The sequence below is a fragment of the Bradyrhizobium sp. MOS002 genome (genome assembly GCF_003020115.1).
GTDB lineage: Bacteria > Pseudomonadota > Alphaproteobacteria > Rhizobiales > Xanthobacteraceae > Bradyrhizobium.
Window position 1 is genome coordinate 170,534 of the sequence record NZ_PYFX01000002.1, and the last position, 56,568, is coordinate 227,101.

Here is a 56,568-nt window from a genome sequence, read left to right on the forward strand (position 1 = left end):
ATCGGCGGCCCGGGTCTCCGGTGCCTGTTTTGTGATGGGAGAGGCGGCCGGTTCCGCCGCCGCGCTGGCGCTCTCCGGAAACCGGATCCCACGTGACATCCCTGTTGAAAAGCTGCAGGAAACGTTGAAACAACAGGGCGCCTTCATCGGACGGGACCAGCCCGTGCCCGAAGGCCTGTAACCGACTGCAAGATAACGACGGCGAGGAAACGAAATGACCGGGATTGTGCGGCTCGCGCTAGCTGGCCTGATGGCGATCACAGCGATGGGCACCGCCCGAGCCGAGGACGCGCTGAAGGCCAGAATCGGCGTGCTCAGGCTATCCTCCTCCGCGCCGGTCTTCATCGCGCAGGACAAGGGCTATTTCCGCGAGGCTGGCCTCGATGTCGAGCTGAAATTCTTCGATGCGGCGCAGCCGATCGCGGTGGCCACCACCTCCGGCGACATCGATTTCGGCGTCACCGCCTTCACCGCCGGCCTCTACAATCTCGCCGGCAAGGGCGTGCTGAAGGTGATCGGCGGCATGAGCCGCGAGAAGGCCGGCTATCCCCTGATCGGCTATTTCGCCAGCAACAACGCCTATGCGAGCGGCCTGAAGACGCCGAAGGACCTCGCGGGCAAGCGCGTGGCGATGACGCAGGTCGGCTCCTCCTTTCACTATTCGCTCGGCCTGCTTGCCGACAAATACGGCTTCAAGCTCGCCGACGTGAAGATCGTGCCGCTGCAATCGCTGTCGAATGCGGCAGCCGCGCTGAAGGGCGAGACCGTGGATGCAGCGCTGCTGCCGATCTCCACCGCGCGAAAGCTGATAGACGACGGCGGTGCGAAGTTTCTCGGCTGGGTCGGCGACGAGACACCCTGGCAATTGGGCGCGGTGTTCGCCTCACCGAAGACGCTGACCAACAAGGTGCTGGTGACGAAGCTGCTCGGCGCTTTGGCAAAGGCCGACCGCGAATATCACGACGTCATCCTTGCCACGATGAAGGACGGTGTCGCGCCGATCAATGACAAGACAAAGCCGCTGCTGGAGATCATCGCCAAGTATACGAACCTCCCGGTCGAGCAGGTGGTCGGCAATTGCGCCTACATCGATCCCGACGGCAAGCTGGATGTGAAAAACGTCGACAACCAGATCAAATGGCTCCAGGAGCAGGGTTTTGCCGACAAGGGCTTCGATGCGAATGCGATCATCGCCAAGGAATTTGTGCAGGCGGATTGATGCATCGTTCTCCTAACCATCTCCGTCATCCTGAGGTGCTCGACTTGCGGCGCGCCGCAAGTCGAGCCTCGAAGGATGCACGGCCCGGATGCAGCCGGGCCGTCGCTATTGCAAGGCCCTCGGTGTCGTCCCGGCGAAGGCCGGGACCCATACGCCGAGTGGGAGTTGTGGCGCAAAGTAGTCATCGCCTGTCTTCGCCAAATTCAATTTGGTGGTTATGGGTCCCGGCCCCCGTGCGCAATCGCGCACTAGGCCGGGACGACACTGAGGCCATGACATGGACCTGATCGCCAGCCACATCACCCATCGTTTCGGCGATCTCGCCGTGCTCGACGACGTCTCGTTCACCGTCAGCGCGGGCGAGGTGGTGGCGATCGTGGGGCCCTCGGGCTGCGGCAAGAGCACGCTGCTGTCGATCCTGGGTGGGCTGTTGCTGCCGACCTCCGGCGCGCCTGAGCTGCGTGGATCGCCGCCGGCGGACAGTCTCAATCCGCTCACCTTCGTGTTCCAGGATTTTGCGCTGCTGCCCTGGGCCAATGTGGAAGAGAACGTCGAATTCCCGCTGCTGCACACCCAGCTCTCGACCGTGCAGCGCCGCGCGCTGGTCGACGACGCCTTGCGCCGAACCGGCCTGACCGATTTTCGCAAAACCTATCCCAAGCAGCTTTCCGGCGGCATGCGCCAGCGCGTCGGCATTTCGCGCGCGCTCGCGGTGCGCCCCGCCATCCTGCTTATGGACGAACCGCTGTCGGCGCTGGATTCGCAGACCCGCGAACTGCTGATGGAGGATTTCGTCCGGTTGCTCGCCGATGGTGGCATGGGCGCGGTCTATGTCACGCATAATCTCGAAGAGGCGGCGCGGCTTGCCGATCGCATCGTCGTGTTGTCGCGGCGTCCTGGCCGTATTCGCGAGGTCGTGAGCGTGCCGATGACGCGCACTGAGCGCGGTGACATTGCAGCCCGTGAAAAGCTGCTCGCGCTTCAGAACCAGATCTGGTCGCTGATCCGCAACGAGGCGATCGACGCCGAGCGCGAGGTCCAGCATGCTTGATCGCGCGCCAGTGGGAACATCTGCGAAGGATGAAACGGTCCGGCGCGTCCGCTTTCGCGGCACCGGCTTCGTGCCGGCGAGCAGCCGTTTCGGCGGCTGGATCGCGCTCGCGCTGGTCATTGCGATCTGGCAGGCCGCCGGCAGCACCGGCCTCGTCAATCCGCTGTTCCTGCCGCCGCCATCGGCGATCGCGCGGGCGATCTACCAGCTCGCGATCTCGGGCGCGCTGTGGCATCACCTTTCCGCGTCGCTCCTGCGCATCGGTGTCGGCTGGCTGCTCGGCACGGCTGCCGGTGTCGCGGTTGGCTTTGCCATCGGCCTGTCGCGTCTGGCGCGCAGCGTCGGCATCACCTTCATCTCGGCGCTGTTCCCGATCCCGAAGATCGCGCTGCTGCCGCTGTTGATCCTCTGGCTCGGTATCGGCGAAGAGCCGAAGATCGCGACCATTGCGCTCGGCGTGTTCTTTTCGACCGCGATCTCGGTCTATAGCGGCGTCGACGCGGTGCCGCGCAACCTGATCCGCATGGCGCAGAGCTTCAACGTGCCGTTCGCGACCATCGTGCGCAAGGTGGTCTGGCCGGGCGCGCTGCCCGCGATTCTCGCCGGCTTTCGCATCACGTCGTCGGTGGCGCTGCTGCTCGTCGTCAGCGCCGAGATGATCGGCGCGCAATACGGCATCGGCGCGTTCGTGCTTCAGGCCGGCAATTTGATGCAGACGGATCAGCTGCTCGCGGGCGTGGTGATCCTGTCGGTGTTTGGGTTGATGGTGGGAAGGGTGATCAACTGGCTGGAGATACGGCTGCTGCACTGGCGGTGAGGCTGGCTCGCACCGCAATCTCCGCCGTCGTCCCGGCGAAGGCCGGGACCCATACCGCGTGATTTATCGGGAAAGGGCGGTGTTCGTACCGAAGAACAACTAAGAGCCTTCGCCAAACTTCTCCCTGGGGTTATGGGTCCCGGCGTTCGCCGGGACGACAGGGGAGAGCGTGGCCAGCAGCGTGCCTCACGCATTCCCGCGATCTTCCCGGAACAAATCCAGCTTCTGCTGCACGGGTCGATCCGAGAAGCTGAACAGCACCGCGTCCATGTCGGCCTCGTGCGTGACCCATTGCCAGCTCGGCACCACGAACAAATCGCGCGGGCCCCATTCGAAGGTCGCGTCCCCGATGCGGGTGCGGCCGTGGCCTTCGATCGGACAGAACACGGTTGCGTCCGTCGCGCGATAGCGCGCGGTCTTGAAACCCTTCGGCAGCAGCTGGATGAACGTGCCGATGGTCGGCATCGCGAAGTCGCCGGTTTCGGGATTGCTGAACTTCAGCTTCAGCCCGTGACAGGCGTCCCACTCCTGGCTCGCGCGAGCTTTCTCCAGTGCCTCGCGCGTGTAGGCATAGGGATAGCTGAAGATCGGCGAGGTCTTCGAGCTCCGCTTCACGTCGACCGGCAACAGATTGTGGCCGTAGCGCGCAAAGCTGTCGCCGGCGGGCCTTGTAATCTTCTGCTGGTCCTCGTTGGAGCCTTCCGCGAAGGAGCAGTCGAAGAACTGCACCAGCGGAATGTCGAGACCGTCGAGCCAGAACATCGGCTGGTCGGTCTCGTTGGAATGATCGTGCCAGGTCATCGACGGCGTGATGATGAAGTCGCCGGGCTCCATCGCGGTGCGCTCGCCGTCGACCGCGGTGTGGGCGCCCTTGCCTTCGAGCACGAAGCGCAGCGCCGACTGGCTGTGCCGGTGGGCGGGCGCGACATCGCCGGGCACCACCATCTGCACGCCGGCATAGAGCGACGTGGTGATTTTCGACTGCCCGCGCAGGCCGGGATTTTCCAGCACCAGCACGCGCCGCTCGGCTTCTTTCGCCGTGATCAGCTTGCCGGCTTCGGTCATGTAGTCGCGGATAACGTCGAATTTCCACAGATGCGGCCGGCAGGCGCTCTTCGGCTCCGGCGTGATCAAATCGCTCATGACGGTCCAGAGCGCGGTGAGATTCTCGCCGTCGATCTTCTTGTAGAACGCCTCGCGTTCCGGCGTCTTGGTCACGGCTTCCATGGTGCGGCTCCCGTCGTTGTTTTGTTGATTGACAGTATACTTACGATCTAGGTAGCGTCAACGTGGCGAACAAGAATGAAACGGGAGGGTTCCGATGAAGCTGCACGGTTATTTCCGCTCCAGCGCCGCCTACCGGGTACGAATCGCGCTGAACCTCAAGGGCCTCGGTGCCGAGCACCTGCCGCATCACCTTCGCAAAGGCGAGCAATGCGCGCCCGCCTATCTCGCCATCAATCCGCAGGGCCTGGTGCCCGCGTTGGAGAACGATGCAGGCGCGGTGCTGACCCAATCGGTCGCCATCATCGAATGGCTCGACGAAACCCATTCCAACCCGCCGCTGCTGCCGAAGGATGCGTTGCAGCGCGCCAAGGTGAGGGCGTTCGCGCTGGCGATCGCCTGCGATACTCACCCCGTGCAGAATCTGAAGGTGCTGGCGCGGCTGCGCGAGCTCGGGCTGCCTGAGGAGAAGGTTCAGGACTGGGCGGCCTGGGTCAACCGCGAGGGGCTCGCGGCCTGCGAGACGCTGATCAGGGACGAGCCCGGCCCGTTCTGCTTCGGTGAAGCGCCGACGCTCGCCGATCTCTGCCTCGTGCCGCAACTCGCCAATGCGCGCCGCTTCGGCGTTGACGTTTCCGCCTATCCGCGTCTGCTCGGGGCGGAAGCTGCGGCCAAGACGCTGCCGGCGTTCGCCGACGCCGCGCCGGAGAAGCAGCCCGATGCCGAGTAAGCCGCTTCCGATCACGATAGACGCGGTTTATGCCGCGCCGGGCTATCTGTTCCGGCGCATGCAGCAGATCGCGGTCTCGATCTTCATGGCGGAGTGCAAGGCGTTCGACCTGACGCCGGTGCAATACGCGGCGCTGATCGCGATCCACACCCATCCCGGCATCGACGCGACGCGGCTGTCCGCGGTGATCGCCTTCGACCGCTCCACGCTCGGCAGCGTGATCGAGCGGCTTCAGGCCAAGGATTTTGTCGAGCGGAGGCCGGCGCCGGAAGACAAGCGGATCAAGCTGCTCTATTTGACAAAATCAGGCGCGGCGATCCTGCGCGACATTATCCCCGCCGTCGAACGCGCCCAGGCGCGGATGCTCGAGCCGCTCAAGCCGGCGGACCGCAAAGCGCTGATGGGGCTCCTGGTGCAGCTCGTCGATCTCAACAACGAGGCGTCGCGGGTGCCGCTACGAGCGGAGGACGCGCTGGAGCATCTGGGGAAGACGGGGTGAGGGGGGATGTGAGTTTGTGACGATAGAGGCGCCTCATCCTCAGTGTCGTCCCGGCCTAGTGCGCGATTGCGCACGGGGGCCGGCACCCATACGCCGAGGCAGCGGTGACAGCGCGAGAAGGTCATTGCCTGTCTTCGCCAAACCAAATTCGGTGGTTATGGGTCCCGGCCTTCGCCGGGACGACAGCGAGAGTGTGGTTACAGCCTTCCTCACATCCTCAACAACGCCTGCCGGTCGATCTTCCCCGTGCCCGTCTTCGGCAGCTCGTCGATGAAGATCACTTCACGCGGATATTTGTAGGGAAGCAGCTTGCCCTTGACGTAGTCCTGTAGCCTGCGGGTCGCCTCGCTCTGGTCGGCGGCGCGGCTGTTCATCACGACGACCGCCTTCAGCGTCATGCGCCGGTCCGGCAGCTCGGCGGCGAACACCGCGCATTCGCGGATGTCGGGGTGGTCGGCGAGGCACAGCTCGACCTCGAGCGGGTAGACCCACTGGCCGGAGATCTTGATGAGATCGTCGGCGCGGCCGCGGAAGAAATGAAAGCCGTCGGCGTCGCGGACGAAGCGGTCGCCGGTGTAGATCCAGCCGCCCTGCCGAATCGTTTCGGCGGATTTGTCCGGCCGGTTCCAGTACAGCGGCGTGTTGGAATCGCCGCGCACCCACAAGATGCCTTCCTCGTCGTCGGCGACATCGCGGCCGTCCTTGTCGCGCAACGCGACCTCGTAGCCGGGCACGCGCAGGCCGGCGGCGCCGAGCTTTTTCCGCTCAGGGCGGTTGGAGAGATAGATGTGCAGCACCTCGGTAGAGCCAAGGCCTTCGACGATCTCGAGACCGGTGAGCGTCTTCCAGCCGTTGAAAACGTCGGCCGAGAGCACTTCGGCAGCAGAGAGCGCCATGCGCAGCGACGAGAAGTCGGTCTTGTCGGCACCCTCGGCCTTGGTCAGCGACGTGTAAAGCGTCGGCAGGCCGAAGAAGACAGTCGGCTTGTACTGCGCGATCGCCGAAAAGATCGCCGCGGGTTTCGGCTGGCCCGGCAACAGCAGCGTCGTGGCGCCCGCCGAGAACGGGAAGGTGATCGCGTTGCCGAAGCCATAGGCGAAGAAGATCTTCGGCACCGAGAAGCAGATGTCGTCCGGCGTCAGCTTCAAGACGTTCTGCGCAAAGGCGGCCTCGCTATAGGCCATGTCGTGCTGGAGATGCACGATGCCCTTGGGCCGGCCGGTCGATCCGGACGAGTACATCCAGAACGCCATCTCGTTGCGATGCGTGTCGGCTTCCGCGAGCTCAGTTGGAAATTGCGGGAGCCAGCCGGCGGCAGGAATGGCGTTCGGTGCGGCGTGATCGCCCACCGCGCCATTGACGACGACCAGCGTATGCAGGGCGGTGTCCTTGCAAGCTTCAGCGTTGAAACGTGCACAGAACTCGGCATCCGCCACCGCGACAGAAGCGCCGGAATCGGCGAGATAGAATTGCAGCAGATCCGGCGGCGTCAGCGTGTTGATCAGCAGCGGTACGAGGCCGGCGCGCACCGCGCCGAAGAACGCGGCCGGATAGGCCGGCGTATCATCGAGGAACAGCAGCACGCGATCGCCGCGCTTGAGGCCCAGCGAGGCAAAGCCATTGCCCCAGCGGCAGGCTTCCGCGCAGAGCTCGGCATAGGTGCGCGTACCCGCGGGGCCAAGGAGCGCGAGCTTGTCGCCGCTTCCTGTTGCGAGATTGTCGAACAGCACGCGGCTGGCATTGTAGACCTGCGGAACGGCGAAGCCGATCTCGCGCGCGCCGGCGCAGTCGGCGGGCACCTGGTCGTCGATCTGGGCGCTCATGCCTGGTCCCCGCCGTTCTTGGCGGCTTCGTAGCGCGCCATGAACCCCGGCGACATCGTGCGCAGGCGAGAGTCGTCGATGCGGCCCGAGCGGGTGATGTAGCTATAGGCAAAGTCCATCAGGCCTTGCTGCATGTGCTGAGCAAAGTGCTCGTACCAGAAAGCGCTGGTCCGCGCGGCGTTGACGAGCTTCTGCACCACCGGCTTTCGTGCGGCCTGGTAGCGATGCAGGGCGGTGGACAGATGCGCATCCGACTCCAGCGCCTTGACCAGCGCAATGGCGTCCTCGATCGCGAGCCGCGTGCCCGAGCCGATCGAGAAATGCGCCGAGTGCAGGGCGTCGCCGAGCAGCACCATGTTCTTGAACGACCAGTGCTCGTTCCAGACCCAGGGGAAGTTGCGCCAGACCGATTTGTTCGAGACCAGCGAGCGGCCGCCGAGCGTGTCGGCAAACACCTCCTCGCAGACGCCCTTGGACTGCTCCACATCCTTGTAGGCGAAACCGTAGGCCTGCCAGGTCGAGTGGTCGCATTCGACCAGGAACGTGCTCATGGTCGGCGAGTAGCGGTAGTGGTGGGCGTTGAAGGCGCCGCGGTCGGTCTTCACGAAAGTCTGCGACAGCGTGTCGAAGCGCTTCGAGGTGCCGTACCAGACGAACTTGTTGGAGGAGTAGGACAGCGAGGTGCCGAAATCGCCCTCGAAGGCGCGGCGCACCAGCGAGTTCAACCCGTCGGCGGCGACGATCAGATCGTGGCCGTTGAGCTGGTCGATCCCATGAATTGGCGTGTCGAAGCGCGGGGTGACGCCGGCATCGAGCGCGCGCTGCTGCAGGAATCGCAAGAGCTCGAGCCGGCCGATCGAGGAGAAGCCGACACCGTCGATGGCGACGCTATCGCCGCCCAGGTTCAGCGTGATGTTCTCCCAGCTCTCCATGTGCGGCGCGATCGCGTCGACCGTCTCGGGGTCGTCGGCGCGCAAAAATTCCAGCGCCTGGTCCGAGAACACGACGCCAAAGCCCCAGGTCGCGTCGGCCGGGTTCTGTTCGAACAGGTCGACCTGATCCTCGGGGTGACGCTTCTTCCAGAGATAGGCGAAGTAGAGCCCACCGGGCCCCCCGCCAATCACGGCGATCCGCAACGTCTGTCCTCCCTGATTGACAGTATACTTACTATCTAGGGGTAGACTAATGTGCTCCGGCTTCCCGCGCCAGCGGAATTATCGGCGAAGCGCGCGGCACGCCGAAGCTCATGCCTGGACACGCGTTTGGCGCGTGTCCGAAGCAGTGACGTGCGAAGCATAGACAAACCGCGCCGGCTTGGCCATCCGCAGGTCAGCTCACCAGCGCCGTGGTGCGGCGGGCCGCCGGATGGCTCGCTTCTCTAGCGTGCAGCAAACGGCGCCAGCACGTCCTTGCAGGCGGGCGACAGCGAAGCGGCATTGTTGGCAACGCATTGGATGATCCGACCGCCACCTGGCGCCACGCTGCCGCACAGCGTGCGGACATCCTCGCGACATGCGGACTGGACGATGAACAGCTCTTCGCGTGGCCGCAGCGGGCGCAGCACGATCACGGCAGGCGCGGCTGCCGGTGCAGCTGCCGCCGCAGGAGCGGCGCCCGCAGGTGCCGCCGTTGCTGCCGCGCCACCGCCGGCCGCGGCGCTCACGGCCTTCTCGCAGGCCGGCGAAACCTTTGCCTTGTTCTTCTCGAGGCATTCGAGTGCGGGCGCGCCGCCCGGCGGCACGCTGGCGCACACCTTGGGATAATCGGCGCGGCACGCGCTCTTGACGGCAGCGACCTGCGCGCTGCTCGGCTGTTTGGCTGCAGCGGGCTTGGGCGCGGCTGCGGCAGCCGGCTTTGCGGCGGGAGCGGTGTCAGCCTTCGGTGCGGCGGGCGCGGTCTCCGCCTTGGGTGCAGCCTCCTTGGGTGCAGCTTCGGTCTTCGGCGCGGCTTCGGTCTTCGGCGCCGCAGCTGGCTCGACGGCGCGAACCGCGGTTTGGCATCCCGATGACAGGCTGGACATGTTCTTCTGCAGGCATTGATAGGCTTCCACGCCGCCGGGCGTGACGCTCGAACAGTGCGCCATGAAGTCCGAGCGGCATGCGGAGCGGATCGCGCTCTTCTGCGCCTCGGTCGGTGCTTGTGCGAATGCGCCTGCTGCAGTTGCGAAGAGAGCCGCCGCCAGCAACGCCCCGCGTGCTGACGTATGTTTCAACGTGTTGAACATCCGAGTGAATTCCTGCCCTGTCGGTGACGCCGACAATTTTTTCAAATGTGATGCAAACAATCGTCGCGGGTGACGCCGCATGCGGCATCATTGGCCGCCTCGACCTCTACCGCAAGTAGATATTGCCGTCGCAATTGCGACGCAACTAAAACATGTTCCGGAAAACTGTGCTGCGTTTTTCCCTTACGCAAACGCGGAACGCGTTTGCGCGGAGATCATGCTCAAACAATACGTCCTCAGAGCTTGACCATGCGCTTGCCGCGGTTCTCGCCCGCCAGCAATCCGATCAGCGCCTTCGGCGTGTTCTCGAGGCCGTCGATGATGTCCTCCTGCACCTTCAGCTTGCCGGATGTGACCCAGGCCTGGAGGTCGGCGAGCGCACGTTGGCTTTCCTTCATGTAGTCCATCACGATGAAGCCCTGCATGACGAGCCGCTTCACCACGATCAGGCCGGGCACGCCGCGCGGGCCGTGTGCTGAGGGCGCGCCGTCATATTGCGAGATCGCGCCGCAGCAGGCGATGCGGCCGTAATTGTTCATCTGCGGCAGGCAGGCTTCGAGAATGTCGCCGCCGACATTGTCGAAATAGACGTCGATGCCCTTCGGAGCCGCCGCGCGCAACGCCTTGAACACCGCGCCGTCCTTGTAGTCGACGGCGGCATCGAAGCCGAGCTCGGAGGTCAGCCAGCTGCACTTGTCGGCGCCGCCGGCGATGCCGATGACGCGGCATCCTTTGATCTTCGCGATCTGCCCGACGATCGAGCCGACCGAACCTGCGGCAGCGGAGACCACGACCGTCTCGCCCTCTTTGGGCTTGCCGATCTCCAGCAAGCCGAAATAGGCGGTGAGGCCGGCGATGCCGAACACGCTGAGCAGATGCGTCATCGGCTCGAGCTTCGGCATCTTGGTGAGTTGCTTGGCAGGCACTGCCGCCAACTCCTGCCAGCCGGTGTCGCCGAACACGATGTCGCCTGGCGCAAGCCCCGGCGCCTTGGAGCTGATGACCTCGGCGATGGCGCCGCCGGCCATCACGCTGTTGGCTTCGACTGCTGAACGATAGGTCGCGCCGTGCATCCAGGCGCGGTTGGCGGCGTCGAGCGAGATGTAACGCACGCGTAGCAGGGCCTCGCCGTCCTTCGGCTCAGGCATCGCACCTTCGACCATCTTGAAGTGCTCTGGGCCGAGCTTGCCGCTGGGCTTTTCCACCAGAAGAATCTGGCGATTGACGCTGCCACTCATGATGTTTCCCCTTCGCTTGTTTGACGATTATTGATGCAGCTGCCGCAAGAAAAACGTGCAAGCCGCATTCGTTGTGCGCTGCATGAAGGCTAGATCGCGAGCGCCGGTTGCGCAACGGGAACATCCGCCCGGCGATCGCACGCCAAGCGTGTTGCGTCATCGTCATATCTGCGACATCATGAAGCGGCCGATGTAGCGGGGGTATTCAATGTCGAACAGGTTTACGCAATTCATTCTGGTGGCGATGGTGCTGGGCATCATCATGGGCGCGGCGATCTACAATCTCCTGCCCGACACACGGGGCGACTGGGCCTCGTCCATCAACCTGATCGCCGTGATTTTCCTGCGCCTGATCAAGATGATCATCGCGCCGCTGGTGTTTGCGACCCTGGTCGGCGGCATTGCTCATATGGGTTCGGGCTCCAAGCTCGGTCGCATCTTCGCCAAGACCATGGGCTGGTTCATCAGCGCCTCTTTCGTCTCGCTGATGCTCGGTCTCGTGATGGTCAATCTGCTACAGCCCGGCGCGAATTTCCCCGGTACGCTGCCTGACAAGGCGCAGTCGACCGGTCTGCCGGTTTCCGCCTTCTCGATCGAAAAATTCCTGACCCATCTGATCCCGACCTCGATCGCGGATGCGATGGCGCAGAACGAGATTTTGCAGATCGTGATCTTTGCCGTGTTCTTTTCGGTCGCGATGGGCTCGATGCCCGAGCGCTCCAAGCCGATCCTGGCGCTGATCGACGACATCGGCCACATCATGCTCAAGGTGACGGGCTATGTGATGCTGTTTGCGCCGTTCGCTGTCTGGGCCGCCATCACCGCGACGGTTGCGAAGAACGGCCTGCTGGTGCTCTGGAAGCTCATCGTCTTCATGGGTGGCTTCTATCTCTCGCTCGCGCTGCTGTGGGGCATCCTGGTGGTCGTGGGCTTCATCGTGATCGGGCCACGCTACGCCCATCTGCTGAAGCTGATCCGCGAGCCGCTGATGATCGCGTTCTCGACCGCGAGCTCTGAAGCGGCCTATCCGAAAACCCTGGAGGGGCTGAACAAGTTCGGCGCCTCATCGCGGATATCGAGCTTCGTGCTGCCGCTCGGCTATTCCTTCAATCTCGACGGCACGATGATGTACTGCACCTTCGCGAGCGTCTTCATCGCGCAGAGCTATCACATCGACATGCCGCTCGGCACGCAGCTCGCGATGCTGGCGACCCTGATGATCACCTCGAAGGGCGTTGCCGGCGTGCCGCGCGCCTCCCTCGTGGTGATCGCCTCGACGCTGTCGCAGTTCGGCATTCCCGAGGCGGGGCTGTTGATGATCATGGGCATCGACACCTTCCTCGACATGGGCCGCAGCGCCACCAACGTGATCGGCAACACGCTCGCGACCTCGGTCGTGGCCAAGTGGGAAGGCGAGCTCGGGCCCGAGCACGAGCTTGAACCGGGCGATGCCGTGCCGGGTGACATGATCCCCGGCGAAGTGCCTGCGATGGCCGGCCATTGATCGGAGTGCATCATGCGCCTTTCAATGGCGATATCGGGCGGCCTCTGGCTGGCAGCATGCCTGCTGGCCACGGGTGCCTCCGCCCAGACCGGTGGCAGCGAAGGGCTTAGCCCGACGCTGTCGGCGATCAAGACAGCGCACACCGTGCGGCTCGGCTATCGCGAGAGCTCGCCGCCGTTCTCCTTCCTCGACCAGGCCAACCGGCCGATCGGCTACAGCCTCGAGCTCTGCGAGGCTATCGTCGAGGAGATCGGCGTCGAGGTCGACGATCCCAATCTCAAGATCGCCTACGTCAAGGTCACCTCGGATGACCGCATCGACGCCGTGCTCCAGAACAAGATCGACCTGGAATGCGGCTCGACCACGGCCAATGCCGAACGCGGCAAGCGTGTCGCTTTCTCACCGCTGATGTTCGTCGCCGGCACCAAGCTGATGGTGCCGAAGGCGTCCAGCGTCCAATCACTGACTGACCTGAAGGGCAAGACTATCGTGGTGACGAAGGGCACCACCAACGAGCAGGCCATCCAGGCGGCCGACAAGAAGTCTTCGTTGGGGCTGACCATCGTTGTCGGTGCCGATCATGAACAGTCGTACCAGATGCTCGTCGACGGCAAGTCCGATGCGTTCGCGACCGACGACATCCTGCTGTCCAGCCTGATCGTGCGCCACAAGGCACAGGACAAGTTTCGCGTCACCGGCGATTACCTGTCCTACGACCCCTACGGCATCATGTTCCGCAAGGGCGAACCGCAGTTGACGGCGGTGGTCGATCGCACCTTCCGCAAGCTCGGCTCCAACCACGACCTCGTCCCGCTCTACAACAAATGGTTCACCGCAAGACTTCCGACCGGCGAACGGCTCAACGTGCCGATCTCGCTGCAGCTGGAGGAAGCCTTCAAGGCGATGGACGATTCCGCCAGCGCGAACAACTAGCGCCTGCCCGACGAGCGCCGCTGCGCCCTCTCCCCAAGGTGAGTGGGCGCAGCAACGATCAGCGCGCGCTCACGCGCCCGCGGGCACCTGGTCCAGAAATCCCGTGATGCTCCTGATGCGGCCGTCCTTCAGTACGGCGAAATCCGTCCCCTTGATCGGACTATCGATGCCATCGGGACCAAGGCCCCAACTGAAGCGGACATGATCGCCGTAGCCGTTGGGCTCGCCGATCAGCTTGAACTTGAAGTCGGGGAAGCGCTGCTGCACGCCTGCGATCAACGCATCGACGCCGTCATGGCCGTCGCCCTTCATGAGGGGATCGACATAGCTCGCATCCGCCGCCCAGTTCTGGCTCAACAGTTCGCGCCGGCGGCCGGCTGCGCGTTCATTCCAGAGATCGATGTAGCGGCGGGCGATGGTGATGGGGTCGGTCATGGTCGTCTCCTTCGATGGCGCCGTGTCGTTCGGCTGACCTGACTATCGAAGGTTTGCGCGCGCTGATCGATTACCTCGGAGGTCATGCGCATAATCCGGGAAAGTGTGAAGCGGTTTCCCGATCGGATCATGCGCCGACAAGCGCGCGCAAATGTCGTCGCGAACTTACTTCGCCGCCGTGACCATGATTTCGACGGTGTATTGTGCTGCCGCGAGCTTGGCTTCGACGGTGGCGCGTGCCGGTGTGTTGCCGGGCGAGACCCAGGCGTCCCACACCGCGTTCATCTCGCCAAACGTCTTCATGTCGGTGATGTAGATCGTGGCCGAAAGAAGTTTGGACTTGTCAGTGCCGGCCTTGGCGAGATGGCTGTCGATGGTCGCCAGGATGTCCTGGGTCTGCTTCGTCACGCTTTCGCCGGCGGCGTTGTTGGCGACGACACCGGCGAGATAGACGGTGTTGCCGTGCACGACGACCTGGCTCATGCGCGGGCCGGTTTCAAGACGCTGAATGCTCATTGGGGTCTCCTTCGAATGGCGGCCCTGTCTAGCGCAGCGGCCTTGTCCGTGCCACCCCGGGCACGCATGCGTTGCCGGGCACGCATGCATCGGTGGCTATGCATGCATCGCGCTTCAAGGAAACTGGCCGAAGAACGTCCAGATTGTCTCGGCGGCGTCGATGTCGCCGTTCTGCGATCCGAGCAAGCTGGCGGCGACCTTCGGGAAGCGGGCATCCGGCGAAAATCCGGGCATGCGGTGACCGCCTTGATTGATGCGATAAAGCACGACGTCGTGCCCCCCAGGACAGCGCGAGGAAATCCGTGTCACCGTGGACTGGTCTGCGGGCGCCCTGTCGGGCAAATCGGTCGTGTCGGCATTGTCGGTCTCGCAGCCGTTGAGCTTGCGCCAGAACGCAAGCGTCTCGTCGGTGGACCAGAACCCGTCTGCGGCATAATAGCTCGATCCGCGGCCGCCCTCGTAGGGGACCAGCGGATCGGCCGTGCCGTTCATCAGCAGCATCGGCAGCGGCCGCGACGGATGGCATGTGACTGCCGTCTCATCGGTGAGATTCATGCTCACGCTCGCGCCGGCAGCAAACAGATCAGCGCGGGCGCAGACCAGCGTCATCGCCATGGCGCCGCCGTTGGAGATGCCGGTGACATAAACGCGGCGAGGGTCGGCGGTGCCGCTCGCCACCAGCTTCTCGACGAGCTTTGCGATGAAGGCGACGTCGTCGGTGCCCGCGGGCGGGCCACGGAGCGCCGGTCCCGCCTTGGTCCTCGCATCGGCCCATGCGTGGTTGAGGCCATCGGGAAACACCACGGCAAACCCTTCGCGCTTTGCGACCTGCGGCCACGCCGTCCGCGTCATCATGTCGGCGCCGCGCTGGGTCTTGCCATGCAGCACGACCACGAGCGGCACGAGCCGCTTCGCCGGCAGTTGCACAGCGTAGGACCGCTTCACGCCGTCGATGTCGATCGTATCGGCGGACGCGCCCGAGGCGGCGGCCAATGCCGCAACAAACGCCGCGATGCGCATCCGCCGCCGCATGATCTAGCCCACCGCCTGCGCCGCGGCGCGGCCCGCATTGCGGCCCGAGAACAGGCAGCCGCCGAGGAATGTGCCTTCCAGCGAGCGATAGCCGTGCACGCCGCCGCCGCCGAAGCCGGCGGCTTCGCCCACCGCATAGAGGCCGGGGATGACGCTGCCCTCGTCGCCGAACACGCGCGAAGAGAGGTCGGTCTCGAAACCGCCCAAGGTCTTGCGGGTGAGGATGTTGAGCTTGACCGCGATCAGCGGCCCTTGCGCGGGATCGAGGATACGGTGAGGGGAGGCGGTGCGGATCAGCCTGTCGCCGATATAGCGCCGCGCATTGTGGATGTTCATCACCTGCGCATCCTTGACGTAAGGGTTGGCGATCTCCCGGTCGCGCGCCTCGATCTGCATCCTGATGTGCTCGAGCTTGAGGAGGTCGCTGCCGGCCAGCTTGTTCATGGCCGCAACGAGATCCTCGATCTTGTCGCGCACGATGAAGTCGACACCATGGCTTTTGAACGCTTCCACCGGCGCCGGCGCGCCCTTGTTGGTGGCGCGCTTGATCGTCATGCGCCAGCTCTTGCCGGTGAGGTCGGGGTTCTGCTCCGATCCCGACAGCGCAAACTCCTTCTTGATGATGCTCTGGGTCAGGATGAACCAGGAATAATCGTACCCGGTGGACATGATGTATTGGAGCTGGCCGAGCGTGTCGGAGCCGGGGAAGAGAGGCGCAGGCAAGCGCGTGCCGGTGGCGTCGAACCACATCGAGGAGGGTCCGGGCAGGATGCGGATGCCGTGGCGCGGCCAGATCGGTGACCAGTTCTGGATGCCTTCGACATAATGCCACATGCGGTCGCGGTTGATCAGCCGCGCGCCTGATGTCTCGGTGATGCCGATCATGCGGCCGTCGACATGCTCGGGCACGCCTGAGATCATGAATTTCGGCGGCGCGCCGAGCCGCTTCGGCCAATTCTGCCGCACCAGCTCGTGATTGCCGCCGATGCCGCCGGACGCCACGATCACGGCTTGCGCCTTCAACGCAAACTCACCGACGACATTGCGCGATGAGCTCTTGCCGCGCTCGACATTGTCGGCGGCGAGAATGGCGCCGCCGACGCCCTCCACCGTGCCGTTGGTGATCGAGAGCGCATCGACGCGATGGCGGAACCTGAAGCTCAGCCGGCCGCTTCTGACGGCCTCGCGCGCGCGGCGTTCGAACGGCTCGACGATGCCGGGCCCGGTGCCCCAGGTGACATGAAAGCGCGGCACCGAATTGCCGTGACCCATCGCGTCATAGCCGCCGCGCTCGGCCCATCCGACCACAGGGAAGATGCGATGGCCCATCGCGCGCAGCCAGGCGCGCTTCTCGCCGGCCGCGAACGCCACATAGGCCTCGGCCCATTGCCGCGGCCAGAAATCCTCGTCGCGGTCGAAGCCGGCGGTGCCGAGCCAGTCCTGCATCGCAAGGTCGAAGGAATCCTTGATGCCGAGCCGGCGCTGCTCCGGCGAATTAACCAGGAACAATCCGCCGAACGACCAGAACGCCTGGCCGCCGAGCGACTGCTCGCCCTCCTGATCGACCACGATCACGCGCTTGCCGGCGTCCGCGATCTCGGTTGCGGCCACGAGGCCCGACAGTCCGGCGCCGACAACGATGACGTCAGTCTCTTCAGCCATTTGTTCGGCCATGTGCTTCCCCCTCCATGTGTTTCCCCCTCCACAGGTTCCCCCCTGTAGTTGCCCGGGATTGAAGCCGCCGGTTGCAACTGAGATCAAGAGTATGGCGCGTAAGACATCGTTAACTTGTTCCACTTCGGGATAAAGTCCGTCTGAGTGCAGCGCCGGCGCAACACTGGATTTGAATTTGTTTTGACCGAGCCGGCATGCCTAGACAAAACCGCGGTTACGACAGACCCTAGCAGGGCATCACCACCTGACACGCAGATTCGAATTCGACTGGGGGCGGGGGACAATGAAGTTTCTGACGGGGTTGCTCGCGGCGGTTCTCCTGATCGCGGGCATGGGGGCTTCTCACGCGGTGGTTCGGATCGCGGATGACCGCGGCGGCCGGATCGGAACCTACGTCGACAAGTACCAGGACCTGCGCCAGTCCGGTGACACCGTCATCATCGACGGTCTCTGCGCCTCGGCCTGCACCATCGTCCTCGGCGCCATCCCGTCCGACCGGATCTGTGTGACCTCGCACGCCACGCTGGGCTTCCACGCCGCGTGGGATTTCGGCAGCAACGGCCGCGCCGTCACCAATTCCGAAGCAACCCAGATGCTCTATGCGATGTATCCGTCGCAGGTGAAGCGCTGGATCATGCAGCGCGGCGGCCTCACTCCGCACATGCTGTTCCTGAAGGGCAAGCAGCTCCAGGCCATGTACAAGCCCTGCTACCTGGACGCGCAGGCCTCGACCAACAAGCCGTCGCGCGGGCCACTCCCGCAAGCGGACCGGCTCGAATCCGCCCGGGGCCAGCTCCTGCACTGACATCCTCGGCCTGACGGGATTGTTTGCCAGCCAGCGGCGCCTTGCCCGCAGGCGGGTCAAAGCTTATCTGAACGCTCGGGAACTCCGGCCTTCACCCCGATCGTTGTCATGGCTCAACCACTGCACCCCGCCCATCCCGTATCGGACAATTCGCCCACTGCCGGCCGGATGCCGGTCGTGCTGCTGTTGGCGGGTGCTGGCGTCGGCGGCCTGGTCGTGCTCGGCGCGCTCGTGCTCTGGTTCCACTACGGCAGCCAGGTGTTCTTCGAAATGATCAGGACCGGCTTTGCCGCCTGCTTCTGACCTGCGACAGGAAATTTTCCGCCCATGAGCTCCGCCGCCCGTCCGCTGGTGATCGCGACCGCCTTCGCCGCAAGCCTCGTCCTCGGGCTCTTGATCGTATTCTGGGCCATGGGCGGGGTCAGCAAGGTGGCGCAGCCGGCCGCGATCGGCGGCCCGTTCCAGCTCACCGACCAGAACGGCAAGGCCGTCACCGACAAGAACCTGAAGGGCAAGCCGACCCTGATCTTCTTCGGCTACACCCATTGCCCCGATGTCTGCCCGACCTCGCTGTTCGAGATCTCGGAGGTGCTGCGTGCGATGGGCAAGGACGCCGACAAGGTCAATGCCGTCTTCATCTCGGTCGATCCCGAGCGCGATACGCAGGCCGCGATGAAGGACTATCTGTCGAGCTTCGATCCCCACCTCGAAGGCCTCAGCGGCGATCCCGACGCAATCGCCAACGTCATCAAGTCCTACCGGGTCTATGCCAAGAAGGTCCCGACCAAGGACGGCGACTACACCATGGACCACACCGCGCTGATCTATCTGATGGACCGCGACGGCCGCTTCGTCTCGCCGTTCAACCTGAAGCGCACGCCGGAAGAGGCCGCGGTGGAGTTGAAGCGGTATCTGTAGGCTCCTATTAGCCGCAATCCGCGCTCGCGTTCCCGGCCGGATGGGCTATAAGGCCCTCCGATCCCAACGAAATTCGTTCATTTTCAGCCGATGGCCCCATCGCAACAGGCGAAATCGTCCAAATCCGCCCGTGGCTTGCTGACCGGGCTGGTCGTCGGCGTTGGCCTGCTCGCGGGCCTGCCTGGCGCCAAGGCGCAGGCCCCGGCCAAGCAGCCCCCAGCGGCGCCGCAAGCCTCACCTCAGGTCGCGCCGCAAGCCGCTCCCCAGGCCGTACCGGGCTTCTGGGACCCGCGGCGGCGGCCGGAACGGCCGGACCTGTCGCGCCTGACCGTGATCCGCTTCCTGACCGAGACCGACTATCCGCCGTTCAACTACACCGGCGCCGACGGCAATCCGGCCGGCTTCAACGTCGATTTCGCCCGCGCGCTGTGCGAGGAGATCAAGGTCACCTGCACGGTGCAGATGCGCCGCTTCGAGACGCTGGTCGATGCGCTCGCCTCCAACCGGGGCGACGCCATCATCGCCTCGATGGCGGTGAGCCCGCAGCTCCGCGCCCGGGTCGACTTCACCGATCCCTATTACCGCGTGCCGGCGCGCTTCGCTTCGCGCAAGGACGCGGTGATGCCGGAGATCCGGCCTGAATATCTCGAGGGCAAGAAGGTCGGCGTCATCGCCGGCTCCGCGCATGAAGCCTATCTCAAGGCGATGTTCACCGACGCCGAGCTGCACCCCTATCCCAACGACGACGCCATGCGCGGCGCCTTGCGCAAGGGCGAGGTCGATTTCATCTTCGGCGACGCCATCGCGCTCGCGTTCTGGATCAACGGCACCGATTCCGGCGATTGCTGCGCCTTCTCCGGCGGCCCCTTCGTCGAGAGCCGTTTCTTCGGCGAAGGCATCGGCATCGCCGTGCGCAAGGGCAACGACGTGCTGCGCCAGGCCCTGAACTGGGCGATGTTCCGCGTCTGGGAAAAGGGCCGCTACACTGATTTGTGGCTGCGGTACTTCTCGGTGAGCCCGTTTTAGCTTCGCTGCCTCCTCGTCGTCATTGCGAGGAGCGTAGCGACGAAGCAATCCAAACTGCTTCTGCGGAAAGATTCTGGATTGCTTCGCTTCGCTCGCAATGACGGTGGGTGCGGTTGCCCACTCCGCAAAATTGCATTCTGCCCGGAAATCGCTATTTTCCGCGGCCCGGAGGCCCCTTAGATGTCCGTTATTGATCTTGCCGCGAACCCGAGCGATCTGCGTGCGCTCGCCGAACAATCCAACGCCTGGCCGTTCGAGCAGGCGAAGGCCATTGTCGCGCGGCTGAAGAAAAGCCCGAAGGACGAGGTGCTGTTCGAGACCGGCTACGGGCCATCGGGCCTGCCGCATATCGGCACCTTCGGCGAGGTCGCGCGCACCTCGATGGTGCGGCACGCCTTTCATGTGCTGACCGAGAACAAGATCAAGACGCGCCTGCTCGCGTTCTCCGACGACATGGACGGGTTTCGGAAAGTGCCCGACAACGTCCCCAACAAGGAGATGCTGGCCGCGCATCTCGGCAAGCCGCTGACGCGCGTGCCGGATCCGTTCTCCAACGAGTATCCGTCGTTCGGGCACCACAACAATGCGCGGCTGCGCGCCTTCCTCGATCATTTCGGCTTCGACTACGAATTCGCGAGCTCGACCGACTACTATACGTCCGGCCGATTCGACGCGACGCTGCTCAAGATGTTAGCTGCCTACGACAAGGTGATGGCGATCATCCTGCCGACGCTCGGACCCGATCGCCGCGCGACCTATTCGCCGTTCCTCCCGATCAGCAAGACCACGGGTGTCGTGCTGCAGGTGCCGATGATCCGCCGCGACGTTGCGGCCGGCACGGTGACCTATCTCGATCCCGATACCAACCAGGAAGTCGAGACGCCCGTCACCGGCGGCAACGTCAAGTGCCAGTGGAAGGCCGACTGGGCGATGCGCTGGGTCGCGCTCGGCGTCGACTACGAGATGGCCGGCAAGGATTTGATCGACTCGGTCAAGCTCTCCGGAGCGATCGCCAGGGCGCTCGGCGCCACGCCGCCGGAGGGCTTCAACTACGAGCTCTTCCTCGACGACAAGGGCCAGAAGATCTCGAAGTCGAAGGGCAACGGCCTCACCATCGACGAATGGCTGCGCTACGCTTCGCCGGAATCGCTGTCGCTGTTCATGTATCGCGAGCCGAAGGCGGCCAAGCGGCTGTATTTCGACGTCATCCCGCGCAACGTCGACGACTACCAGCAGTTCATCGACGGCTTTGCCAAGCAGGACGCCAGGCAGCAGCTCGGCAATCCGGTCTGGCATGTTCACAGCGGCCATCCGCCGAAGTTCGACATGCCCGTCACGTTCCAGCTCTTGCTGACGCTGGTGTCGTCGTCGAATGCGGAGAATGCCGAGACGCTGTGGGGTTTCATTGGCCGCTACCGGCCCGGCGTGAGCCCGCAAACGCATCCCAAGCTCGATGCGATGGTCGGCTATGCCATCAACTATTATCGCGACTTCGTCGCGCCGACGAAGACGTTCCGCGAGCCGACCGAGACCGAGCGCGCGGCGTTACAGGATCTGCGCGACGCGCTATCGCAGCTTCCGCAGGACGCATCGGCCGAGGACATCCAGAACGTCGTCTACGAGATCGGCCGCCGCGAGCCGTTCCTCGACCAGGTCAAGAAGGGCAAGGACGGCCGTCCCGGCGTGACACTCGACTGGTTCAACATGCTCTACCAGGTGCTGCTCGGCCAGGAAAAGGGCCCGCGCTTCGGCTCCTTTGTCGCGGTGTATGGCGTGCAGAACGCGGTGAACATGATCGACGGCGCGCTGGCGCGGAGTGCGTAGCGGTGTTGTAGGAACGGGATGTTTCCACAACGTCGTCCCGGCGAAGGCCGGGACCCGTACCGCGTGATCTATCGGGGAATGGCGGTCTTCGTACCGAAGGCTCAACTATGAGTTTTCGCCAAACTTCTCCCTGTGGTTATGGGTCCCGGCCTTCGCCGGGACGACACTGAGTGTATCGCGCAACCTATTTCCTCACTGGCTTGCCCACACGATCCTTGCGATCCACGCCAGCTCGCTCGCTGCCATCGTCCGCTCGACCTGCGTCGCATCGAGCGGCTGCAAATCCACAGCCTTTGCCGTGCGGCGCTTCAGCGTCGCCACCGTCACCGCGCCCGCCTTGCTCTTCACCACCACGCGATCCCCTTTTCGGATCGGCGCGCCGGGCGTGACCAGGATGATGTCGCCGTCGCGATAGGCGGGCGCAAGCGCTTCGCCGGACATCTGCAGCGCGAAGCTGTGGTTGCCCTCGGCGGCGGGAAGGGCAAATTCGGTCCAGCCCTTACCGGTGGGAAAGCCGGACTCGTCGAAGGCGCCGCTCGCGCTCGCCAGCGCGAAGCCGAGCAGCGGCACCGAGCGGCCGCCGCCCGCCTCGTCGCCGACCAGCCTGGCAAAGGTGTCGATCGAGGAATCTGCCGCCGCCAGCGCTTTCGCGATCGATTCGGTCGAGGGCCAGCGCTCGCGGCCGTCGGAGGTGACGCGCTTGGACTTGTTGAAGGTGGTTGGATCGAGCCCGGCGCGCTTGGCGAGGCCGGACGGTGACAGGCCGGCACGCTCCGCCAGCCGATCCAGCGCGCCCCAGATCTGGTCGTGAGAGAGCATCCTCTGCGCTTTGGCCTGTCTGACCATGGAAGGTCCAGCCCGTCGCAACTCAGGAAAACTATCCTCAAATCAATCGGTTTTCCGCTTTTCGCGCAAGGGGCGCGGTGAGCGTGTTTTCAAGCCAGGAGGATACCGGTTCGCGCCGGGAAACGCGTCAAAACAGGAATCTGGAGCCCGCTTCGATTTCATCGGAACGGAAAGGGCTCTAAGTCTTGAGTTCGGAAGGGGCGGCCATTACGGTCGCGCCCGGGTTGCAGGGACCCGCACGACCCAAAAACCCCAAAAGACTCAACGAGCAAACAGGGCTGCGTAAGCGGTGGTCAAGATCTACAAAATTTGCCCGGCCTCGGCCTGGCGCGAGGCGGAACGCGACGGTGTCTACCGCGGCAGCGCGGACGATTCGCGCGACGGATTCATCCATTTCTCCACCGCAGCCCAGGTTCCCGAGACCCTGCGCAAGCATTTTTTCGGGCAGCGCGCGCTGTTCCTGGTCGAGGTCGACGACACCGCGCTCGGCAGCGAATTGCGCTGGGAGCGTTCGCGCAATGAGGAGCTGTTTCCGCATCTCTATGGCGAGCTCGATATCGGCGCGGTGATTGCCGTGATGAACCTCAACACGCGCTCCGACGGCGGCCACGATGTTCCGGAGCTTGCCCCGTGATCCGCGCTTTCGACGCCCTCTCGCTGCCGGTGTTGCGCTGGCTCGATCCGGAGGATGCGCATCGCCTCGCGATCCAGGGCCTGCGCTTCCTGCCGCCGGGCAAGCCGCATGCTGACGATCCCAAGCTTGCTGTGCGTGCGTTCGGGCTCAACTTCCCCAATCCGATCGGCATGGCCGCGGGCTTCGACAAGAGCGCCGAAGTGCCGGATGCGCTGCTGCGGCTCGGCTTCGGCTTCGTGGAGATCGGCTCGGTGACGCCGAAACCGCAAAGCGGCAATCCGCGACCGCGGCTGTTTCGTCTGGAGCGCGACGAGGCCGTGATCAACCGCATGGGCTTCAACAATGACGGCGCGGAGACCGCACTGCGCCGGCTCGCGGCGCGCGCGCAGCACGGCGGCATCGTCGGCGTCAATGTCGGCGCCAACAAGGATTCACCCGATCGCGTCAATGATTACGTCAGGCTGATCGAGACCTTTGCGCCGGTCGCGAGCTATTTCACCGTCAACGTCTCCTCGCCGAACACGCCGGGCCTGCGCAATCTGCAGGAAGGCGCGCTGCTCGACGATCTCCTCGCCAGGGTGATCGATGCGCGCGAGCGGGCGCGGCAGAGCGCCGGCGACACGCCGGTGCTGCTCAAGATCGCGCCCGATCTCAGCCTCGCCCAGCTCGACGACGTCGTGCAGGTCGCGCGCTCGCGCCGGGTCGACGGCATGATCGTGTCGAACACCACGATCGCGCGGCCGAGCACGCTGCGCGAGGAAATGCGCGCGAAGGAGCAGGGCGGCCTGTCCGGCCGGCCGCTGTTCCGGCTGTCGACGCGGATGGTCGCCGAGACCTATGTGCGCGTCGAGGGCGCATTTCCGCTGATCGGTGTCGGCGGCGTGGATTCGGGCGGTGCCGCGCTGACGAAAATCCGCGCCGGGGCGAGCCTGATCCAGCTCTATTCCTCGCTGGTCTACAAGGGCCTCGGCCTCGTCGATGAGATCAAGCGCGACCTCGCCTCGACGTTGTTGCGCACGGGGCGGGATTCTCTCTCCGAGATCGTCGGCACCGACGCCGCCACGCTGACGGCGGAAGACTGGCCGGGGATGTGAGGCGGTCTCGTGCCCCGGATGCAGCGCAGCGCGTAGCGGTGCGCTGCTGATCCGGGGCCCATGTCGCGGCATTCTGGGTCCCGGCTCTGCGCAGCAGCGTTTCACGCTGCAGCGCGTCCGGGACACGAGAGCTACGATTTCGGAAACGTCTTCCGGTACAGCGCAGGATAGCGCGCGGCCTGCAAGCCGCCGCGCGAGACGTAGGAGGCGATCAGCGCGCTCCACAGCCCGGCATTGCCGAACGATTGCAGCGCCCACCATGTGGCGAGGAAGATCGCGAGCGAGGCCAGCATCAGATTGCGCATCTCGCGCGCCCAGGTCGCGCCGATATAGATGCCGTCGAAGCCGAAGGCGAACACGCCGGGAATGGGCGCGAGAACCACGAACGGCAGGAATTCCCGTGCGCCGCGACGGACGGCTTCGCTCGCCGTCATGAAATCGATCAAGTTCGGCCCGAACAGCGCGAACAGCGCGGACACGACCAGAGCGAAGCCGAGCCCCCATAGCAGCACCAGCCGGGTCGAATCCGCAAATCCCCTGGCGTCGCGCGCGCCGAGCGTGCGGCCGCAAAGCTGCTGGGCTGCGTTCGCAAGACCATCTAGGAAGAAGGCGCTGACCAGCAGAAAATTGTTGAGCACCGAATTGGCGGCCAGCGTGACGTCGCCGGAGCGCGCGCCCTTGGCGGTGAAGAACAGGAACACCGCGATCAGCGCCGCGGTTCGGATCAGGATGTCGGAATTCACCGCCAGCAGCCGCATCAGCTTGGCCCGGTCGAACAGCTCTGCGTACGGCACCGCGAACCCGCTGACCGCATAGCGGCGGCAGACGATCATGCCGAGCCCGAATCCGGCCGCTTCAGACAGCACCGCTGCGATCGCTGCACCCGCGATACCGGTATCGTAGACCAGCACCAGCAAAATCGTTGCCGCCGCGTTGACGAGATTGATGACAACCTGGAGGGCGAGCGCGGGATTGGCGCGGGCCTGGCCGACCAGCCAGCCGAGGATGACGTAATTGGCGAGCGCCAGTGGCGCCGACCAGATCCGGATCACGAAATAGGTCTTCGCTGCCCGCGTGACGCCTTCGCTGCCCCCCATCAGGTCGAACAGCACGGCGGCCAGCGGCAGTTGCAGCGCGATCAGTGCTACGCCGATCAGGCCGGCGACGATGAAGCCGCGCACCAGGATCGCGGTCAGCTCGCGCGTCTCGCCGGCGCCGAGCGCCTGCGCCGTGAAGGCGAGCGTGCTCATGCGCAGGAAGCCGAACAGCCAGAACAGGCAATCGAAGATGACGGACGCGATGGCGACGCCGCCGAGCAGCGCGGCGTCGTCCAGCCGTCCGATCGCGGTGGTCGAGACCACGCCGATCAGTGGCGTGGTGAGGTTCGCGATCATAGCCGGGCCTGCGATGGCGAAGACCTGACGGGAGCCGATCTTCAAGTGAACGGGTGCGTGCATGTCAGAACACGAGCACCATGCCGTCTTCGGCGGCGAGATGCGCGATCTCGTCGAGGCGCGACAGCACGTCTTCGCTCATATGGGTGAGGACAAGGCGTTTTGCGCCGATTTCGGGAAGATGCTGTTCCAAGGTCTTCAGGCTGAGATGATTCTTGACCACCTTCTCGTACATATAGGCTTCGGCGATGAAAAGGTCCGCGCCATGCGCCAGCGGAATGAGCGTCTCCGTCCATTCGGTGTCGGCGCTGTAGGCCAGCGTGCGGCCCTCGGCTTCGAGGCGATAGGCGAGGAACGGTCCGCCGGATTCGCCGTGCACGACCCGATAGGGCGTCACCGTCACCGCGCCGAAGCTTTGGCTCTGCTCCGGCGCGAGCTCGACGACGGACAGCTCGAAGCGCTGTTTCGTCTTGGAGGAGTGCTCGAACAGCGCCTCCATCACCTCACGCAGCCGCGTCTCGATGCCTTTGGGGCCGGCGATCGTGAGCGGCCGCGTCCGCCGCGAGAATTGCGCGTCGAGCAGAAAGAACGGCAGCCCGGCAAAATGGTCGCCGTGGAAATGCGTGATCAGGATGAGATCGATGTCATTGCGGTCGATCTCGAGTCGCTTCAGCGCCGGCAGAGCCGACGCGCCGCAATCGATCAGGAAGTTGGCTTCGCGCCCCGAGACGTGGAAGCAGGTGTTGAGCCTGCCACCGGATCCGAAGGCGTCGCCGCAGCCGACAAAGCGCAATTGCATCGGCGGCTCGCTCCCAAATCCTTTACCTGCGCGGTGCGCCGAAAACGCGCATCAGCAGCCAGATCGGAATCACGATGACGGCGCCGAGCAGGAAGTAGCGCCACAGCCAGTTCACGGTATCGAAGCCGAGATCCCACAAACGCTGGAACAGAAGACGAATGCTTAAGATGATATTCCAGGGGTCGAAGCCGATCGCCGCCAGCACGACGCCGACGAGGATCGAGAGCAGGACCAGGCGAAACGCGACCGCCAGCGGCGAGCCGCCGAGAAAGCGGTGCAGGCCGTCACTGCGGCCGGCCGGCAAATCTCTGACGTCTTGGACCATCTCAAACTCCTCAGGGGATTCGACCCTATCATAGGGCACGGCGGGGGACATGGGGAACCTGCAACGGGGCGTCAATCGGCTTACGGGATTTTAATTCGGGTAGCGCTGGGGCGCTTCGGTTGTAGGCGATCGTGCCGCTGGTTCGGTGCAACCTCGCCCGCTTGCGGGAGAGGTCGGCGCGGAGCGCCGGGTGAGGGTTCTCGCCTCTGGGGGATTGTCCCGTTGCGGAGACACCCTCTCCCCAGCCCTCTCCCGCAAGCGGGCGAGGGGGCTCACCGACTTCGGGGCGCGATCGTGCGCCTTCATGCCTCCGCCGCCTCCGCTTTCAGCATCTTTTCCAGCGTTTCCAGCCGGTCGGCCTCCCGCGGCGGCTTGTCCCAGCGCAGCCGGCTGATGCGGGGAAAGCGCATCGCGACGCCGGATTTGTGCCGCGGCGAGCGCTGCAACCCCTCGAAGGCGACCTCCAGCACCAACCCCTTGTCCGGCTCGTGCACGACGTGGCGGACGGGGCCGAATTTTTCCGTGGTGTTGCGACGCACGAAACGGTCGATCTGGAGTAGCTCCTCGTCAGTGAAGCCGAAATAGGCTTTTCCGACCGGCACCAGCTCGTCGCTGCCCGCGCCTGCGGTCCAAACGCCAAAGGTGTAGTCGGAATAGTAGGACGAGCGCTTGCCGTGGCCACGCTGCGCATACATCAGCACGGCGTCGATGATGTGCGGATCGCGCTTCCACTTCCACCACTGTCCCTTCGGCCGTCCCGGCAGATAGGGTGCATCGCGCCGCTTCAGCATCACGCCCTCGACGGCGTCCGCGTCCTCGCCCGCACCGGCGCTCGCGGGATCGGCGCGTGCGGCGGTGAGTGCGTCCCAGCTTGCGAACGGCACCGTGGGCGAGAGATCGATGCGGGGATCGTCGAGCTTGCCGATAAAGGTCTCCAGCCGTTCGCGGCGCTCCGCAAAAGGCAGCTCGCGCAAATCGTTCTCGTCGTCGCCGAGCAGGTCGTAGGCGCGCAGATGAATCGGAAACTCCTTGATCAGCTTCGGAGACACGACCTTGCGGTTGAGCCGCTGTTGCAGAACGTTGAAACTCTGCACGCGCCCTTCGCGCAGGATCAGAAGCTCGCCGTCGATGGCGCCGGGTAGCCGCAACGATGGCACGAGGTCCGGAAAGCTGCCCGTGATATCCTCGCCGGTGCGCGAATAGAGCCGCGCGGCGATGTGGCCGTGCTCGTCGCGGCCGGCGACCGCCTGCACGCGGATGCCGTCCCATTTCCATTCGGCGATGTACTCGGCGGGATCGAGCGCGGCGAAATCGGTGTCCTCGATCGCATGCGCCAGCATCACCGGGCGAAACGGGGCGGGATCGCGATTGACCGGCTTGTCGCCGCGGCCTTCCAGCCAGGCGAACAGATCGAGATAGGGTGGGGCGAGACCCGGCCAAATCAGCTCGACCTCATGCGGGTCCTTGTCGCCGAGTGCCGCGGCCGCGGTCTTGGCGAGCCGCGCGGAGATGCCGATGCGCAACGCGCCGGTGACGAGCTTGAACAGCGCCCAGCGGCCGGTCTCATCCAGCTCGTCGAGCCAGCGCTCGAGTTGCTTCGGCAGCTCGGTCTTGCCGAGCGTGCGCAGCGTGGTGACGACCTCGGTCAGCGTCGGCGGCGGTGGGTTGTTGTGGTTGGCTGGGTGAGCGGATTCATTGGCATCTCGCCCGCGGTACTCCCCTCCCTGACCCTCCCCCACAAGGGGGGAGGGAACGGTGAGGCTCGTGCGTCGATCACTTTGGGAATCGCTGTTAGTTGTCGTGCTCACCGACAGCGGCGCGCGCAACTGCGCTCCCTCCCCCCTTGTGGGGGAGGGTTGGGGAGAGGGGTGGCTCGGCAAAGACTCGCCATTACCGAGCCCCCGCCTCGGCCACATCAGCGCCACCGTTTCCGAGAGATCACCGACATAGTCGTAACTGAGCCCGAACAGCACCGGGTCGGTGCGCGACGCGATCAGGTCGCGGATCAGCGCGGGCTTGGCGTGCTTGAAACTCAGGGCGCCGGTCAGCGCGGCCAGCGCGTAGCCGCGATCGGGATCGGCGACCTCGCGAAAATAGCCGGTGATCAGCCGCAGCTTGTTGTTGCGGCCGGGCTCGTAGGCGAGGCGGTCGAGAAGTTCGGCGAAGCGGTTCATGCGTCCGCCTCGTCAGCGAGGGGCGTCTCGGTCTCCTCCTCGTCGCCGTAGCCGACCAGATCGAGCGGCCGTGCCCGCAAGCCCTTGCTTTGGCACCAATGCACCAGCGCGTCTTCCTGGCCGTGGGTGACCCAGATCTCGCCAGCGCCGGTCGCCGCGATCGTGGCGGTGAGGCCGTCCCAATCGGCGTGATCCGAAATCACCAGCGGCAGCTCGATGCCGCGTTGCCGCGCGCGGGCGCGCACCCGCATCCAGCCGGAGGCGAATGCCGTGACGGGATCGGGAAACCGCCGGGTCCAGAGATCGGACGTCGCGGAGGGCGGCGCCAGCGTGATGGTGCCGGCAAGTGCCGCCTTCTTGACGCCCTTGACCGGCCGCAACTCGCCGAGCTCGATCCCGCGGCTCTGGTAGTAATGCGTGATCTTCTCCATCGCGCCGTGCAGATAGATCGGAGCGTCGTAACCCGCCTGGCGCAGCAGCGCGATCACGCGCTGCGCCTTACCGAGCGAATAGGCGCCGACGAGATGCGCGCGCTCCGGAAACAGCGTCACCGACGCCAGCAGCTTCTTGATCTCGTCGGCCGCATCGCCATGACGAAACACCGGCAGGCCAAACGTCGCCTCGGTGATGAAGACGTCGCAGAATACCAGCTCGAACGGCGTGCAGGTCGGATCGGGCGCATCCTTGTAGTCGCCGGAGGCGACGATGCAGGTGTCCTTGCAGGTGACTGCGACCTGCGCCGATCCGAGCACATGGCCGGCCGGGTGAAACTTGACGCGGACATCGCCGAGCCGGATCTCCTCGCCATAACGGATCGCCTGCATCGAGCCGGCGAAATTCTCGCCATAGCGCAGCCGCATCATGTCCAGCGTTTCCTGCGTCGCCAGCACCGCGCCGTGGCCGGCGCGGGCATGATCGGAATGGCCGTGGGTGATCACGGCCCGCTCGACCGGGCGGACAGGGTCGATATGGAAGCCGCCCGGCTTGCAGCATAGGCCGGCGGCAACGGGCAGCAGGATGTCTTGCGGACGCATGCCTGTTATATAGGTTGCGACCCCGCATCTTCGAGTCATCACCGCTTCGTTCCCTGGTTCCCCAATGCCCCTGCGCCTGTTCCTGACTTCCGGCGATCTCATGGCCGACCGCCGCTTCGAGTTCGCGCGCGACCTCCAGCTCAAGGGCGATCTGGCGGCCGCGGCCGATCTGCTGGAGCAGACCATCGAGCTTGCGCCGAATTTCACCTCGGCCTGGTTCACGCTCGGCGAAATCCGCGCGCAACTCGGCGAGCGCGACAAGGCCATTGCGGCCTTTCGCAAATCGCGCGAGTCCGATCCAAGCGATCAGCATGGCGCCCATTTGCATCTGATACGGCTCGGCGACGCGCAATTGTCCGAGATGCCCAAGGCCTATGTGCAGGCCTTGTTCGATCAATACGCGCCGCGCTTCGAGCACGTGCTGATCAACGATCTCGGCTATCGCGCCCCGTCGCTGATCTTCAAGGCGGTGGTGGCTGCCCGCGTCGCCGCGAAGAAGCCTGCCCTCTTCAAGCGCGCCATTGATCTCGGCTGCGGTACGGGGCTCGCGGCCGCCGCCTTCGCAAAACAGGTCGACCAGTTCATCGGCATCGATCTGTCGCCCGGCATGGTCAAGGAGGCGCGCGCAACGGGCCTCTATGCCGAGCTCGAAATCGCCGACATGATCGAAGGCCTGCGCGCCAGGAGTGACTCGAGTGCAAACCTCGTCGTCGCAGCGGACGCGTTCGTCTATCTCCCCGATCTCGCCCCGGTGCTCGGCGAAGCCAGGCGCGTGCTTGCGCCCGGTGGCGTGCTTGCGTTCACGCTGGAGACCCACGACGGCAGCGGCATCGTTCTCGGCGAAGGCCTGCGCTATGCCCATTCGGCGGAATATGTGCGCGATGCGATGGCGAAGGCCGGCCTGAAGCTCCTCACGTTGGAGCAGGCCTCGCCACGCATCGAGAACAACGAGCCGGTGCGCGGCCTCGTCGCGGTCGCCGAGAAAACTTGAGTCTAGGCGCTATACGCGGCGCTTTAAGCGTCATTGCGACGCAAAGCCGTGACTTCCCACTTGCGAGCCGTGCGGCGATGCCAGCACAATGTCCTCGCTAGGGAGAAACAAATAATGACCAGGAATCCATCGCGGCGCGATTTCAGCGCCGCAGCGCTCGCCACCATCGCGGCATCCACCTTGCCCGCGCCCTACGTCTGGGCCGCGGAGAAGAAATACGATGCCGGCGCCAGCGACACCGAGATCAAGATCGGGCAGACCGTGCCGCATTCCGGCCCCGGCTCGCTCTACGGCGTGCTCGGGCGCATCGGCGAAGCCTATTTCCAGATGCTGAACGAGAAGGGCGGCATCAACGGACGCAAGGTGAAATTCCTCACCATGGACGATGCCTACAGCGCGCCGAAATGCGTCGAGGCAACGCGGCGCCTGGTCGAGCAGGAGGAGGTGCTCGCGCTCTACGGTTCGCTCGGCACCGCGCCGCAGACCGCCGTGCACAAATACCTGAACTCGAAGGGCGTGCCGCAGCTGCTGCTCAACACCGGCGCGTCGAAGTGGAATAACCCGAAAGAGTTCAAATGGACGATGGCGGGCCTGCCACTCTATCCGACCGAGGCGCGCATCCTGGCGCGGCACGTCGTCAGCGTGAAGCCGAACGCCAAGGTCGGCATCCTCTACCAGAACGACGATTTCGGCCGTGACTTCCTCGGCCCCTTCAAGAAGGTTCTGGAAGATGCCGGCGGCACCGCAAAGGTGATCATGGAGCAGACCTACGATCTGACCGATCCGACCGTCGATTCCCAGCTCATCAACCTCTCGAAGTCGGGTGCGGACGTCTTCTACAACATCTCCACCGGCAAGGCCTCGTCGCAGTCGATTCGGAAAGTGGCCGAGCTCGGCTGGAAGCCGCTGCAACTGTTGTCGGCCGGCTCGACCGGCCGCTCGATCCTCAATGCCGCGGGCCTGGAGAACGCCGCCGGCATCGTCGCCATCCGCTACAACAAGGAAGTCGGCCTGCCCAAATGGGAGAAGGACCCCGACGTGATGGCGTTCGAGGAGCTCCGCAAGAAGTACACGCCGGCGATCGATCAGGACAACACCATCGCCTTCGCCGGCTACGGCCAGGCCGTCACCATGGGCGAGATCCTGCGCCGCTGCGGCGACGAGCTCACCCGCGCCAACGTGCTGAAGCAGGCCTCCAACCTCAAAGGCTTCCACTCGCCTTATTTCCTCGACGGCGTCACCTACGACTACACGCCTGAGGACTACACGCCGATGAAGACGCTCTTCATCTCCACCTTCACCGGCAAGGACTGGGACATCTCCGACAAGCCGATGTCGGAGTAGGGGAGCGCACCGCTGTCTCTTCCCCTCTCCCCGCGCGCGGGGAGAGGGTAGGGTGAGGGGGAGCCTCCGCGGGGACGGAGGCAGTTGGACTCGCGGAGGCTCCCCCTCACCCGGAATCCACGCTGCGCGCGCATTCCGGCCTCTCCCCGCAAGCGGGGAGAGGCGAAGTAAGCCCCCTCGACGAACCCACCCCCACGGCTTACCTGTGATGCCGTGCCGCCCCGCATCCGCAAAATCCCGGCCGAGCCTGCCGCGCTGTTGCCCGACCACTTCAAGGCGTGGTTCGCAGCCCGCGGCTGGTCGCCGCGCGCGCATCAATTGGCGCTGCTGGAGAAGGCGCGCGAGGACCGTTCCGCGCTGCTGATCGCGCCCACCGGCGCCGGCAAGACGCTGGCGGGGTTTCTGCCGACGCTGGTGGAGCTGAGCTCCGCGCCCGCAGTCTCGACAAAATCGGTCGTCTCCACCGGCCGCACCCTGCAACGCACCGGCGGCCTGCACACCCTCTACATCTCGCCGCTCAAGGCGCTCGCCGTCGATATCGCGCGCAACCTCGAGCGTCCCGTCGCCGAGATGGGGCTGCCGATCAAGATCGAGACCCGCACCGGCGACACGCCAACATCGCGGCGGCAGCGGCAGCGGCGCTATCCGCCGGACATTTTGCTGACGACGCCGGAACAGCTTGCGCTGCTGCTGTCTTCCGACGACGCGCCGTTCCTGTTCTCGTCGCTGAAGCGCATCGTGCTCGACGAGCTGCATGCGCTGGTGACTTCCAAGCGCGGCGACCTTCTCTCGCTCGGCCTTGCGCGGCTGTGGCGATTGGCGCCGCAGATGCGGGCGATCGGCCTGTCGGCGACCGTGGCCGAGCCTGAATCGCTGGCGCGCTTCCTGGTGCCGCAGCCCGGCGGCAAGGAAGCGGCCGCCGACATTGTCCTCGCCGGCGGCGCGGCACCGCCGCTGGTCGAAATGATGGACACGCGCGAGCGCCTGCCCTGGGCCGGCCACAGCGCGCGCCATGCGCTTCCCGAGATCTACGAGCTGATCAAGGCGAACAAGACCACGCTGGTTTTCGTCAACACCCGCAGCCAGGCCGAGATGCTGTTCCAGAATCTCTGGAGCATGAACGACGACAACCTTGCCATCGCCCTGCATCACGGCTCGCTCGACGTCGCCCAGCGACGCAAGGTCGAGGACGCCATGTCGGCGGGCAAACTGCGCGGCGTGGTCTGCACCTCTTCGCTCGATCTCGGCGTCGACTGGGGCGACGTCGATCTCGTCGTCAATATCGGCGCGCCCAAGGGTTCCTCGCGCCTGATGCAGCGCATCGGCCGCGCCAACCACCGGCTCGACGAAGCCTCGCGCGCGGTGCTGGTGCCGGCGAACCGTTTCGAGGTGCTGGAGTGCCGCGTCGCGATCGACGCCATCGCGGAGAATGCGCAGGACACGCCGCCGCTGCGGATCGGTGCACTCGACGTGCTGGCCCAGCACGTGCTCGGCTGCGCCTGCGGCGAGCCGTTTTTTTCCGACGAGCTCTACGACGAGGTGCGCACCGCCGCACCCTACGCCGATCTCACGCGGCAGGATTTCGACGACGTGGTCGATTTCGTTGCTTCCGGCGGCTACGCGCTGAAGACCTATGAGCGCTTCGCGCGCATCAAGCAGGACAAGGAGGGGCGCTGGCGCGTCGCCAATCCGAAGGTGCGGCAGAGCTACCGGATGAATGTCGGCACCATCGTCGAGGACGACATGCTGAAGGTGCGGCTGGTGCGCTCGCGCGGCGGTGGTCAAGGAAAAGCAGGCGGGTCGACAGGCGTGATCGCGCGCGGCGGCAGGCTGCTCGGCGAGATCGAGGAAGCCTTCATCGAAGGCCTTTCGCCCGGCGACACCTTCGTGTTCTCAGGCGAGGTGGTGCGCTACGAGACCCTGGTCGAGGATCAGGTCTATGTCTCGCGCGCCAACGACAAGGACCCGAAAGTGCCGTCCTATATGGGCGGCAAGTTTCCGCTCTCGACCTATCTTGCCGAACGCGTCCGCCGCCTGCTCGATGACGGGCGCGCCTGGGGCGCCTTGCCGGAGCAGGTGCGCGACTGGCTGTCGCTGCAAAAGGACGTCTCGCGCGTGCCGGCGGTGCGCGAGCTGCTGGTCGAGAGTTTTCCCCGCGCCAACAAGCATTACATCGTCTGCTACCCCTTCGAGGGCCGTCTCGCGCACCAAACGCTCGGCATGCTGTTGACGCGCCGGCTGGAGCGCGCCCGCGCCCGGCCGCTGGGCTTCGTCGCCAACGAATACGCGATCGCGGTGTGGGCGCTCGGCGACATGTCCTTGATGATCCGGGACGGCAGGATCGACCTCGACGCGCTGTTCGACCCCGACATGCTCGGCGACGATCTCGAGGCGTGGCTTGCCGAATCCGCGCTGATGAAGCGCACGTTCCGCAATTGCGCGATCATCTCCGGCCTGATCGCGCGCCGGCACACCGGCGAGGAGAAGAGCCGCCGCCAGGTGCTGTTCTCGACCGATCTCGTCTACGACGTCCTGCGCAAGCACCAGGCCGATCACGTGCTGTTGCGCGCCGCCCGCGCCGATGCCGCCACCGGGCTGCTCGATCTGCGCCGGCTCAGCGACATGCTCACCCGCATCCAGGGTCGCATCACGCACCGGGAACTCGACCGTGTCTCGCCGCTCGCCGTCCCCGTGATGCTGGAAATCGGCCGCGAGTCAGTCTATGGCGAAGCTGGAGACGAGCTCCTGGCGGAGGCCGCCGACGAGCTCGTCAAAGAGGCGATGGGATAAGAGCAGGTTTGACGTGGGGGCAGGCGCGCTGGTTTCAGGGGATGTCGAGGACATGCGCGTTTCGAATGTCAGCATCAGCAGCGTGACCTTCGCCGCCGATCTCTCCGGCGCGCTATTCTGGGAAGAGCAGCGCCTGCTCGTCGTCTCCGACCTGCATCTGGAAAAAGGTTCCAGCTTCGCCATGCGCGGCGTGCTGCTGCCGCCTTACGACACCATCGCGACGCTTGGCCGGCTCGCTGCTGTCATCTCCCGCCATGATCCGCGAATCGTCATCGCGCTCGGCGACAGTTTTCACGATCGCACCGCGCATGGACGGCTGTCGGCGCAGGATCGCGACGCGGTCGCCGCCTTGCAGGCCGGCCGCGACTGGATCTGGATCTCGGGCAACCACGATCCGGCGCTGCCGCGTGATCTCGGCGGCACCGTCGCCGACGAAGTCGCGATCGGTCCGATCACCTTCCGCCACGAGCCGACCGGCGCGGGCGGCGAGATCGCCGGCCATCTTCATCCCAAGGCCCGCGTCTCCACGCGCGGCCGCTCGATGGAGCGCCGCTGTTTCGCCTGCGACGGCGAGCGCGCCGTGATGCCCGCCTTCGGCGCCTATGCCGGCGGCCTCAGCATCCGCGATGTTGCGTTTGCAAAAATATTTCCAAAGAACGGTTTTGTCGCGCATCTGCTCGGCGACCGCCGCGTCCACGCGATTGCCGCGTCGCGGTGCAGCTAAGCCGCCTTCGCCTGCACATCGTCGCAGAACTCCGCGAGCCGATCGGCGAGCCGCAGCGTCGCGGGACTCGCGCCCGGCGCAGCCATCAACGCCACCTCGGTCCGGTTGATTGGCGCAAAGCCGTCCTTCGCGGTCAGCACGCGGTGGTCGGACTGGATCGCCATTTCCGACAGGATACTCAAGCCCATGCCGGCCGCGACCGCGGCCTGGATGCCGGCGAGGCTCGATGACGTGTAGGACATGTGCCAGATGCGGCCCGCGCTTTCCAGCGCGTGGATGGCGCCGGCGCGGTAGAGGCAGCCGAGCGGAAAGCCGATCAGCGGCACGGAGGCGACATCGGCTTGGATCGGATGGCTCTTGCTGGTGACCCAGTGCACCTGCTCCGGCCACACCGCAATCGCGCCCTTCTCCCCGGCGGCGCGCTTGAACAGTGCGAGGTCGAGTTCGCCGCGATCGAGGTCGCGCGCGAGATTCTTGCTCTGGTCGGCGCGCACGTCGAGCCGCAGACCCGGATGCGAGCGCGAGAAGGCGCCGAGCAGCTTCGCCAGCCGATACGCCGCGAAATCCTCGGGAATGCCGAGCCGGATCGCACCTTCGCCGTCGGGCTCGCGCAGCACGTCGCGGGCCTCCTCCGCAAGTGACAACAGCCGCCGCGCATAGGACAGCAATCGTTCGCCGGCTTCGGTTGGGCGTACGTCCTTGCCGTCGCGATGCAGCAGGACCTGGCCGACATCCTCCTCCAGTCGCTTGATCTGCTGGCTGACGGTCGATTGCGTGCGATGGACGCGCTCGCCGGCGCGAGTGAAGCCGCCAGCATCGACCACAGAGACGAAGCTGCGCAGAAGCTCAAGATCGAGCATGGGGCGCCTCCATTCGAAAATCCACTGATTGGAAGTTAATCATTTAATTTCCAAATGACAAGCCGGCTCCCTAGATCGAGGGCTCAGGAGATTCACATGTCGCTCGCCCCCTCGCTTGCCGTTCCCCGCAGCCGCTTCAACACGCTTCCGCTTGCGATCGGCTTGTTCTGCCTGCTCTGGAGCTACGCCTTCGTCGCCGGCAAGATCGGCGTCACCCATTGCCCGCCGCTGCTCCTGCTCGCCGCGCGCTTCTCGCTCGCCGGCATCCTGATCCTTGGCGCCACGCTGATCCGCGGCGATGACTGGTCGCTGTCCTGGCGCGATGCCGCGATCTTCGCCGTGCTCGGCGTCGCCAACAACGCGCTCTATCTCGGGCTCGGCTACACCGGCCTGCAATCGGTCTCCGCCGGCCTCGGCGGCCTGATCGTGTCGGCCAATCCGGTGTTCACGGCGGGCCTCGCCGCGCTTCTGCTCGGCGAAGGCATGACCTGGCGCAAGGCGAGCGGCCTCCTGCTCGGCATCATCGGCGTGACCTTGATCGTCTGGCACCGCCTGTCGGTCGGCACCGACTCGCTGCACGGCATCGTGTTCACGCTGGCCTCGCTCGCCTCCCTCGTCGCCGGCACCATTTTGTTCAAGCTGCTCGCGCCGAAGGGAAGCCTGTGGATCGGTAATGGCGTGCAGAATCTCGCCGCCGGCATCGTGCTGACGCCGGTGGCGCTGACCTTCGCCGATTTTCATGCCGTCGACTTCACGCCGGGCCTGATCGGCGCCTTCGCCTTCCTCGTGCTCGGCGGCTCGATCACGGCGTACTGGCTCTGGTTTCATCTCCTGAAAGTGTGTGGCGCGACGGCTGCGAGTGCCTATCATTTCCTGATGCCGCCGCTCGGCATGCTGTTCGCGTATCTCGTGCTCGGTGAGCACGTCGAGGCGCGCGATCTGCTCGGCATCATCCCGGTCGCACTCGGCATCTATCTGGTGACGCGGCCCGCCAAATCCGTCTCGTAAGAGGAGTCCATCATGCCCATTTCCATCACGCTGATCGGCGGCCCGACCGCGCTGATCGAGATCGATGGCTTTCGCCTGCTCACCGATCCGACCTTCGATGACGCGCACACTGCCTATCAGCTGCCGCATGTGAAGCTGGAGAAGACGATTGGCCCCGCGCTGAAGGCCGATGCGATCGGCCCGGTGGATGCCGTGCTGCTCAGCCACGACCAACACTCCGACAATCTCGACAATTCCGGCCGCGAATATCTCAAGCACGCAAAGCGCGTCCTGACGACGGAAGCCGGCGCAAAACGCCTCGGCGGCCATGTCGAAGGCTCGCATGTCGAAGGCCTGGCACCCTGGGGTACGGCGCATCTGAAAGATCGCGACGGCAACTCGCTGACGATCACCGCGACCCCGGCGCGCCACGGCCCGGCCGGCATCGAGCCGCTGTCAGGCGACGTCATTGGCTTCGTGGTGTCGTCGAGCCGGACCGACACCACCTCGGTCTATATCAGCGGCGACACCACCTGGTTCGACGGCGTCGCCGAGGTCGCGCGCCGTTTCAAATGCGGCGTGGTGATGCCCTTCGCCGGCGCCGCGCAAACGCGCGGGCCGTTCCATCTCACCATGGACACCAACGACACCATCGAGACCGCACGCGCCTTCCCCGATGCCATGATCGTGCCTGTTCATACGGAGGGTTGGGCGCATTTCCGCCAGAACAGCGAGGATCTGCGCAAGACCTTTGACGTGCTCGGCTTCGGGACGCGGTTGCGGTTGCTGGAGCCCGGCGTGCCGACGGTGGTGCAGGCGCCGTAGCTCTCCGCCGACGCTGGTGCTAGCCACCAGCGTCGTCCCGGCGAAGGCCGGGACCCATACCCACAGGGAGAAGTTTGACGAAGACTCGTGGTGGGCAGCTTGACGCCGTAACGGCACTCGGTGGCTATGGGTCCCGGCCTTCGCCGGGACGACGTCGGAAGTGTTGTTGGAGGCTTTCGCTCACCACGAACGTTCCCTCAATCCTTCCGAAACACGATGGACGCCATCCAGCCCGTCATCAGCGCCATCGCCGCCGTAACCAGTCCGTAGATCAACCCGTTCTGCCGCGCCGTCGTTGCGACGAACTGCTCGAAGCCGACCTTGACGATCTCGAAGGCGGTCTCGGTCTTGCCGATGAACGCGCCGTCGGCAAACAGCTTGATCTCCACCTCATAGGTGCCGATCGGCACCTCCGCCGGCAGGGGAATGCCGGTGCGGAACAACGTCGGTGTCAGGAACGTCACCGCGCTCGGATCCTCGCGATAGAGACCGCGCTGGGTGCGCAGGCGGATGAAGGCGGAGCGGAACACGTCGTTCGGCACCACGTCGGCATAGTCGCCGCTGACACGCTGGGTCAGCAGCACGTTGTTGAGCCCGATCTGCTGGCGCCGCGCGATCTCGGGCGAGGTGATGACGTCGAACGGGCGGTTGGCGAACAGCGCGAGATAGCTCGGCACCTCCAGGAACTGGCGATAGTCGGTGTTGATCCAGATCCCGAAAGTGCGCTCCTTGCGCCGCGTCACCATCTCGGCGCGCGGGCCCATCACGGTGACGACGAGATCGTAGGTCTTGCGGTCGGCAGGCGTGGAGGCGTCCTTCTCGACCGAGCCGAACAGCACCAGCTCCTCGCCGGAATAGTTCGGCGTCACCGTGACGCGATGGTTGGAGACCGAGACGATCAGCCGCTCGGCGCGGGCAGCGGAGCCGAGCAGCAAAACGAGCAGGACCGCGAGAGCTGCGCGCATCATCCGTTCACCCCCAGCTCGCGGATGGTGAAGAGGTCTTCGGGCCGGATCACCAGCTCGACCGCGAAGCGGACGCCGACCGAGAGGATCAAGAGGCCAAGCAGCAGCCGCAACTGCTCGCCGCGGATCTTCTGGCCGGCGCGTGCGCCGAATTGCGCGCCGGTGACGCCGCCGACCATCAGGATCAGCGCCAGCACCGCGTCGACCAGGTGATTGGTCACCGCATGCAGCAAGGTTGCAAACAGCATCGTGACCAGCGTCAGGACCATCGAGGTGCCGATCACCGTCGAGGTCGGCACCCGCAGCAGGTAGATCATGATCGGCACGAGGATGAAGCCGCCTCCGATGCCCATGATGGCGCCGATGAAGCCGATCAGGATGCCGACGATCACCACCGGAATGACCGAGAGGTAGATCTTGGAGCGCTTGAACCGCATCTTCAGCGGCAGGCCATGGATCCAGTTATGGGTGCGTCGTGGCGGCAGCGCGCCGCGCCGGGTCCGCATCAGGGCGCGCAGGCCTTCGGAGAACATCAGGCTGCCGACGGTGGTGAGCAGCACGACGTAGGACAGTGCGATCATCAGATCGAGCTGCCCGAGCGCGCGCAGCTGCGTGAAGGTCCATACCCCGAGCGCTGTCCCGGTGACGCCGCCGCACAACAGCACGCTCGCCAGCGCGGGATCGATCGCGCGCCGCCGCCAATAGGCGAGTGCGCCGGAAAAGGACGAGGCCGCGATGTGACTTGCGACGGAAGCGACCGCGACCGCCGGCGTGATGCCGATGAAGATCAAAAGCGGCGTCATCAGGAAGCCGCCGCCGATCCCGAACATGCCGGAGACGAAGCCGACCGCCGCGCCCATCGCCAGCACCAGGAAGACGTTGACCGGAAGATCGGCGATCGGGAGATAGAGCTGCATCGAGGGACCACGCTTCCGGCGAGACGGATCGATTGCGCGGAATGCTCGCAGGAGGGCAGAACGATTGCCGCGCCCCTCAATAGCGGAATTCGACGGCGGGAGGGACCAGGAATTTCGGGCGTGGTGAATGGGGGTGACTTGGCGCGGTGAGAGGAGGGCGTGATTGTCGCGGCGATGAAGGTGCACTCCCTCTCCCGCTTGCGGGGGAGGGTTGGGGAGGGGGTGCCGCCGCGGGCGAGAGCCCCCAAGAGGTGAGAGCCCTCACCCGACGCTAGGCGTCGACCTCTCCCGCAAGCGGGAGAGGTGCACCGCGCCCGCGGCCCGCTTGGTTCGATCTAAAGCTATTCGACTTCTAATGCACCGCCGACGCCGAGCGCTTGGCGGCGACCGGCTTCGGCGCCGGCTTCGCGTTCGCTTGCGGCGCGCTGTCCCAGCCGCCGTTCGGGGCCGGAACGTTGACCGCGTCGTCGGGCTGCGGCTCGGCGCTGAAGGTCTGGATCGCGAGCTTGGCGGCGGCGAGCGATTGCGGGTCGAGCCGCTTGGCGACGTCGTCGCGCTTGCCGGCCGCATCGGCGTCACCCTGGGCGGCCGCGAGGGTGAACCATTTGTAGGATTCGGCGAGGTTCTGCTCCACGCCAATGCCGCGGGCATAGAGGATGCCGAGGTTGAACTGGCTGTCGGCAACGCCGCGGTCGGCGGCCTTCCGGAACCACAGTGCCGCGCTCTTGTAATTGGCGCCGCGTCCGCCGCCATCGGCGTCGAGCACCGCGAGATTATGCATCGCCTTGGCGTTGCCGCGCTCGGCCGCCTGCGTGTAGTAGCGGCGGGCGATGTCGGCGTCCTTCTTCACGCCAAGACCCTTCTCGTAGAGTGTCCCGAGGCGGAAGGTCGCGGGCACCACGCCGGCCTGCGCCGCGCGGTCGTACCATTTGGCGGCTTCGTCGTAATTCGCGGCGACGCCCTTGCCTTCAGCAAAGCGCACGCCGATCTCGTAGGCCGCGGTCGCATCGCCCTTCATCGCGGCGGTGCGCAAGCCGGGGCCACCGATGCCGTCAGGCAGCTTTTCGCCCGGCGGCACCTGGATCATCGCGAGTTTCGCGCGGCTCGTGCCCGACAGCGCGCCGGTGACGTCGCTAGCGGCCGGCTGCGGCGCTGCGGCAGGCACCGGCGGAATTTCGACCGAGGCCGAGTTGCCAGAATTGGTGGCAGCAGCCGGCGCGGCATTGTTCTGGGATTGCCGCCCGATCGGGGTCGGCGAGGTCATCGACGGTGTGACCTGCTCGGGCGCGGCGGGCTTGTTCTCGACCGGCGGCGGGGCCTGCGGCGCGGGTGCGGGCGACGAATTCTCCATCGCCTGCGGCGACGGCGACGAGGTGCTGCCATCGAGCAGGTTCATCGCCATCTTGAAGGTGCCGAGCACGATCACGACCACGCTCGCGCCGACCAGCAGCGAGCGGATCTTCGAGGTGATGGTCGAGCCACCTTCCTGGCCCTTCTCCTTGGCGCGAGCGATTGCGGCCTTGGCGCCACGGGCCGGCTTCTCGGGCGGCTGCGCGGCGGCGGCCTGGGCGGCGCGGCGCGCGGCAGCGATGAAGCTCGACGAGGACACCGGCTCCTTGGGCGCTGCCGGGATTTCGCTGATTGCGCTTTCGGACGCAGCAATGCGCTCGGACGGCGTGGCGAGCCGTGCACCCGGCCGTGTGCCCGGCTCGAGCGGATGATCCGGCGGCAGGTCTGGCGCTAGCGCGGCGCGCGTCGGCGCCGTATGCGGCTCCAGGATTTCGCTGATCGCGCGTGGCGCAACCGGCTGTGCCATCGGCATCGGCGGCGGCGCTGCCGGCGCGGCGGCATGGAATTCGCGAGGCGCAGCGGCGAAGGCGGCTTGCGCCGCCTGTGCGGCGGCCGGATTGGGCAGCTCGGGCTTCGGATCGTATTTCGGGTGCTGCTGTGCTTGCTGCCGCGGCTCGCGCGCCATCGGCGCGGGCTCCATGGGAGCGGCCATCGGCATCGGCATCGGCTGCGGCGCAGGGGCGGGCGGCGCGGTGCGCACATTGCGCAGATCGCCCTCGATCATCGAGAGACGGTCGACGACGTGGCCAAGCGCGTTGTGGACGGCCTCCAGCGAATCCTGGGTGGTCCGGTTGGTCTCGGCCTGGCTGAAGCGGATGTCGGAGAGCTCGCGCTTGACGAGATCGACCATGCCGGAATCGGCGGGCGGCGCTGAGCTGCGGCTCTCGGCCAGCGCGGAATAGGTCGCCTGCTGCCGCTCCAGGTGGCGCAGGATGTCGTGCAGCCCGTCCTCGACGCGGCTGAAATTGCCGTTGCGCGGATCGCTGGCGGCCTCAAGCCGCTCCAGCAGATACGAGACCCGCTGTTCAAGATGAGCAAAGGTCGAAGCCGAATCGTTGCCGACCTGCATGCGATCGAAACGATCGGACAGGGCGCGGATCGCGCTTTCGAGCTGCTCGCTGCTCTCGGATGGCTGAGGGCGCTCGCGCGTTTCCAGGGCGGCGGTGAGCGCCGCGATCCGCTGCTCCAGCACCGCAAAACTGTCGCCCTGGCCGGACGAACGGGTGACCTGGTCGACCTTGGACGACAGCACCTGCACGTCGTCCGAGAGCCGTGCCAGCGCTTCGTTGGAGGCGACGTTGGAGACGATGCCGCGCAGCGCCGAGATCGCGCCTTCGAGTTGGCGAACCGTCGAGGGATCGTCATTGGCGCGCAGGATCAGATCGAGCTTGGCGCCGAGATTGCGGATCGCCTCGTCATAGCCGGTGAGCTGCTCGGCTGGCGTCAGCGTGCGGAGCACCTGCTTGATCTCGGACAGCGCGTGCTCGATGCCGGACAGGACCTGACCGTCGGTGCCGTTGGAGCGGGTCTCGTCGATGCGCCGATGCAGCGAGCGGATCTCGTTCTCGATCGATTCGATCGCGCGGCGCGGCATCGCCTCGGTGATGGCGTTGCGGATCTCCGCAAGCTCGCTGCGGAAAGTGTTGATCGCCTGCTCGGTATTGTCAGGGCGCTGCAGCGATTCGATCTGGCTCGTGATCTTGAGCAGATGGCGCTCGAGCGCAGAGAAATCCGGCCCCGGCTGCGGTGGCGGCGGAGCGTAGACAGGCGCGGGCTGCGCCATCGGGGACGCGTAAGGAGCTGACGCGGGCGCGATCGAGGGTGCTGCGCGCGGCGGCATCTGCCGGGGCGAAAAGCCGTCGAGCTCGCTCTGCCGTGCCGTGATCTCGGCGACCGCGACGTCGAACGAAGCGGGGCTCAGGGGCGGTGAGCTGCGATAGACCTGCGCTGCCGCGCGCTCGACCGCATCGGCCTGGCGCTGGCGCGTTTCAACGGGTGCCTGTCGCGGTGCCGGAGCCTGCTGCGGCTTTGAGATTTGCGACAGCCGCGCATCGAGCCGCGAGATCGCGTCGTTGAGCTGGCGCGCAACACCCTGCTCGCGCGACACGTCTGGTCGCGGAGTATCTTGTCGCGAAGAATCTTGCCGCGGCGCGGGTTTTGAAATTCGTTCGATCTGCTGGGTGATGGCGTCGAGCCGCTGGTGGATGTCGGCGACTTCACGGCTTTCCTGGCTCGGCACGTGACTCGGTGCTTGACTCGGAACGTGCTGGGCTTGCGGACGCTGGTCGTAAAGTCCGCGGAAGTTTGGCGGGGCGGTCTCGCCGAGCGTGGAGTTCAGCCAATCGTTGAGTGACATGCCGGCGCGACGCGCAGCAGCTTCGGCCCGCTCCCGGACGGAGGGATCGATGCCGTCAACACTCCACGATACGCGCGAATTCATGACTCTGTCCGGTCCCGACTCCGGCGCCTCACCCGGCGCCTCCAGCCTCCCCACGCGTGCCCGTTGCAAAGACAATCGAATTTCGCGTGGGTCGTCTGCCTCGAAAACCGACTTTTGTCTGTTACGGTAAATAACGGGTTAAGGAACCGGTTGACGGTGTCTTAAAGTTGGGCGGCGGTGTGCGACACCCACCACTGTCATGCTCTGCGAAAGCGGGGCATCCAGTACGCCGCAGCCCCTCGATTCAGCCGCGCAGCCTCTGGAATACTGGATCGCCCGCCCCAGTGCGCCATTGCGGACAAGGCGGGCGATGACGGCGGAGTAAAGCCCCTCAGCCCTTGCCCTCGCGCTTGCCTTCCTCCAGCGGCACCACGGTGCCGCCTGCACTCATCGCCGACAGGGCCTCGAGCGCCTCTTCGCAGAAATCGGCCACCATCTGCTCGTGCCGGGCGCCGAGCTGAAGCAGCAGCAGGTTACCGAGGTCGAGCACGCCTGATGCCGCCCCTTCCGGAAAGCGCTTCTTCAGGATGCGCTCGTAGTTCTCGTGGCGATCGCGGTGGTGCTCGAGCCGGGCCATCAAGTCGGTGCGCATGGGCTCGAGGCCGATGCTGTCGAGCGCATGCAGCCGCACCAGGAGGTCGTCCTTGATGGAGGGGGGCGTGCTTGGCCGCGCGGCCCAGTGCCGCAGCGCTGTTCGGCCTTCCGGAGTCAGCGTATAGATCAGCTTGTTGGGCTTGCCGGTTTGCACGACCTCGCGGCCCTGGATGTAGCCGCGGTCGCGCAGCTTGGAGAGCTCGCGGTAGATTTGCTGGTGGTCGGCCTTCCAGAAGAAGCCGATCGAGGAATCGAATGTCTTGGCGAGCTCGTAGCCCGTCATCGGACGTTCCGTCAGGCATGCGAGGATTGCGTCGCCCAGTGCCATGACCGGTCCTCCTGTTCTCGAATTTAACCAATTGGCTTGACTTTATGCGCATCGGCGCATATGCGTCAATGTGCATATGAGGTCACCCAAGAAGGTGACCCAATAACGAGGGCAAACACCGCCCCGAAAAACCCAGTGGAATCAACGTTCGCGCTACTGTGCATGGGGTTGTTTTCGCGCTTTTTGCCCAAGCCTTTCGTTGCTTTGCCTTTAGGGAGGCACCCGAGAATGACCGGCCTCGATTCCTGGTACGGCTACATGAAGTCGCATGACCGGGCAGCCCTCTGGGACCTGCTCCATCCCGACGCCGTCTTCGAAAGCCCCGTCGTGCACGCGCCGCAGCGCGGCCGCGACATCACCTTCAAATACCTGGCCAGCGCCGAGAAGGTGCTTGGCGGTCCCGGCTTCATTTATGTCGGCGAATGGAAGAGTGAGCGCGGCGCCGTGCTCGAATTCAAGACCATGATCGACGGCATCGAGATCAACGGCGTCGACATCATCAGCTTCGACGGCGAGGGACGCATCACGCATTTCAAGGTGATGGTGCGGCCGCTCAAGGCGATCAACATGCTGCATCGCCTGATGGCGGAGCAGCTTGCCGCCGCTCAATCATAAGCCAACACCATCACTTCAAGGCCTGCCGGGAGACCACCATGCCGATCTACAAAGCCCCCGTCGAAGACGTGAACTTCCTGCTCAACGACGTCTTCCAGATCGATCGCTACGACAATCTGGCCGGCTTCTCCGATGCGTCGAGCGACGTGCGCGAAGCCATTCTCGGCGAAGCTGCCAAGCTTGCCGAAGAAGTGCTGCAGCCGCTCAACCGCGTGGGCGATCTCGAAGGCTGCAAGCGCGCCGATGACGGCAGCGTCACCACGCCGACGGGATTCAAGGAGGCGTTCAAGCAGGTCGCCGAGGGCGGCTGGCTCGGCCTGTCGGCGCCGACCGAGTTCGGCGGCCAGGGTCTGCCGGTGACGCTGAGCCAGGCGGTCAACGAATTCCAGATCTCCGCCAACATGGCGTTCTCGATGTATGGCGGCCTCACCATGGGCGCGACCGCGGCGCTGATCGTCCACGGCACGCCGGAGCAGAAGCAGACCTACGTGCCGAAGATGGTGGCGGGCGAGTGGACCGGCACCATGAACCTGACCGAGCCGCATTGCGGCACCGACCTCGGCATGCTCCGCACCAAGGCGGTGCGGCAGGCCGACGGCAGCTTCAAGATCACGGGCACCAAGATCTTCATTTCGGCCGGCGAACATGACCTCGCCCCCAACATCATCCACCTCGTGCTGGCCCGCATCGAGGGCGCGCCCGCCGGCATCAAGGGCGTGTCGCTGTTCGTGGTGCCGAAATTCATGGTCAATGCCGATGGTTCGGTGGGGCAGCGCAACGGCGTGGTCTGCGGCTCCATCGAGCACAAGATGGGCATCCACGGCAATTCCACCTGCGTGATGAACTACGACAACGCCACCGGCTGGCTGATCGGCGAAGAGAACAAGGGCATGCAGGGCATGTTCGTGATGATGAACGAGGCCCGCCTCGGCGTCGCCGTGCAGGGTCTCGCTCAGTCGGAAGTCGCCTATCAGAACGCGGTCGCCTATGCCCGGGATCGTATCCAGGGCCGTTCGCTCACGGGTGCCAAGGCGCCGGACAAGCCGGCCGATCCGATCATCGTCCATCCCGACGTGCGTCGCACGCTGCTGTCGATCCGCTCCTTCAACGAGGCCGCCCGCGCCTTCGTCATGTGGACCGCGCTGAAGAGCGACGTCGCCCATCGCTCCGAGGATCCCAAGGACCGCCAGGCCGCCGACGATCACATGGGCCTGATGACGCCCGTGCTGAAAGGCTTCCTCACCGATTACGGCTTCGCCAACGCGGTGCAGGCGCAGCAGATGTATGGCGGTCACGGCTACATCGCCGAGCAGGGCATGGAGCAGTTCGTGCGCGATGCCCGCATCGCCATGATCTACGAAGGCGCCAACGGCATCCAGGCGCTCGACCTCGTCGGCCGCAAGCTGCCGCGCGACGGCGGCCGCGCCATCATGGCGTTCTTCGGCGAGGTCATGGCCTTCGCCAAGGAGAACGGTGGCGACGAGGCGATGAAGCCCTACATCACCCCGCTCTCGGCTTCGCTCGGCCATCTCCAGCAGGCCACCACCTGGCTGATGCAGAACGCGATGGCCAAGCCCGACAATGCCGGCGCCGCCGCGACCGACTACCTCAATCTCTTCGGCTTCGTCGCGCTCGGCTACATGTGGGCGAAGATGGCGAAGGTGACGCAAGCCAAGATTGCCGAGAGCGGGACGACGCCCTATCTCTCGACCAAGCTCGTCACCGGCCGTTTCTTCATGGAGCGGATGCTGCCGGAGACCGCCGCCAACCTGGCGCGCATCCAGTCCGGCTGCGCCACCATCATGGAACTGCCGGCGGAAGCGTTCTGAAGCCGCTTTCGCTGCGACCCGTCCAACACCAGATCACGACCATCACATCAGGAGGGCGTCATGCCTGCGGCATTCATCTACGACCACGTCCGCACCCCGCGCGGCCGCGGCAAGGCGGACGGCGCGCTGCACGAAGTCACCGCGCTCGCGCTTGCGACCGTGCCGCTCAAGGCGCTCAAGGACCGCAATAACCTCCCGGAAGATTCCGTCGATGACGTCATTCTCGGCGTGGTCGATCCCGTCGGTGAAGCCGGCTCCGACATCGCGCGCTTTGCCGCGCTGAAGGCGGGTCTCGGCGAAGCCGTGCCGGGCGTGCAGATCAGCCGCTTCTGCGCTTCGGGCCTCGATGCCGTGAATTTTGCCGCAGCCCAGGTGATGAGCGGCCAGCATGAACTGGTAATCGGCGGCGGCGCCGAATCGATGAGCCGCGTCGGCATCGGCGCCTCCGGCGGCGCCTGGCCGATGGACCCGTCGATGGCCGTGCCGGCCTATTTCATGCCGCAGGGCATCTCGGCCGATCTGATCGCGACCAAATACGGCTTCTCGCGCGACGACGTCGACGCCTATGCGGTGCAGAGCCAGCAGCGTGCGGCGAAGTCCTGGGATGAAGGCCGCTTCGACAAGTCGATCGTCCCGGTGAAGGACATCAACGGCCTCACCATCCTCGCCAAGGACGAGCATATGCGTCCTTCGACGACGATGCAGTCGCTGGCGCAGCTGCAGCCGGCGTTCACGATGATGGCGCAGATGGGCGGCTTCGACGGCGTCGCGGTGCAATCGCATCCCGAAATCGAACGCGTCAATTACGTGCACCATGCCGGCAATTCGTCGGGCATCGTCGATGGTGCCGGCGCGGTTCTGCTCGGCAGCAAGGAAGCCGGCGGCAAATACGGCCTGAAGCCGCGTGCAAGAATCCGCGCCTTCGCCAATGTCGGCTCCGAACCCGCGATGATGCTGACCGGCCCGGTCGACGTCACCGAAAAGCTGTTTGCACGCTCCGGCATGAAGAAGTCGGACATCGACCTGTTCGAGCTCAACGAGGCCTTCGCCTCCGTCGTGCTGCGCTACATCCAGGCCTTCGACATCGACAACGCCAAGATCAACGTCAATGGCGGCGCGATTGCGCTCGGCCATCCGCTGGGCGCGACCGGCGCCATGATCCTCGGGACCGTGCTCGACGAGCTCGAGCGCACCAACAAGACGACCGCACTGGTGACGCTGTGCATCGGCGGCGGCATGGGCACCGCGACCATCATCGAACGCGTCTAAGGGTAGGGAGCAACCAGCATGGCTTACAAGAACTTCAAGGTTGAGACCGATTCCGACGGCATCGCGCTCGTGACCTGGGACATTCCGGGCCGTTCGATGAACGTGCTCGACGAGACCTCGACCAGCGAGCTCGACGCGATCGTCAAGGCGACCACGGCCGACGCCGCGGTCAAAGGTGTCGTGATCACCTCTGCCAAGGAGGCGTTCTGCGCCGGCGCGGACCTGTCCATGCTCGAGGGCATGAACCAGGCCTACGCAAAACTGTTCAAGGAGCAGGGCGAGACCGCTGCGAACCAGATGCTGTTCGAGCAGAGCCGGCGCTTCTCGCAGGTGCTGCGCTCGATCGAAACCTCCGGCAAGCCGTGGGCGGCGGCGATCAACGGCCTCGCGCTCGGCGGCGGTTTCGAGATCACGCTGTGCTGCCACTATCGCGTGGCGGCGGAGAATCCCAAGACCCGCCTGGGCCTGCCCGAGGTCAAGGTCGGCCTGTTCCCGGGTGCCGGCGGCACGCAGCGCGTGCCGCGGCTGGTGCCGCCGCAGGACGCGATGACGATCCTGCTCAAGGGCGATCCGGTCACGGTCGAGAAGGCCAAGGCGCTGAATCTGATCCACGCCATCGTTCCCGCGGCCGATCTCGTCAAGGCGGCAAAGGACTGGATCAAGGGCGGCGGCAAGGCTGTCGCGCCCTGGGACGAGAAGGGCTTCAAGCTGCCGGGCGGCCCGGTGTTCTCCAAGGCCGGCATGATGATGTTCCCGGCCGGCAACGCGATCTATCGCCGCGAGACCTACGACAATTATCCGGCCGCACGCGCGATCATGAGCTGCGTCTACGAGGGCCTGCAGCTGCCGATCGACGCCGCGTTGCGCGTGGAGTCGCGCTACTTCACCTCGGTACTGCGCTCGAAGGAAGCGGCGGCGATGATCCGCAGCCTGTTCCTGTCGATGCAGGAATTGAACAAGGGTGCGCGCCGTCCGAAGGATGTGCCGCCGACCAAGGTGAAGAAGATCGCCGTGATCGGCGCCGGGTTCATGGGCGCGAGCGTCGGCTACGTCTCGGCCCGTGCCGGCCTCGACGTCGTCCTGATCGATCGCGACCAGGAGAGCGCCGACAAGGGCAAGGCGCATGCGCAAAAGGTGATCGAGGAGCAGATCAAGAAGGGCCGCGCCAAGCCCGGTGACGCAGAAGCGCTGCTCGCCCGCATCACGCCGACCGCGGACTATTCCGCGCTGAAGGACGTCGATCTCGTCATCGAGGCCGTGTTCGAGGACCGCAAGGTCAAGGCCGATACCTTTGCCAAGGCGCAGGGGCATATGAAGCCGGACGTGATCTTCGCGTCCAACACCTCGACGCTTCCGATCACCTCGCTGGCGGAATCCTTCAAGGACCAGGGCAGGTTCGTCGGCATCCACTTCTTCTCGCCGGTCGAGAAGATGATGCTGGTCGAGATCATCCAGGGCAAGAACACCGGCGATCTCGCGATCGCGACCGCGCTCGACTTCGTCCGGCAGATCGGCAAGACGCCGATCGTCGTCAACGACTCCAGAGGCTTCTTCGCCAATCGCTGCGTCGGCCGCTACGTCGCCGAAGGCAACGAGATGTTCCTCGAAGGCGTGCCGCCCGCGATGATCGAGAACTGCGCCAAGATGGCCGGCATGCCGGTCGGCCCGCTCTCGCTGTCGGACGAGGTCGCGCTCGACCTCGGGCTCAAGATCATGAAGGCGACGGAAGCCGACCTCGGCCCCAACGCCATCAATCCCGATCAGAAGAAGCTGATGGTGGAAATGGTCGAGAAGCAGGGCCGTCTGGGCCGCAAGAACAGCAAGGGGTTTTACGATTACCCCGAGAAGGGCAAGGGTCAGAAGAGCCTGTGGCCGGGCTTGTCCGCGCTGCAGCCCAAGCAGCTCGATCCTGATACGCTCGACGTCGAGGAGTTGAAGCAGCGCTTCCTGGTGGTGCAGGCGGTGGAAGCCGCGCGCACGGTGGAGGACCACGTCATCACCGATCCGCGCGAGGCGGATGTCGGCTCAATCCTCGGCTTCGGCTTTGCGCCGTTCACCGGTGGCACGCTGTCCTACATCGACTTCATGGGTCCCAAGACCTTCGTCGAACTTTGCCACAAGCTGGAGGCGAAATACGGCTCGCGCTTCACCCCGCCGAAATTGCTCGAGGACATGGCCGCGAAGGGCGAGACCTTCTACGGCCGCTTCGCTCCGAAGAAGGCGGCGGCGTGATTCTCTTTTTGTAGCCCGATGGGCCGATCAAACTCGGGTTACGCAAGCAAGTAGAAGGCCGGATCGTCGATCCGGCCTTCTACTTTTGCAAATTCCAGAATTCTATGTGTTTCCCTGCCACACTACTTCCACCCCAACTCCCTGACGCGGCCACGCTGGCTCCGCACTGGCACCGCTCTTGCTAATCAATCCACCGAACGGTGATTGGCGTTAAAGGTGTCCCGCAATGACTTCCCTGGTGTTTCAACTCGGCGCAGCCGGTGTCGCGTCGAGATACGCTCCTCTGGCGCGGTTAGGTCGGCTGCGGCTACGCCGCAGACTTTTGCGCCTACGCAGAAAAATCCCCTCTTGGATCAACTTGATGTTACTCGTTCTCATCGCCGACGCCATGTTGGCGATCGTGACCTGGGGCGCCGTCGCTAAGATCCTCCGCTGAATTTTCCTCATTTTGCAGGTGGAACGCGCCCACCATGTAGGCGAGTTGGCAACTCACCAGACTGCCAATGATGATTGGAATACCCGTCCAAAATCCGAAGCCGGATGTCTGAAGCCCGATTGCAGCAAGAATGGCGATCGCGGGCGAGACGAACAGTAACGACCAGACCCGGAAGAACAGCCCTGTCGCGAATCCAACGGTTGCGCTCGCGAAAAGAAGAACAAGTGCGGTAGTCACGATCGTATTCCAACTTGGCCGCCCCGCCACAGTTTATAGTTGCGCCAACTGGACAGCTCACACAAGGAGTGCGACACCCCTCCCTTAACGCGGCTGAATTATTGTTAATATAGACAATACACCTAAAAGTTGCGGGCGTGGATTTTAGGGCAGCGAATTCCACGACGCGGGGAATACGAAAGAGCCGGATCATCAATCCGGCTCTTTCTGTTGTTCTGCGGAGCCCGCCTCAGGCAGCCTGAATCAGCCCTTCCTTCTTCATCGCTTCCTGCACCTGCGGCCGCGCCGCGACGCGGGTCTTGTACGCGGCAAGGTTCGGCATCGCGGAAAGGTCGAACTTCATCCGGTCGCCCCAGGTCAGCATCGTGAAGAGATAGCCGTCGGCCACCGTGAACTGCTTGCCCATGAGGTAGTCGCGGCCGGCGAGCTGGCTATCGATGTATTTCAGCTTGCCCATGACGCGGTCCTTGAAGAAGGCCTTGGCCTCGTCGTTCAGCGCCGGCGCGAACATCGGGCCGAAGCTCTTGTGGACCTCCGAGGTGAGGAAGTTCAGCCATTCGAGCAGCTTGTAGCGCTCGGCGCTGCCGTGGGCCGGCGCCAGCGCCTTGGCTGAGGCCTGATCGGCGATCATCTGGACAATCACCGGGCCTTCGGTCACGATCTCTCCGCTATCGAGGCCCAGCGCAGGGACCTGGCCCTTGGGGTTCAGCTTCAGATAATCCTCACCGTTTTCGAGCTTCTTGGCCCGGATATCGACCTTGACCAGTTCATAGGGCAGGCCGGCCTCCAGGAGCGCGATATGGGGGGACAGCGAACACGCACCTGGCGAATAATACAATTTCATGGAATTTCCTCCTCTTGTTGCTTGGTTCAGGCGAAAGAACGACTACATGCATCTGCTTGAAATAGTCAAGATTGATGCAAGTGCATCGAATAGGGTAAAAGACGGGCGACGAGCTTGAGCGGGACCATGAAACGCAAACCATCGACCGAGGCGACTTCCGCCTGGATCCGCTTGATGCGGGTGCAGAGCCGTGTGCTCAACTGCGTCGAGCAGGACCTGAAGAAGGCCGGCTTCCCGCCGCTGGCATGGTATGACGCGCTGCTTGAACTGTCACGGGCGCCCTCGGGCGAGCTCCGACCGGTCGAACTCGAACGGCAGATGCTGATCCCGCAATATTCGACATCGCGGCTGATCGACCGCCTGGTCGACGAAGGCCTTGCCTCGCGGCGTGAATGCAAGATCGACAAGCGCGGCCAGTTCGTAGAGATCACGGAAGCCGGCCGCGAATTGCAGAAGCGGATGTGGGGCGCCTATTCGGCCGCAATCGAGAAATATGTCGGTTCGAAGCTGTCCGATGCGGATGCCGTGAAGCTCAGCGGTCTGCTCGACCGTCTGGGCTGCTCGTGCGGCGAGATGAAGCTGCCGCCTGCCCACGTCAACGAAACCACGCCGTTGCGATGATCGCGCGGCAAACAAGCTCGTCCGTGCAGCCGGTGGCTGCGCGGACCATCCCTGTCACCCACGCGCGTTCGATCGAAGCGCTTTTGATTAGAGTCTGATATGGCGCGAGACCAGATCGATATGACGCCCCTGCAATCGCGCGACGAGCTCGTCAAGTGGTTCGAGGAAGGCTGCAAGGACCCGTCCGAATTCCGCATGGGCACCGAGCACGAGAAGACACCGTTTACGCTCGAAGGCCACCGTCCGGTGCCCTACGACGGCGCGCGCGGTATCGGCGCGCTGCTCGAAGGCATGAAACTCCTGCTCGGCTGGGAGCCGATCATGGAGAAGGGCAACATCATCGGCCTCTACGACGTCACCGGCGGCGGCGCGATCTCGCTCGAGCCCGGCGGGCAGTTCGAGCTCTCGGGCGCCCCCGTCGAGAACGTGCACCAGACCCAGAGTGAGCTGATGGCGCATCTGGCGCAGGTGCGCGAGATCGCAACGCCGCTCGGCATCGGCTTCCTCGGGCTCGGCATGACGCCGTCCTGGTCGCGCGCCGACATCCCGGTGATGCCCAAGGGCCGCTACAAGATCATGACCAATTACATGCCGAAGGTCGGCCAGTACGGCCTCGACATGATGTACCGGACCTGCACGGTCCAGACCAATCTCGACTTCTCCTCCGAAGCCGACATGGTCAAGAAGCTGCGTGTCTCGCTCGCGCTCCAGCCGGCCGCAACCGCCTTGTTCGCCAACTCGCCGTTTACCGAGGGCAAGCCGAACGGCTTCCTCTCCTTCCGGTCCGAGATCTGGCGCGACACCGACAATGCGCGCGCCGGCATGATGCCGTGGGCATTCGAGGACGGCATGGGCTTCGAGCGCTATGTCGACTACGCGCTCGACGTGCCGATGTATTTCGTCAAGCGCGACGAGGACTACATCGACGTCTCGGGGTCCTCATTTCGCGCCTTCTTCGATGGCCGCAACAACAATTTGCCCGGGGAACGTCCGACGCTGTCCGATTGGGCCAACCATCTTTCGACGATTTTCCCGGAGGTGCGGCTCAAGCGCTATCTCGAGATGCGCGGCTCCGACGGTGGTCCGTGGGGCCGTCTGCCGGCGCTATCGGCGTTCTGGGCCGGGCTGCTCTACGACGATGTGTCGCTGGATGCCGCCTGGGACCTTGTGAAGCACTGGAGCGCGCATGAGCGCCAGGCCTTGCGCGACGACGTGCCGCGCTTCGGCTTCAAGGCGCGGATCAAGGACCGCTATCTGTTCGAGATCGCCAAGGACTGCCTCGCTTTGGCACATGCCGGCTTGCGCCGGCGCGGCCGGATCGACCAGCTCGGCCGCGACGAGACCAGGCATCTGGAGCCGCTCGATCGCATCATCGATTCCGGCCGCACGCCGGCTGAGGAGATGCTCGAGAAGTTCAACGGTGCCTGGAACGGCTCGGTGGAACCAGCCTACGCGGAATACGCGTTCTAGAACCCGGGGTCCGACGATCGGGAGACGAGCCGTTCATCGCCCGTACAGGTTTGCGGCGATCAAATGGCCGGCTGAAAAACCCGAGCGTCGTCAATAACTCGAAAGCTGTTCCGATGGGGAAGGGCCGCCTGGCCGTCATGGCAAGCGTCCTGGCAAGCGTCGTGGCCTGCGCCGCGCTGCTTTCGCTCGTGTTTGCGAGCTGGCCTGCGCGCGCCCAGACGGCGTTCGATCGGCCCGGCGGAGACTATTTCAGCACCCCGGTCACGTCGGGCGATCCGGAGGATTGCGCGCTGCTGTGCGAGCGCGACCGCCGCTGCCGCTCGTGGAGCTTCAGCTATCCGGACGTCGAAGGCGGCTCGGCGGTGTGCTGGCTGAAGAACACGGTGCCTGCGCGCGTGCCGGGAAGCTGCTGCATCTCCGGTGTGCGCGGCGCCGGCGTGATCGAGCCGCGTGTCGAAGGCGTGGAAACCTCGATCGACCGCCCCGGCGGCGATTTGCGCAATTTCGAGATGAAGGACGGCGAAGGCGAAGACGCCTGCAAGGCCGCCTGCACCGCCGACAACAAATGCCGCGCTTTCACCTATGCCCGCCCGGGCTACACCGGACGCGAAGCGCGCTGCTTCCTCAAAAAGGAAATCAAGCCGCCGCGGCGGAAGGCAGGGTTCACATCGGGCGTTGTGAGATAGCATGCAGCTCTCACGGCCGTCATTGCGAGCGTAGCGAAGCAATCCAGAATTGCTTCCACGGCGGCAGTCTGGATTGCTTCGTCGCTTCGCTCCTCGCAATGACGAGGAGGGTAAAGCGGACAGCTCACTCGGCCGCGATCACCGTGATCTCGGGCCACAGCGGCTTCCAGCGTGCCGCCTTCGCCGCGTAATTGGCGGCGGAAAAATTCGGCGCCCGATTGGGTCGCACGATCAGCTTCGCGACGTCGTCGAACCCGTGCGGCGCGTAGACGTCGAAATCGCCACCGGCAGAGCGGATGCCCACCTGCGTATTCTCCGTGAGGAAGCGGTCGATTCCGTCGGTCGCGCACATCAAGGGCGGATAGGGCAGGCCGTGCTTGCCAGGATACCAAAGGTGCACGCGCGCCTGGTTGCGGATTTCAACCTTGGCGCCGAGATGCGCGAGCCGCGCGTGCAGCTTGCGGATCACCGCGTCTTCCGCCTCCCATGAGATGTCGGAATCGAAATAGAACACGTCGTAATCGGCGATGCCGTGATCGATCGGGCGGCCCGTGAGCACGTTCCACACCGTCTGCACCAGGCAGCCCGCGACGAGCCACGCATCCGGCAGGGCGAGGCGATCGATTTCATCGAGGATCGCTGCGTTGCACGGATTTCGCAGGGCGAGAGCCAGAAATTCGTCGCGGATCATCACTGTTGCGCTCCCTCCTCCCGCGTGCGGGAGAGAGGTGAGGACATTCCGGCTTCAACGCACGGCGGTGAAAAACCGCGCCATGCGAAACCCGGACAGCCAGGTCCACACCGGCTGGCCCCGGATGCCGAGATCCCAGGATCCGAGCACGGCATCCGCGCGGCCGACCAGATTGTCGATCGGCAACATGCCGACGCCGCCGGAGCGCAAGGGCACGCGGCTGTCGGCGGAGTTGTCGCGGTTGTCGCCGAGCACGAAGAGATGGCCAGCCGGCACCGTCACTTCCTGCGTGTTGTCGAGCGGACCGTTGTCGCGCATCTTGAAGATCAGATGCGAGACGCCGTTCGGCAGCGTCTCGACGTAGCGATAGGCGGGTTCGCTGCCGCCATTGTCGTCCTCGGCGGCGCCAACGCCGTCCGGCTTCAGCTCGGCGGGGCGGTCGTTGACGAAGAGCTGGCCCTGGCGCAGCTGGATGCGGTCGCCGGGCAGACCCACGACGCGCTTGACCCAGGCCTGCGAGCGGTCACCGGGCCAGCGGAAGACCACGACGTCGCCCTGCTTCGGCGTCTCCGCGAAGACGCGGCCGCTCTCGGGCAGGTTGATCTGGATCGGCAGCGACGAGGTGCCGTAGCCGTAGGGGAATTTCGAGGCGATCAAGGCGTCGCCAATCAACAGCGTCGGCTCCATCGAGCCCGACGGCACGTAGAACGGCTCGGCCAGCGCACCCTTGG

General features: G+C 65.0%; 52 protein-coding genes (2 of these 52 only partly in view). 28 read left to right on the forward strand and 24 right to left on the reverse strand.

The features are described 5' to 3' along the window. From C7G41_RS05480 to C7G41_RS05495, 4 genes are all read left to right on the forward strand, one after another. On the forward strand, nt 1–181 hold the end of the coding sequence (locus C7G41_RS05480; protein WP_106941617.1) for an FAD-dependent oxidoreductase. It extends 1,184 nt beyond the left edge of the window; 181 of the gene's 1,365 nt are visible here — the last part of the coding sequence; its start codon lies off the left edge, out of view; the stop codon is at nt 179–181. 33 nt (nt 182–214) lie between these two features. Continuing rightward, nucleotides 215–1,219: an ABC transporter substrate-binding protein gene (locus C7G41_RS05485; RefSeq protein WP_106941618.1), complete on the forward strand. Its 1,005-nt coding sequence runs from the start codon at nt 215–217 to the stop codon at nt 1,217–1,219. A gap of 277 nt (nt 1,220–1,496) precedes the next feature. Continuing rightward, nucleotides 1,497–2,270 (forward strand): ABC transporter ATP-binding protein, encoded by a 774-nt coding sequence (locus tag C7G41_RS05490; RefSeq protein ID WP_106941619.1) that lies wholly within the window; start codon nt 1,497–1,499, stop codon nt 2,268–2,270. Further along, nucleotides 2,263–3,087, forward strand: coding sequence for an ABC transporter permease (locus C7G41_RS05495; protein WP_106941620.1), 825 nt, complete (start codon nt 2,263–2,265; stop codon nt 3,085–3,087). Before C7G41_RS05490 ends, C7G41_RS05495 begins: the two co-directional genes overlap by 8 nt. Nucleotides 3,088–3,273: 186 nt before the next feature. Here the strand turns inward: C7G41_RS05495 and gtdA are convergent, their stop codons facing one another. Further along, the gene (gene gtdA / locus C7G41_RS05500; RefSeq protein WP_106941621.1) at nt 3,274–4,314 is read right to left on the reverse strand and encodes a gentisate 1,2-dioxygenase; all 1,041 of its coding nucleotides are present in this window, start codon (nt 4,312–4,314) and stop codon (nt 3,274–3,276) included. Between the two features lie 94 nt (nt 4,315–4,408). On the opposite strand from gtdA, the gene maiA reads away from it, so the two are divergent. Both maiA and C7G41_RS05510 read left to right on the forward strand, forming a co-directional pair. Next, entirely contained in the window at nt 4,409–5,041 is a 633-nt protein-coding gene (gene maiA, locus C7G41_RS05505; RefSeq protein WP_106941622.1) for a maleylacetoacetate isomerase, read from the forward strand. After that, nucleotides 5,031–5,540, forward strand: a complete 510-nt coding sequence (locus tag C7G41_RS05510) for a MarR family winged helix-turn-helix transcriptional regulator (RefSeq protein WP_106941623.1) — start codon at nt 5,031–5,033, stop codon at nt 5,538–5,540. Before maiA ends, C7G41_RS05510 begins: the two co-directional genes overlap by 11 nt. 209 nt (nt 5,541–5,749) lie before the next feature. Here C7G41_RS05510 and C7G41_RS05515 read toward each other — a convergent pair whose 3' ends face one another. From C7G41_RS05515 to C7G41_RS05530, 4 genes are all read right to left on the reverse strand, one after another. Further along, the gene (locus C7G41_RS05515; protein ID WP_106941624.1) at nt 5,750–7,363 is read right to left on the reverse strand and encodes a benzoate-CoA ligase family protein; all 1,614 of its coding nucleotides are present in this window, start codon (nt 7,361–7,363) and stop codon (nt 5,750–5,752) included. Beyond that, a complete protein-coding gene (locus C7G41_RS05520; RefSeq protein ID WP_199198200.1) occupies nt 7,360–8,499 on the reverse strand; it encodes an FAD-dependent monooxygenase in 1,140 nt (379 codons plus the stop codon). The genes C7G41_RS05515 and C7G41_RS05520 overlap by 4 nt, the downstream gene beginning before the upstream one ends. 242 nt (nt 8,500–8,741) lie before the next feature. Then, a complete protein-coding gene (locus tag C7G41_RS05525; RefSeq protein ID WP_106941625.1) occupies nt 8,742–9,587 on the reverse strand; it encodes a cysteine rich repeat-containing protein in 846 nt (281 codons plus the stop codon). A 236-nt stretch (nt 9,588–9,823) separates the two neighbouring features. Further along, nucleotides 9,824–10,825 carry an NADP-dependent oxidoreductase gene (locus tag C7G41_RS05530; RefSeq protein WP_106941626.1) on the reverse strand — a complete coding sequence of 334 codons (1,002 nt, stop codon included), beginning with the start codon at nt 10,823–10,825 and terminating at the stop codon, nt 9,824–9,826. Between the two features lie 208 nt (nt 10,826–11,033). Between C7G41_RS05530 and C7G41_RS05535 the strand changes: the two genes are divergently transcribed. Next, nucleotides 11,034–12,329 (forward strand): dicarboxylate/amino acid:cation symporter, encoded by a 1,296-nt coding sequence (locus C7G41_RS05535; RefSeq protein ID WP_106941627.1) that lies wholly within the window; start codon nt 11,034–11,036, stop codon nt 12,327–12,329. A 12-nt stretch (nt 12,330–12,341) separates the two neighbouring features. After that, complete coding sequence (locus tag C7G41_RS05540; protein WP_106941628.1) at nt 12,342–13,262, forward strand: amino acid ABC transporter substrate-binding protein; 921 nt, start codon at nt 12,342–12,344, stop codon at nt 13,260–13,262. A 69-nt stretch (nt 13,263–13,331) separates the two neighbouring features. Here C7G41_RS05540 and C7G41_RS05545 read toward each other — a convergent pair whose 3' ends face one another. From C7G41_RS05545 to C7G41_RS05560, 4 genes are all read right to left on the reverse strand, one after another. After that, complete coding sequence (locus tag C7G41_RS05545) at nt 13,332–13,697, reverse strand: nuclear transport factor 2 family protein (protein WP_106941629.1); 366 nt, start codon at nt 13,695–13,697, stop codon at nt 13,332–13,334. 165 nt (nt 13,698–13,862) lie between these two features. Next, entirely contained in the window at nt 13,863–14,213 is a 351-nt protein-coding gene (locus C7G41_RS05550) for a RidA family protein (RefSeq protein WP_007599359.1), read from the reverse strand. 114 nt (nt 14,214–14,327) lie between these two features. Then, nucleotides 14,328–15,245, reverse strand: a complete 918-nt coding sequence (locus C7G41_RS05555) for a PHB depolymerase family esterase (RefSeq protein WP_106941630.1) — start codon at nt 15,243–15,245, stop codon at nt 14,328–14,330. A gap of 3 nt (nt 15,246–15,248) precedes the next feature. Beyond that, entirely contained in the window at nt 15,249–16,907 is a 1,659-nt protein-coding gene (locus tag C7G41_RS05560; protein WP_106942168.1) for an FAD-binding dehydrogenase, read from the reverse strand. A gap of 295 nt (nt 16,908–17,202) precedes the next feature. Here C7G41_RS05560 and C7G41_RS05565 point away from each other — a divergent pair, with 295 nt between their 5' ends. The 5 genes from C7G41_RS05565 to C7G41_RS05585 all read left to right on the forward strand — a co-directional run bounded on the left by C7G41_RS05565 (nt 17,203) and on the right by C7G41_RS05585 (nt 21,492). Next, nucleotides 17,203–17,724, forward strand: a complete 522-nt coding sequence (locus C7G41_RS05565; RefSeq protein ID WP_106941631.1) for a hypothetical protein — start codon at nt 17,203–17,205, stop codon at nt 17,722–17,724. A 108-nt stretch (nt 17,725–17,832) separates the two neighbouring features. Then, nucleotides 17,833–18,027 (forward strand): hypothetical protein, encoded by a 195-nt coding sequence (locus tag C7G41_RS05570; RefSeq protein WP_106941632.1) that lies wholly within the window; start codon nt 17,833–17,835, stop codon nt 18,025–18,027. Nucleotides 18,028–18,051: 24 nt separating this feature from the next. Further along, nucleotides 18,052–18,642: an SCO family protein gene (locus tag C7G41_RS05575; RefSeq protein WP_106941633.1), complete on the forward strand. Its 591-nt coding sequence runs from the start codon at nt 18,052–18,054 to the stop codon at nt 18,640–18,642. Between the two features lie 90 nt (nt 18,643–18,732). Beyond that, nucleotides 18,733–19,668 carry a transporter substrate-binding domain-containing protein gene (locus tag C7G41_RS05580; RefSeq protein WP_106941634.1) on the forward strand — a complete coding sequence of 312 codons (936 nt, stop codon included), beginning with the start codon at nt 18,733–18,735 and terminating at the stop codon, nt 19,666–19,668. A gap of 180 nt (nt 19,669–19,848) precedes the next feature. Continuing rightward, entirely contained in the window at nt 19,849–21,492 is a 1,644-nt protein-coding gene (locus C7G41_RS05585) for a lysine--tRNA ligase (RefSeq protein ID WP_106941635.1), read from the forward strand. 192 nt (nt 21,493–21,684) lie between these two features. Here the strand turns inward: C7G41_RS05585 and C7G41_RS05590 are convergent, their stop codons facing one another. Further along, a complete protein-coding gene (locus C7G41_RS05590) occupies nt 21,685–22,338 on the reverse strand; it encodes a helix-turn-helix transcriptional regulator (RefSeq protein ID WP_106941636.1) in 654 nt (217 codons plus the stop codon). A gap of 289 nt (nt 22,339–22,627) precedes the next feature. Between C7G41_RS05590 and C7G41_RS05595 the strand changes: the two genes are divergently transcribed. Both C7G41_RS05595 and C7G41_RS05600 read left to right on the forward strand, forming a co-directional pair. Next, the gene (locus C7G41_RS05595; protein ID WP_106941637.1) at nt 22,628–22,972 is read left to right on the forward strand and encodes a DUF952 domain-containing protein; all 345 of its coding nucleotides are present in this window, start codon (nt 22,628–22,630) and stop codon (nt 22,970–22,972) included. Continuing rightward, a complete protein-coding gene (locus C7G41_RS05600) occupies nt 22,969–24,066 on the forward strand; it encodes a quinone-dependent dihydroorotate dehydrogenase (RefSeq protein WP_106941638.1) in 1,098 nt (365 codons plus the stop codon). Before C7G41_RS05595 ends, C7G41_RS05600 begins: the two co-directional genes overlap by 4 nt. Before the next feature lie 131 nt (nt 24,067–24,197). Here C7G41_RS05600 and C7G41_RS05605 read toward each other — a convergent pair whose 3' ends face one another. The 5 genes from C7G41_RS05605 to C7G41_RS05625 all read right to left on the reverse strand — a co-directional run bounded on the left by C7G41_RS05605 (nt 24,198) and on the right by C7G41_RS05625 (nt 29,792). Further along, the gene (locus tag C7G41_RS05605) at nt 24,198–25,523 is read right to left on the reverse strand and encodes an MATE family efflux transporter (protein ID WP_106941639.1); all 1,326 of its coding nucleotides are present in this window, start codon (nt 25,521–25,523) and stop codon (nt 24,198–24,200) included. A gap of 1 nt (nt 25,524) precedes the next feature. Then, nucleotides 25,525–26,259 (reverse strand): MBL fold metallo-hydrolase, encoded by a 735-nt coding sequence (locus C7G41_RS05610; RefSeq protein WP_106941640.1) that lies wholly within the window; start codon nt 26,257–26,259, stop codon nt 25,525–25,527. Nucleotides 26,260–26,281: 22 nt separating this feature from the next. Next, nucleotides 26,282–26,584 (reverse strand): DUF6460 domain-containing protein, encoded by a 303-nt coding sequence (locus C7G41_RS05615; RefSeq protein ID WP_199198201.1) that lies wholly within the window; start codon nt 26,582–26,584, stop codon nt 26,282–26,284. Nucleotides 26,585–26,886: 302 nt separating this feature from the next. Further along, complete coding sequence (locus C7G41_RS05620; protein WP_106941642.1) at nt 26,887–28,758, reverse strand: ATP-dependent DNA ligase; 1,872 nt, start codon at nt 28,756–28,758, stop codon at nt 26,887–26,889. After that, nucleotides 28,755–29,792 (reverse strand): ligase-associated DNA damage response exonuclease, encoded by a 1,038-nt coding sequence (locus tag C7G41_RS05625; protein WP_106941643.1) that lies wholly within the window; start codon nt 29,790–29,792, stop codon nt 28,755–28,757. The genes C7G41_RS05620 and C7G41_RS05625 overlap by 4 nt, the downstream gene beginning before the upstream one ends. Nucleotides 29,793–29,856: 64 nt before the next feature. On the opposite strand from C7G41_RS05625, the gene C7G41_RS05630 reads away from it, so the two are divergent. The 4 genes from C7G41_RS05630 to pdeM all read left to right on the forward strand — a co-directional run bounded on the left by C7G41_RS05630 (nt 29,857) and on the right by pdeM (nt 35,641). After that, complete coding sequence (locus C7G41_RS05630; RefSeq protein ID WP_106941644.1) at nt 29,857–30,783, forward strand: methyltransferase domain-containing protein; 927 nt, start codon at nt 29,857–29,859, stop codon at nt 30,781–30,783. Nucleotides 30,784–30,897: 114 nt separating this feature from the next. Beyond that, nucleotides 30,898–32,127 (forward strand): ABC transporter substrate-binding protein, encoded by a 1,230-nt coding sequence (locus C7G41_RS05635; RefSeq protein WP_199198202.1) that lies wholly within the window; start codon nt 30,898–30,900, stop codon nt 32,125–32,127. A gap of 213 nt (nt 32,128–32,340) precedes the next feature. Further along, a complete protein-coding gene (locus tag C7G41_RS05640; RefSeq protein WP_106941646.1) occupies nt 32,341–34,917 on the forward strand; it encodes a ligase-associated DNA damage response DEXH box helicase in 2,577 nt (858 codons plus the stop codon). A 52-nt stretch (nt 34,918–34,969) separates the two neighbouring features. After that, on the forward strand, nt 34,970–35,641 hold the full coding sequence (pdeM, locus tag C7G41_RS05645) for a ligase-associated DNA damage response endonuclease PdeM (protein WP_199198203.1): 672 nt from the start codon (nt 34,970–34,972) through the stop codon (nt 35,639–35,641). On the opposite strand, the gene C7G41_RS05650 is transcribed toward pdeM, so the two are convergent. After that, nucleotides 35,638–36,501 (reverse strand): LysR family transcriptional regulator, encoded by an 864-nt coding sequence (locus C7G41_RS05650; protein WP_106941648.1) that lies wholly within the window; start codon nt 36,499–36,501, stop codon nt 35,638–35,640. The two genes, pdeM and C7G41_RS05650, sit on opposite strands and share 4 nt — an antisense overlap. 96 nt (nt 36,502–36,597) lie before the next feature. Between C7G41_RS05650 and C7G41_RS05655 the strand changes: the two genes are divergently transcribed. Together C7G41_RS05655 and C7G41_RS05660 are read left to right on the forward strand one after the other, a co-directional pair. Next, nucleotides 36,598–37,509, forward strand: a complete 912-nt coding sequence (locus C7G41_RS05655; protein ID WP_106941649.1) for a DMT family transporter — start codon at nt 36,598–36,600, stop codon at nt 37,507–37,509. A gap of 12 nt (nt 37,510–37,521) precedes the next feature. Then, entirely contained in the window at nt 37,522–38,313 is a 792-nt protein-coding gene (locus tag C7G41_RS05660; RefSeq protein ID WP_106941650.1) for an MBL fold metallo-hydrolase, read from the forward strand. Between the two features lie 197 nt (nt 38,314–38,510). On the opposite strand, the gene C7G41_RS05665 is transcribed toward C7G41_RS05660, so the two are convergent. From C7G41_RS05665 to C7G41_RS05680, 4 genes are all read right to left on the reverse strand, one after another. Next, nucleotides 38,511–39,281 (reverse strand): TIGR02186 family protein, encoded by a 771-nt coding sequence (locus C7G41_RS05665; protein WP_106941651.1) that lies wholly within the window; start codon nt 39,279–39,281, stop codon nt 38,511–38,513. After that, a complete protein-coding gene (locus C7G41_RS05670) occupies nt 39,278–40,195 on the reverse strand; it encodes a sulfite exporter TauE/SafE family protein (RefSeq protein ID WP_106941652.1) in 918 nt (305 codons plus the stop codon). The genes C7G41_RS05665 and C7G41_RS05670 overlap by 4 nt, the downstream gene beginning before the upstream one ends. 352 nt (nt 40,196–40,547) lie before the next feature. Further along, nucleotides 40,548–43,985: a tetratricopeptide repeat protein gene (locus C7G41_RS05675; protein ID WP_199198204.1), complete on the reverse strand. Its 3,438-nt coding sequence runs from the start codon at nt 43,983–43,985 to the stop codon at nt 40,548–40,550. 331 nt (nt 43,986–44,316) lie between these two features. Beyond that, nucleotides 44,317–44,907, reverse strand: a complete 591-nt coding sequence (locus C7G41_RS05680) for a PadR family transcriptional regulator (RefSeq protein ID WP_106941654.1) — start codon at nt 44,905–44,907, stop codon at nt 44,317–44,319. Between the two features lie 228 nt (nt 44,908–45,135). On the opposite strand from C7G41_RS05680, the gene C7G41_RS05685 reads away from it, so the two are divergent. The 4 genes from C7G41_RS05685 to C7G41_RS05700 are packed head-to-tail and all read left to right on the forward strand — an operon-like array spanning nt 45,136 to nt 50,852. Beyond that, on the forward strand, nt 45,136–45,522 hold the full coding sequence (locus tag C7G41_RS05685; RefSeq protein WP_106941655.1) for a hypothetical protein: 387 nt from the start codon (nt 45,136–45,138) through the stop codon (nt 45,520–45,522). A 38-nt stretch (nt 45,523–45,560) separates the two neighbouring features. Continuing rightward, nucleotides 45,561–47,351 (forward strand): acyl-CoA dehydrogenase C-terminal domain-containing protein, encoded by a 1,791-nt coding sequence (locus C7G41_RS05690; RefSeq protein ID WP_106941656.1) that lies wholly within the window; start codon nt 45,561–45,563, stop codon nt 47,349–47,351. Between the two features lie 60 nt (nt 47,352–47,411). Beyond that, nucleotides 47,412–48,620 carry an acetyl-CoA C-acetyltransferase gene (locus tag C7G41_RS05695; RefSeq protein WP_106941657.1) on the forward strand — a complete coding sequence of 403 codons (1,209 nt, stop codon included), beginning with the start codon at nt 47,412–47,414 and terminating at the stop codon, nt 48,618–48,620. A gap of 18 nt (nt 48,621–48,638) precedes the next feature. Next, a complete protein-coding gene (locus tag C7G41_RS05700) occupies nt 48,639–50,852 on the forward strand; it encodes an FAD-dependent oxidoreductase (protein WP_106941658.1) in 2,214 nt (737 codons plus the stop codon). A gap of 364 nt (nt 50,853–51,216) precedes the next feature. Here the strand turns inward: C7G41_RS05700 and C7G41_RS05705 are convergent, their stop codons facing one another. Together C7G41_RS05705 and gstA are read right to left on the reverse strand one after the other, a co-directional pair. Further along, nucleotides 51,217–51,525, reverse strand: a complete 309-nt coding sequence (locus C7G41_RS05705) for a hypothetical protein (protein WP_106941659.1) — start codon at nt 51,523–51,525, stop codon at nt 51,217–51,219. A 229-nt stretch (nt 51,526–51,754) separates the two neighbouring features. Further along, nucleotides 51,755–52,369: a glutathione transferase GstA gene (gstA, locus tag C7G41_RS05710; protein WP_007605052.1), complete on the reverse strand. Its 615-nt coding sequence runs from the start codon at nt 52,367–52,369 to the stop codon at nt 51,755–51,757. Between the two features lie 126 nt (nt 52,370–52,495). On the opposite strand from gstA, the gene C7G41_RS05715 reads away from it, so the two are divergent. The 3 genes from C7G41_RS05715 (at nt 52,496) to C7G41_RS05725 (ending at nt 55,146) form a co-directional block, all read left to right on the forward strand. Further along, a complete protein-coding gene (locus C7G41_RS05715) occupies nt 52,496–52,990 on the forward strand; it encodes a MarR family winged helix-turn-helix transcriptional regulator (RefSeq protein WP_007599417.1) in 495 nt (164 codons plus the stop codon). A 99-nt stretch (nt 52,991–53,089) separates the two neighbouring features. Beyond that, entirely contained in the window at nt 53,090–54,460 is a 1,371-nt protein-coding gene (locus C7G41_RS05720) for a glutamate--cysteine ligase (protein WP_106941660.1), read from the forward strand. Between the two features lie 113 nt (nt 54,461–54,573). Further along, the gene (locus C7G41_RS05725; RefSeq protein ID WP_106941661.1) at nt 54,574–55,146 is read left to right on the forward strand and encodes a PAN domain-containing protein; all 573 of its coding nucleotides are present in this window, start codon (nt 54,574–54,576) and stop codon (nt 55,144–55,146) included. Between the two features lie 124 nt (nt 55,147–55,270). Here C7G41_RS05725 and C7G41_RS05730 read toward each other — a convergent pair whose 3' ends face one another. Beyond that, nucleotides 55,271–55,837, reverse strand: a complete 567-nt coding sequence (locus C7G41_RS05730; protein ID WP_106941662.1) for a nucleotidyltransferase family protein — start codon at nt 55,835–55,837, stop codon at nt 55,271–55,273. Nucleotides 55,838–55,891: 54 nt separating this feature from the next. Further along, nucleotides 55,892–56,568, reverse strand: partial view of a signal peptidase I gene (gene lepB / locus C7G41_RS05735; RefSeq protein ID WP_106941663.1) — the 3' portion only. The gene runs 100 nt beyond the window's last position; only the last 677 of its 777 coding nucleotides appear in the window; its start codon lies off the right edge, out of view; its stop codon occupies nt 55,892–55,894.

Coding starts and splice junctions, on each gene's coding strand:
- C7G41_RS05485 (WP_106941618.1), top strand. CDS start 215: ATGACCGGGATTGTGCGGCTCGCGCTAGCTGGCCTGATGGCGATCACA.
- C7G41_RS05490 (WP_106941619.1), top strand. CDS start 1,497: ATGGACCTGATCGCCAGCCACATCACCCATCGTTTCGGCGATCTCGCC.
- C7G41_RS05495 (WP_106941620.1), top strand. CDS start 2,263: ATGCTTGATCGCGCGCCAGTGGGAACATCTGCGAAGGATGAAACGGTC.
- gtdA (WP_106941621.1), bottom strand. CDS start 4,314: ATGGAAGCCGTGACCAAGACGCCGGAACGCGAGGCGTTCTACAAGAAG.
- maiA (WP_106941622.1), top strand. CDS start 4,409: ATGAAGCTGCACGGTTATTTCCGCTCCAGCGCCGCCTACCGGGTACGA.
- C7G41_RS05510 (WP_106941623.1), top strand. CDS start 5,031: ATGCCGAGTAAGCCGCTTCCGATCACGATAGACGCGGTTTATGCCGCG.
- C7G41_RS05515 (WP_106941624.1), bottom strand. CDS start 7,363: ATGAGCGCCCAGATCGACGACCAGGTGCCCGCCGACTGCGCCGGCGCG.
- C7G41_RS05525 (WP_106941625.1), bottom strand. CDS start 9,587: ATGTTCAACACGTTGAAACATACGTCAGCACGCGGGGCGTTGCTGGCG.
- C7G41_RS05530 (WP_106941626.1), bottom strand. CDS start 10,825: ATGAGTGGCAGCGTCAATCGCCAGATTCTTCTGGTGGAAAAGCCCAGC.
- C7G41_RS05535 (WP_106941627.1), top strand. CDS start 11,034: ATGTCGAACAGGTTTACGCAATTCATTCTGGTGGCGATGGTGCTGGGC.
- C7G41_RS05540 (WP_106941628.1), top strand. CDS start 12,342: ATGCGCCTTTCAATGGCGATATCGGGCGGCCTCTGGCTGGCAGCATGC.
- C7G41_RS05545 (WP_106941629.1), bottom strand. CDS start 13,697: ATGACCGACCCCATCACCATCGCCCGCCGCTACATCGATCTCTGGAAT.
- C7G41_RS05550 (WP_007599359.1), bottom strand. CDS start 14,213: ATGAGCATTCAGCGTCTTGAAACCGGCCCGCGCATGAGCCAGGTCGTC.
- C7G41_RS05555 (WP_106941630.1), bottom strand. CDS start 15,245: ATGCGGCGGCGGATGCGCATCGCGGCGTTTGTTGCGGCATTGGCCGCC.
- C7G41_RS05560 (WP_106942168.1), bottom strand. CDS start 16,907: ATGGCTGAAGAGACTGACGTCATCGTTGTCGGCGCCGGACTGTCGGGC.
- C7G41_RS05565 (WP_106941631.1), top strand. CDS start 17,203: ATGAAGTTTCTGACGGGGTTGCTCGCGGCGGTTCTCCTGATCGCGGGC.
- C7G41_RS05570 (WP_106941632.1), top strand. CDS start 17,833: ATGGCTCAACCACTGCACCCCGCCCATCCCGTATCGGACAATTCGCCC.
- C7G41_RS05575 (WP_106941633.1), top strand. CDS start 18,052: ATGAGCTCCGCCGCCCGTCCGCTGGTGATCGCGACCGCCTTCGCCGCA.
- C7G41_RS05580 (WP_106941634.1), top strand. CDS start 18,733: ATGGCCCCATCGCAACAGGCGAAATCGTCCAAATCCGCCCGTGGCTTG.
- C7G41_RS05585 (WP_106941635.1), top strand. CDS start 19,849: ATGTCCGTTATTGATCTTGCCGCGAACCCGAGCGATCTGCGTGCGCTC.
- C7G41_RS05590 (WP_106941636.1), bottom strand. CDS start 22,338: ATGGTCAGACAGGCCAAAGCGCAGAGGATGCTCTCTCACGACCAGATC.
- C7G41_RS05605 (WP_106941639.1), bottom strand. CDS start 25,523: ATGCACGCACCCGTTCACTTGAAGATCGGCTCCCGTCAGGTCTTCGCC.
- C7G41_RS05610 (WP_106941640.1), bottom strand. CDS start 26,259: ATGCAATTGCGCTTTGTCGGCTGCGGCGACGCCTTCGGATCCGGTGGC.
- C7G41_RS05615 (WP_199198201.1), bottom strand. CDS start 26,584: ATGGTCCAAGACGTCAGAGATTTGCCGGCCGGCCGCAGTGACGGCCTG.
- C7G41_RS05620 (WP_106941642.1), bottom strand. CDS start 28,758: ATGAACCGCTTCGCCGAACTTCTCGACCGCCTCGCCTACGAGCCCGGC.
- C7G41_RS05625 (WP_106941643.1), bottom strand. CDS start 29,792: ATGCGTCCGCAAGACATCCTGCTGCCCGTTGCCGCCGGCCTATGCTGC.
- C7G41_RS05630 (WP_106941644.1), top strand. CDS start 29,857: ATGCCCCTGCGCCTGTTCCTGACTTCCGGCGATCTCATGGCCGACCGC.
- C7G41_RS05635 (WP_199198202.1), top strand. CDS start 30,898: ATGACCAGGAATCCATCGCGGCGCGATTTCAGCGCCGCAGCGCTCGCC.
- pdeM (WP_199198203.1), top strand. CDS start 34,970: ATGCGCGTTTCGAATGTCAGCATCAGCAGCGTGACCTTCGCCGCCGAT.
- C7G41_RS05650 (WP_106941648.1), bottom strand. CDS start 36,501: ATGCTCGATCTTGAGCTTCTGCGCAGCTTCGTCTCTGTGGTCGATGCT.
- C7G41_RS05655 (WP_106941649.1), top strand. CDS start 36,598: ATGTCGCTCGCCCCCTCGCTTGCCGTTCCCCGCAGCCGCTTCAACACG.
- C7G41_RS05660 (WP_106941650.1), top strand. CDS start 37,522: ATGCCCATTTCCATCACGCTGATCGGCGGCCCGACCGCGCTGATCGAG.
- C7G41_RS05665 (WP_106941651.1), bottom strand. CDS start 39,281: ATGATGCGCGCAGCTCTCGCGGTCCTGCTCGTTTTGCTGCTCGGCTCC.
- C7G41_RS05670 (WP_106941652.1), bottom strand. CDS start 40,195: ATGCAGCTCTATCTCCCGATCGCCGATCTTCCGGTCAACGTCTTCCTG.
- C7G41_RS05675 (WP_199198204.1), bottom strand. CDS start 43,985: ATGAATTCGCGCGTATCGTGGAGTGTTGACGGCATCGATCCCTCCGTC.
- C7G41_RS05680 (WP_106941654.1), bottom strand. CDS start 44,907: ATGGCACTGGGCGACGCAATCCTCGCATGCCTGACGGAACGTCCGATG.
- C7G41_RS05685 (WP_106941655.1), top strand. CDS start 45,136: ATGACCGGCCTCGATTCCTGGTACGGCTACATGAAGTCGCATGACCGG.
- C7G41_RS05690 (WP_106941656.1), top strand. CDS start 45,561: ATGCCGATCTACAAAGCCCCCGTCGAAGACGTGAACTTCCTGCTCAAC.
- C7G41_RS05695 (WP_106941657.1), top strand. CDS start 47,412: ATGCCTGCGGCATTCATCTACGACCACGTCCGCACCCCGCGCGGCCGC.
- C7G41_RS05700 (WP_106941658.1), top strand. CDS start 48,639: ATGGCTTACAAGAACTTCAAGGTTGAGACCGATTCCGACGGCATCGCG.
- gstA (WP_007605052.1), bottom strand. CDS start 52,369: ATGAAATTGTATTATTCGCCAGGTGCGTGTTCGCTGTCCCCCCATATC.
- C7G41_RS05715 (WP_007599417.1), top strand. CDS start 52,496: ATGAAACGCAAACCATCGACCGAGGCGACTTCCGCCTGGATCCGCTTG.
- C7G41_RS05720 (WP_106941660.1), top strand. CDS start 53,090: ATGGCGCGAGACCAGATCGATATGACGCCCCTGCAATCGCGCGACGAG.
- C7G41_RS05725 (WP_106941661.1), top strand. CDS start 54,574: ATGGGGAAGGGCCGCCTGGCCGTCATGGCAAGCGTCCTGGCAAGCGTC.
- C7G41_RS05730 (WP_106941662.1), bottom strand. CDS start 55,837: ATGATCCGCGACGAATTTCTGGCTCTCGCCCTGCGAAATCCGTGCAAC.